General features: G+C 60.3%; 52 protein-coding genes and 1 pseudogene (2 of these 53 cut by a window edge). 26 read left to right on the top strand and 27 right to left on the bottom strand.

Annotated features, from left to right (window positions below):
- Positions 1 to 1,118: the 3' portion of a polysaccharide pyruvyl transferase family protein gene (locus tag AC1Z3V_RS00630; RefSeq protein WP_483496629.1), read on the top strand. Its footprint begins 55 nt before the window's first position; only the last 1,118 of its 1,173 coding nucleotides appear in the window; the start codon falls outside the window, past its left edge; it ends in the stop codon at positions 1,116 to 1,118.
- A 31-nt stretch (positions 1,119 to 1,149) separates the two neighbouring features.
- Positions 1,150 to 2,247 (top strand): glycoside hydrolase, encoded by a 1,098-nt coding sequence (locus AC1Z3V_RS00625; RefSeq protein WP_483499491.1) that lies wholly within the window; start codon positions 1,150 to 1,152, stop codon positions 2,245 to 2,247.
- Positions 2,248 to 2,284: 37 nt separating this feature from the next.
- Here AC1Z3V_RS00625 and AC1Z3V_RS00620 read toward each other — a convergent pair whose 3' ends face one another.
- Complete coding sequence (locus tag AC1Z3V_RS00620) at positions 2,285 to 2,527, bottom strand: hypothetical protein (protein ID WP_429817697.1); 243 nt, start codon at positions 2,525 to 2,527, stop codon at positions 2,285 to 2,287.
- Between the two features lie 522 nt (positions 2,528 to 3,049).
- Between AC1Z3V_RS00620 and AC1Z3V_RS00615 the strand changes: the two are divergent.
- From AC1Z3V_RS00615 to AC1Z3V_RS00605, 3 genes and pseudogenes are all read left to right on the top strand, one after another.
- Positions 3,050 to 3,813, top strand: a pseudogene (locus AC1Z3V_RS00615) (IS5 family transposase).
- A 297-nt stretch (positions 3,814 to 4,110) separates the two neighbouring features.
- Positions 4,111 to 5,364 (top strand): ATP-binding protein, encoded by a 1,254-nt coding sequence (locus AC1Z3V_RS00610; RefSeq protein ID WP_483496628.1) that lies wholly within the window; start codon positions 4,111 to 4,113, stop codon positions 5,362 to 5,364.
- A 579-nt stretch (positions 5,365 to 5,943) separates the two neighbouring features.
- Positions 5,944 to 7,398, top strand: a complete 1,455-nt coding sequence (locus AC1Z3V_RS00605; RefSeq protein WP_483496626.1) for a TrkH family potassium uptake protein — start codon at positions 5,944 to 5,946, stop codon at positions 7,396 to 7,398.
- Positions 7,399 to 7,505: 107 nt separating this feature from the next.
- Here AC1Z3V_RS00605 and AC1Z3V_RS00600 read toward each other — a convergent pair whose 3' ends face one another.
- From AC1Z3V_RS00600 to AC1Z3V_RS00560, 9 genes are all read right to left on the bottom strand, one after another.
- Complete coding sequence (locus AC1Z3V_RS00600) at positions 7,506 to 9,869, bottom strand: polysaccharide biosynthesis tyrosine autokinase (protein WP_483496625.1); 2,364 nt, start codon at positions 9,867 to 9,869, stop codon at positions 7,506 to 7,508.
- Between the two features lie 72 nt (positions 9,870 to 9,941).
- The gene (locus tag AC1Z3V_RS00595) at positions 9,942 to 10,847 is read right to left on the bottom strand and encodes a UTP--glucose-1-phosphate uridylyltransferase (RefSeq protein WP_334198551.1); all 906 of its coding nucleotides are present in this window, start codon (positions 10,845 to 10,847) and stop codon (positions 9,942 to 9,944) included.
- Between the two features lie 4 nt (positions 10,848 to 10,851).
- Positions 10,852 to 11,868 (bottom strand): glycosyltransferase family 2 protein, encoded by a 1,017-nt coding sequence (locus AC1Z3V_RS00590; RefSeq protein ID WP_483496624.1) that lies wholly within the window; start codon positions 11,866 to 11,868, stop codon positions 10,852 to 10,854.
- Positions 11,868 to 12,794: a glycosyltransferase family 2 protein gene (locus AC1Z3V_RS00585; protein ID WP_483496623.1), complete on the bottom strand. Its 927-nt coding sequence runs from the start codon at positions 12,792 to 12,794 to the stop codon at positions 11,868 to 11,870. Before AC1Z3V_RS00585 ends, AC1Z3V_RS00590 begins: the two co-directional genes overlap by 1 nt.
- Positions 12,791 to 13,789 (bottom strand): glycosyltransferase family 2 protein, encoded by a 999-nt coding sequence (locus tag AC1Z3V_RS00580; RefSeq protein WP_483496622.1) that lies wholly within the window; start codon positions 13,787 to 13,789, stop codon positions 12,791 to 12,793. The genes AC1Z3V_RS00585 and AC1Z3V_RS00580 overlap by 4 nt, the downstream gene beginning before the upstream one ends.
- On the bottom strand, positions 13,786 to 14,991 hold the full coding sequence (locus tag AC1Z3V_RS00575; protein ID WP_483496621.1) for a glycosyltransferase family protein: 1,206 nt from the start codon (positions 14,989 to 14,991) through the stop codon (positions 13,786 to 13,788). The genes AC1Z3V_RS00580 and AC1Z3V_RS00575 overlap by 4 nt, the downstream gene beginning before the upstream one ends.
- Before the next feature lie 98 nt (positions 14,992 to 15,089).
- Complete coding sequence (gene exoK, locus AC1Z3V_RS00570) at positions 15,090 to 15,872, bottom strand: endo-1,3-1,4-beta-glycanase ExoK (RefSeq protein WP_483496620.1); 783 nt, start codon at positions 15,870 to 15,872, stop codon at positions 15,090 to 15,092.
- Positions 15,873 to 15,874: 2 nt separating this feature from the next.
- Complete coding sequence (locus AC1Z3V_RS00565; RefSeq protein ID WP_483499489.1) at positions 15,875 to 16,957, bottom strand: acyltransferase family protein; 1,083 nt, start codon at positions 16,955 to 16,957, stop codon at positions 15,875 to 15,877.
- Between the two features lie 449 nt (positions 16,958 to 17,406).
- Positions 17,407 to 18,891, bottom strand: coding sequence for a lipopolysaccharide biosynthesis protein (locus tag AC1Z3V_RS00560; protein WP_483496619.1), 1,485 nt, complete (start codon positions 18,889 to 18,891; stop codon positions 17,407 to 17,409).
- 122 nt (positions 18,892 to 19,013) lie between these two features.
- Here AC1Z3V_RS00560 and AC1Z3V_RS00555 point away from each other — a divergent pair, with 122 nt between their 5' ends.
- The 3 genes from AC1Z3V_RS00555 to AC1Z3V_RS00545 all read left to right on the top strand — a co-directional run bounded on the left by AC1Z3V_RS00555 (position 19,014) and on the right by AC1Z3V_RS00545 (position 21,875).
- Complete coding sequence (locus AC1Z3V_RS00555) at positions 19,014 to 19,979, top strand: glycosyltransferase family 2 protein (RefSeq protein WP_483496617.1); 966 nt, start codon at positions 19,014 to 19,016, stop codon at positions 19,977 to 19,979.
- Positions 19,980 to 20,067: 88 nt separating this feature from the next.
- Entirely contained in the window at positions 20,068 to 21,015 is a 948-nt protein-coding gene (locus AC1Z3V_RS00550) for a polysaccharide pyruvyl transferase family protein (RefSeq protein WP_483496616.1), read from the top strand.
- A gap of 419 nt (positions 21,016 to 21,434) precedes the next feature.
- A complete protein-coding gene (locus AC1Z3V_RS00545) occupies positions 21,435 to 21,875 on the top strand; it encodes a hypothetical protein (protein ID WP_483496615.1) in 441 nt (146 codons plus the stop codon).
- 58 nt (positions 21,876 to 21,933) lie between these two features.
- Here the strand turns inward: AC1Z3V_RS00545 and AC1Z3V_RS00540 are convergent, their stop codons facing one another.
- Both AC1Z3V_RS00540 and AC1Z3V_RS00535 read right to left on the bottom strand, forming a co-directional pair.
- Positions 21,934 to 22,953 (bottom strand): glycosyltransferase family 2 protein, encoded by a 1,020-nt coding sequence (locus AC1Z3V_RS00540; protein ID WP_483496614.1) that lies wholly within the window; start codon positions 22,951 to 22,953, stop codon positions 21,934 to 21,936.
- Positions 22,954 to 23,171: 218 nt separating this feature from the next.
- Positions 23,172 to 23,444 (bottom strand): exopolysaccharide production repressor protein, encoded by a 273-nt coding sequence (locus AC1Z3V_RS00535; protein ID WP_483496613.1) that lies wholly within the window; start codon positions 23,442 to 23,444, stop codon positions 23,172 to 23,174.
- 739 nt (positions 23,445 to 24,183) lie between these two features.
- Here AC1Z3V_RS00535 and AC1Z3V_RS00530 point away from each other — a divergent pair.
- The 4 genes from AC1Z3V_RS00530 (at position 24,184) to AC1Z3V_RS00515 (ending at position 28,527) form a co-directional block, all read left to right on the top strand.
- The gene (locus AC1Z3V_RS00530) at positions 24,184 to 24,864 is read left to right on the top strand and encodes a sugar transferase (protein ID WP_429817726.1); all 681 of its coding nucleotides are present in this window, start codon (positions 24,184 to 24,186) and stop codon (positions 24,862 to 24,864) included.
- A gap of 74 nt (positions 24,865 to 24,938) precedes the next feature.
- Positions 24,939 to 26,210, top strand: coding sequence for a polysaccharide biosynthesis/export family protein (locus AC1Z3V_RS00525; RefSeq protein ID WP_483496612.1), 1,272 nt, complete (start codon positions 24,939 to 24,941; stop codon positions 26,208 to 26,210).
- Between the two features lie 8 nt (positions 26,211 to 26,218).
- Entirely contained in the window at positions 26,219 to 27,502 is a 1,284-nt protein-coding gene (locus tag AC1Z3V_RS00520) for an O-antigen ligase family protein (RefSeq protein WP_483496611.1), read from the top strand.
- Entirely contained in the window at positions 27,502 to 28,527 is a 1,026-nt protein-coding gene (locus tag AC1Z3V_RS00515) for an acyltransferase family protein (RefSeq protein ID WP_483496610.1), read from the top strand. The genes AC1Z3V_RS00520 and AC1Z3V_RS00515 overlap by 1 nt, the downstream gene beginning before the upstream one ends.
- A 51-nt stretch (positions 28,528 to 28,578) precedes the next feature.
- Here the strand turns inward: AC1Z3V_RS00515 and galE are convergent, their stop codons facing one another.
- Positions 28,579 to 29,565, bottom strand: a complete 987-nt coding sequence (gene galE, locus AC1Z3V_RS00510) for a UDP-glucose 4-epimerase GalE (RefSeq protein WP_483496609.1) — start codon at positions 29,563 to 29,565, stop codon at positions 28,579 to 28,581.
- A gap of 335 nt (positions 29,566 to 29,900) precedes the next feature.
- On the opposite strand from galE, the gene AC1Z3V_RS00505 reads away from it, so the two are divergent.
- The 7 genes from AC1Z3V_RS00505 (at position 29,901) to AC1Z3V_RS00475 (ending at position 37,420) form a co-directional block, all read left to right on the top strand.
- The gene (locus tag AC1Z3V_RS00505; RefSeq protein ID WP_483496608.1) at positions 29,901 to 31,541 is read left to right on the top strand and encodes a TIGR04028 family ABC transporter substrate-binding protein; all 1,641 of its coding nucleotides are present in this window, start codon (positions 29,901 to 29,903) and stop codon (positions 31,539 to 31,541) included.
- Positions 31,542 to 31,616: 75 nt separating this feature from the next.
- On the top strand, positions 31,617 to 32,561 hold the full coding sequence (locus AC1Z3V_RS00500; protein WP_483496607.1) for an ABC transporter permease: 945 nt from the start codon (positions 31,617 to 31,619) through the stop codon (positions 32,559 to 32,561).
- Positions 32,558 to 33,424 (top strand): ABC transporter permease, encoded by an 867-nt coding sequence (locus AC1Z3V_RS00495; protein WP_483496606.1) that lies wholly within the window; start codon positions 32,558 to 32,560, stop codon positions 33,422 to 33,424. The genes AC1Z3V_RS00500 and AC1Z3V_RS00495 overlap by 4 nt, the downstream gene beginning before the upstream one ends.
- The gene (locus tag AC1Z3V_RS00490) at positions 33,421 to 35,064 is read left to right on the top strand and encodes a dipeptide ABC transporter ATP-binding protein (protein WP_483496605.1); all 1,644 of its coding nucleotides are present in this window, start codon (positions 33,421 to 33,423) and stop codon (positions 35,062 to 35,064) included. Before AC1Z3V_RS00495 ends, AC1Z3V_RS00490 begins: the two co-directional genes overlap by 4 nt.
- 29 nt (positions 35,065 to 35,093) lie before the next feature.
- Positions 35,094 to 36,140 (top strand): putative FMN-dependent luciferase-like monooxygenase, encoded by a 1,047-nt coding sequence (locus tag AC1Z3V_RS00485; RefSeq protein ID WP_483496604.1) that lies wholly within the window; start codon positions 35,094 to 35,096, stop codon positions 36,138 to 36,140.
- Positions 36,141 to 36,177: 37 nt separating this feature from the next.
- Positions 36,178 to 36,795 (top strand): CMD domain protein, encoded by a 618-nt coding sequence (locus tag AC1Z3V_RS00480; RefSeq protein ID WP_483496602.1) that lies wholly within the window; start codon positions 36,178 to 36,180, stop codon positions 36,793 to 36,795.
- 22 nt (positions 36,796 to 36,817) lie between these two features.
- Positions 36,818 to 37,420, top strand: coding sequence for an alkylhydroperoxidase domain protein (locus AC1Z3V_RS00475; RefSeq protein ID WP_483496601.1), 603 nt, complete (start codon positions 36,818 to 36,820; stop codon positions 37,418 to 37,420).
- 92 nt (positions 37,421 to 37,512) lie between these two features.
- Here AC1Z3V_RS00475 and AC1Z3V_RS00470 read toward each other — a convergent pair whose 3' ends face one another.
- From AC1Z3V_RS00470 to AC1Z3V_RS00455, 4 genes are all read right to left on the bottom strand, one after another.
- Positions 37,513 to 38,553 (bottom strand): porin, encoded by a 1,041-nt coding sequence (locus AC1Z3V_RS00470; RefSeq protein WP_483496600.1) that lies wholly within the window; start codon positions 38,551 to 38,553, stop codon positions 37,513 to 37,515.
- Between the two features lie 755 nt (positions 38,554 to 39,308).
- Positions 39,309 to 39,719, bottom strand: coding sequence for a DUF983 domain-containing protein (locus AC1Z3V_RS00465; RefSeq protein ID WP_429817752.1), 411 nt, complete (start codon positions 39,717 to 39,719; stop codon positions 39,309 to 39,311).
- Between the two features lie 186 nt (positions 39,720 to 39,905).
- Entirely contained in the window at positions 39,906 to 41,303 is a 1,398-nt protein-coding gene (locus tag AC1Z3V_RS00460; RefSeq protein WP_483496599.1) for an aminotransferase-like domain-containing protein, read from the bottom strand.
- A 115-nt stretch (positions 41,304 to 41,418) separates the two neighbouring features.
- On the bottom strand, positions 41,419 to 42,039 hold the full coding sequence (locus AC1Z3V_RS00455) for a LysE family transporter (RefSeq protein WP_483496598.1): 621 nt from the start codon (positions 42,037 to 42,039) through the stop codon (positions 41,419 to 41,421).
- Positions 42,040 to 42,104: 65 nt separating this feature from the next.
- Between AC1Z3V_RS00455 and AC1Z3V_RS00450 the strand changes: the two genes are divergently transcribed.
- Both AC1Z3V_RS00450 and AC1Z3V_RS00445 read left to right on the top strand, forming a co-directional pair.
- Positions 42,105 to 43,034 carry a LysR substrate-binding domain-containing protein gene (locus tag AC1Z3V_RS00450; RefSeq protein WP_483496597.1) on the top strand — a complete coding sequence of 310 codons (930 nt, stop codon included), beginning with the start codon at positions 42,105 to 42,107 and terminating at the stop codon, positions 43,032 to 43,034.
- 274 nt (positions 43,035 to 43,308) lie between these two features.
- Positions 43,309 to 43,977, top strand: coding sequence for a pentapeptide repeat-containing protein (locus AC1Z3V_RS00445; RefSeq protein WP_483499487.1), 669 nt, complete (start codon positions 43,309 to 43,311; stop codon positions 43,975 to 43,977).
- 471 nt (positions 43,978 to 44,448) lie between these two features.
- On the opposite strand, the gene AC1Z3V_RS00440 is transcribed toward AC1Z3V_RS00445, so the two are convergent.
- The 8 genes from AC1Z3V_RS00440 to AC1Z3V_RS00405 all read right to left on the bottom strand — a co-directional run bounded on the left by AC1Z3V_RS00440 (position 44,449) and on the right by AC1Z3V_RS00405 (position 51,068).
- Positions 44,449 to 44,817 carry a helix-turn-helix domain-containing protein gene (locus AC1Z3V_RS00440; protein WP_483496595.1) on the bottom strand — a complete coding sequence of 123 codons (369 nt, stop codon included), beginning with the start codon at positions 44,815 to 44,817 and terminating at the stop codon, positions 44,449 to 44,451.
- Between the two features lie 307 nt (positions 44,818 to 45,124).
- A complete protein-coding gene (locus AC1Z3V_RS00435; protein ID WP_483496593.1) occupies positions 45,125 to 46,183 on the bottom strand; it encodes an IS110 family RNA-guided transposase in 1,059 nt (352 codons plus the stop codon).
- A 178-nt stretch (positions 46,184 to 46,361) separates the two neighbouring features.
- Positions 46,362 to 47,453, bottom strand: coding sequence for an IS5 family transposase (locus tag AC1Z3V_RS00430; protein ID WP_483496592.1), 1,092 nt, complete (start codon positions 47,451 to 47,453; stop codon positions 46,362 to 46,364).
- Positions 47,454 to 47,489: 36 nt separating this feature from the next.
- Positions 47,490 to 47,828, bottom strand: a complete 339-nt coding sequence (locus tag AC1Z3V_RS00425; RefSeq protein ID WP_483496591.1) for a type II toxin-antitoxin system RelE/ParE family toxin — start codon at positions 47,826 to 47,828, stop codon at positions 47,490 to 47,492.
- 120 nt (positions 47,829 to 47,948) lie between these two features.
- On the bottom strand, positions 47,949 to 48,332 hold the full coding sequence (locus AC1Z3V_RS00420; protein ID WP_483496590.1) for a HipA N-terminal domain-containing protein: 384 nt from the start codon (positions 48,330 to 48,332) through the stop codon (positions 47,949 to 47,951).
- On the bottom strand, positions 48,332 to 48,559 hold the full coding sequence (locus AC1Z3V_RS00415; protein ID WP_429817767.1) for a helix-turn-helix transcriptional regulator: 228 nt from the start codon (positions 48,557 to 48,559) through the stop codon (positions 48,332 to 48,334). Before AC1Z3V_RS00415 ends, AC1Z3V_RS00420 begins: the two co-directional genes overlap by 1 nt.
- Positions 48,560 to 48,936: 377 nt before the next feature.
- On the bottom strand, positions 48,937 to 49,512 hold the full coding sequence (locus tag AC1Z3V_RS00410) for a nucleoside 2-deoxyribosyltransferase (RefSeq protein ID WP_483496588.1): 576 nt from the start codon (positions 49,510 to 49,512) through the stop codon (positions 48,937 to 48,939).
- A gap of 1,127 nt (positions 49,513 to 50,639) precedes the next feature.
- On the bottom strand, positions 50,640 to 51,068 hold the full coding sequence (locus AC1Z3V_RS00405) for a hypothetical protein (RefSeq protein ID WP_429817771.1): 429 nt from the start codon (positions 51,066 to 51,068) through the stop codon (positions 50,640 to 50,642).
- 417 nt (positions 51,069 to 51,485) lie between these two features.
- Between AC1Z3V_RS00405 and AC1Z3V_RS00400 the strand changes: the two genes are divergently transcribed.
- From AC1Z3V_RS00400 to AC1Z3V_RS00385, 4 genes are all read left to right on the top strand, one after another.
- A complete protein-coding gene (locus AC1Z3V_RS00400; protein ID WP_483496587.1) occupies positions 51,486 to 51,929 on the top strand; it encodes a helix-turn-helix domain-containing protein in 444 nt (147 codons plus the stop codon).
- Positions 51,863 to 52,546 (top strand): IS630 family transposase, encoded by a 684-nt coding sequence (locus AC1Z3V_RS00395; RefSeq protein ID WP_483499485.1) that lies wholly within the window; start codon positions 51,863 to 51,865, stop codon positions 52,544 to 52,546. The genes AC1Z3V_RS00400 and AC1Z3V_RS00395 overlap by 67 nt, the downstream gene beginning before the upstream one ends.
- Before the next feature lie 1,410 nt (positions 52,547 to 53,956).
- Positions 53,957 to 54,688, top strand: a complete 732-nt coding sequence (locus tag AC1Z3V_RS00390; protein ID WP_483496586.1) for a thermonuclease family protein — start codon at positions 53,957 to 53,959, stop codon at positions 54,686 to 54,688.
- 84 nt (positions 54,689 to 54,772) lie between these two features.
- Positions 54,773 to 55,183: a hypothetical protein gene (locus AC1Z3V_RS00385; protein ID WP_483496584.1), complete on the top strand. Its 411-nt coding sequence runs from the start codon at positions 54,773 to 54,775 to the stop codon at positions 55,181 to 55,183.
- 31 nt (positions 55,184 to 55,214) lie between these two features.
- On the opposite strand, the gene AC1Z3V_RS00380 is transcribed toward AC1Z3V_RS00385, so the two are convergent.
- Entirely contained in the window at positions 55,215 to 55,400 is a 186-nt protein-coding gene (locus AC1Z3V_RS00380; protein WP_483496583.1) for a hypothetical protein, read from the bottom strand.
- Positions 55,401 to 55,742: 342 nt separating this feature from the next.
- On the opposite strand from AC1Z3V_RS00380, the gene AC1Z3V_RS00375 reads away from it, so the two are divergent.
- Positions 55,743 to 56,186: an acyl-CoA thioesterase gene (locus AC1Z3V_RS00375; RefSeq protein WP_483496581.1), complete on the top strand. Its 444-nt coding sequence runs from the start codon at positions 55,743 to 55,745 to the stop codon at positions 56,184 to 56,186.
- Here AC1Z3V_RS00375 and AC1Z3V_RS00370 read toward each other — a convergent pair.
- Positions 56,174 to 56,734, bottom strand: partial view of a LysR family transcriptional regulator gene (locus AC1Z3V_RS00370; RefSeq protein WP_483496580.1) — the 3' portion only. 399 nt of this gene lie beyond the right edge of the window; only the last 561 of its 960 coding nucleotides appear in the window; the start codon falls outside the window, past its right edge — the gene reads right to left on this strand; it ends in the stop codon at positions 56,174 to 56,176. The two genes, AC1Z3V_RS00375 and AC1Z3V_RS00370, sit on opposite strands and share 13 nt — an antisense overlap.

The raw sequence follows: 56,734 nt of genomic DNA, 5'->3' as shown, positions 1-56,734 counted from the left end.
TTTCCGGTGCGACGGTTCATCACAAGCCTTACTTCGACGAGATCCGAAGCAAGAAGGAACTGATCGACCAGGTCAAGAAGATCGCCAACACCGGCAACTACCTGATCGGCGAGGGGGCAGCTTACGCCCTGCGCGGACATGACGTGACCTATGTGCCCTTCTGGCACCTGGCCAACAGCCGCGGAGCCAACGATGTCTATGATGCGCTGAACAAGGAATTCGACATGTGCGTGTTCGCCTCGGCGAACCTCTTGCGTCCGGGATATTCAGCCGATCTCGAAGCTGATGTTTTCGAGAAACTCAAGATGCCCGTGCTGGTGATGGGCATCGGCATCCAGAAGCGTGAGGGGCTGAAGGAGAACCTGCCGGCCGGCACGTTGCGTTTCCTCGAGGTGTTGAAGCAGAAGGAAAGCTTCTTCCTGACCCGGGGCTATTTCACCGCGGAGTTCCTCAGGGCCGAAGGCATGAAGTTCGTCAAGCCGACCGGCTGCCCTTCGCTCTTCTTCGCGCCGAACGAGATGCGGCGCTCGCTGACGTCTCTTGCCAATGCGGACCTGGCATCGGCCCAGAAACTCGCTCTCGGCGGCTATCTCGGCAGCGTCGCCGACACGATCGTCGATGCTCATGCGCTCTTAAAGCCCGATAGCGTCGCGAGCTACGTCGTCCAGGACGAGGTTGTCGCCTACAACCTGACCCTTCCCGTCGACGACAACGCCCCGGTCTACGACCGCGCGAGTGGACGCATCACCGGCAAGACCGAGTACAAGCATCAGGAGAAGTGGCAGAGACAGAACGAGCTCCTGGTGTTCTTCGACACCAACCAATGGCGCGCCTGGACCTCGTCCCGCGACCTCTGCATCGGTCGGCGGTTCCACGGTTGCGTCATCGGCATGCAGGCGGGAACCCCGTCGCTGATGATCGCCGTCGACGACCGCATGCGGGAGATGCTCGAATTCATCGGCTTCCCCTATATCGAAGCCGGCGTGTGGAACCGTGAAGGTGACAAGCGCACCCATCTCGCCAACTTTCTGTCCAAGATCGACGCACAGGCCGTCACCGAGCGGTACTCGGCTTGCGAGGCGAACTTCCAAAGTGCGCTCAAACAGGTTGGGATCTAATCGCCTCATGACAAGGACAGCGCCATGGGCGCTGCTCCTTGCCGCCCAGATTTCCTTGGCGGCGATCGCTTGCGCCCCTGTAGCGTTGGCCGAGGACGCGGGTTTGGCGCGCTACGGAGTCAACCGCCTCAACCTCGCCTGGCTGGATCGCACGCAACAGGAGCGCGTGCTCAAGGAGATCGCCGACAGCGGCGCCACGCATGTGCGGCTCTCCCTGTCGCGGCCGGTCGACAGAAGCATCGAGGCGGTCGCCATAGCCAGCCGGCTGGGATTGCGCATTCTGCTCGAAATCCAGCTTTCGAACACAAGCTACTATGGGGATGCGGTTCGGCCTCGTAGTGGTCAGCGGCGCATCTGGGATATCAACCGCCTGTCCGATCTGGATCGCGATCGGTATCGCGCAGGTCTTCGCGAAGCGATCGCGCGCCTCGATACTCTCGGCGTTCGCCTCGAAGCGGTGGAGCCTGGAAACGAGATCAATCTTGCCGGCTACAACGGCGACCTTGCCGTCTATGCAAAACCCGGTCAGCCGACGCCGCGAACCCTCGCCGATCTCAAGGATCGCGCCGCGTTTGAAGAAGGCCTGGACCGCTACGTCGAGGTGCTAAGGATCACCCGTGATGAGGTGCGCAAAAGCGAAAAGAGCAGCGGCGCCGCCATCGTCTCCGCCGGGCTCTCCGACATGGGTGCCAAGGAAGCGGACCGACAGGGCATGGAGCGGCTCGATCCGGCTGAGGTGATAACGCTTCTGCAGGCCCGGGGAATAGACCAGCTTGTGGATGCCTATGGCATCCACATCTACCCCGCCCGCAGGGATCCGAAAGCGATCAGATCCGTCGTCACCAAGCTCCTCGATTTCTGCAAGCCCTCGGAGAGCGGCCGGCCATGCTGGGTGACTGAATGGGGGATCGCCAACACGGCGCGTACCTGTCCCGTCGATGATCGTGAGCGTTTAGGCGCGATGGCCGCCATGCGCATGGTCTTTTCCGACTTCGCGAAGGCAAAGCGACTGGATGCGGCCTTTTACTATGACTGGGACACCCAGCAAGCCTATCGTTTGTGGCGCTGTGGTTCACTAAGTCCGGCGGGTGCCATGGCGATCGCTCCGGAAACAGATGATCCTCGTTAGCGAGGCGCCCCAGTTGGGCGGGCTCCAACCAAGTCCGTCAGCGACGCGCAGCACGGCTCGCTGCGGGTTCGAGGCCCTTGCCGCGATAGGTGACCGGAATGCCGAGTTCCTCGTGGGTCCGCGCCAGTGTCTCGAGCCAGGTCGCCAGCTCTTCCGGCACTTTCTCCTCGCCGGTCTCCATCGCCTCTATCCATGCCAGATTGCAATGGAGGGCGCTCGCCAGATTGATCGGCGTCCAACGAAGAACAAGAAGGCATTGGGTGAAGCGGGCGGGTGTCATTGGTCGTGCTCAAGGTTGCATTGTGGAACGAATGAAGCAGGCTTTACACGCAGAAATAAGTCAAGGTGATGACTTGTCGCGCCCAAAAGCCCTGATCTTTTCGTGAGTTAGAATTGATTGATAAATATCGAGGCGAAATGCATCAGTCTGCGGAATTTCCCGCTGAGCCTCGCTGAGTCGAATTGACGAAAGTCGCTCGTGCTTGATGTGCGGGGTCGCAGACCACGGTTACGACCAGCATGTAACGCCTGACGGAAGGCTCTTCGAGATTCCGCTTCACGTCCCCTTTGCAACTATCTCCTGGTTTGACGATGACCCACTGATTCGGCGGACGGAAGCTGTCATCGCCGGCAACCCCACCCAATCGCCGCCTCGCCAGACCCCAATTTGCGACCTCCGGAGGTAGTTGGTGATCACCGGGGAGCGCATCGTTTGTTTACATTGCTTACAGCGTAAACTCATAAAATTTCTTGGCATTTGTCGGCCGCCGTGATTCAAGGCTTCGAAATAGGGAAGCATTTGATGACGCGTCGTCGCTACGAACTGACTGACCACGAATGGTCGATCATATCGCCGTTGTTGCCCAACAAGCCACGCGGCGTTGCCCGGGTTGATGATCGGCGGGTACTGAATGGCATCCTCTGGCGGTTCCGGACGGGCTCACCTTGGGCGGAAGTTCCGGAACGCTATGGCCCGCCGACGACCTGTTACAACCGCTTCGTCCGCTGGCGCAAAGCCGGGGTCTGGGATCGGCTTCTTGAAGCGGTGTCCAAGGCCTACGATGGCGACATCGTCATGATCGACTCGACCTGTGTCCGCGTTCACCAGCACGCGGCCACGGGAAAAAAGGGGATGGGGACGATGGTGGCATGGGACGTTCCCGCGGCGGGCTTACGAGCAAAATCCACGCGCTCGTCGATGCCGAAGGTCGCCCGGTCAATCTGCGTCTGACTGGTGGGCAGATCGCCGATTGCGCCGAAGCCGACGCGCTGACGGATGAGCTTGGCGAGGGGGACATCCTGCTGGCCGACAAGGGTTATGACACGAATGCCATCCGGGCGAAGGCCGCCGAGCGAAAGGCCTGGGCCAACATCCCGCCGAAGAGTAATCGCAAGGGCTCTTTCGTGTTCTCGCGCTGGGTTTATCGGCAACGCAATCTCGTGGAACGGTTCTTCAACAGGATCAAGCAGTTCCGGGGCATCGCAACCCGATATGACAAGCGCCCGGAAAACTACCTCGCCGCCGTAAAGCTCGTCGCAACAACAATATGGTGCCAAAGTTTATGAGTCGACGCCGTAATGTAATAACAGATCATGGCGCGAGGTAATGCGCATTTGTGATTGCGGTTGCCAGGCAGATTGCTGGGGCTGAAACTGGAGCGATCCGCTTGAAAATCAGCAGTCGCTGCCTTTGATAAAAGCCGTGACGACCGGAATACACCTGCGTTCCCGGTCGAAGGTATCTAGGACTGCTCCATTGGATGGCTTTCTCGCACGTGGACCTTCGCGAATGGTCGAACTCTCTCTTTAAATTGGTCACTCTATCACTTTAAATTGGACGGAAAATGAACTAAAAATAGTCGGATGAAGACCGGCCTCCTAGCAAAATCTTACATCGATCGAAAAGCACGATCCGTTGTAGAAACGGCACTGGCGGACACGCGCGTGGTCCTGATATCAGGACCACGTCAGGCGGGCAAAACAACGCTAGCGCGGCAGTTTGCGGATGCGAACCGTCCCTACTTCACGCTCGACGACGCGGGTACGCTGAGCGCCGCAAGGTCCGATCCAACGGGATTCATTCGTGGCATCGACCGTGCCGTTATCGACGAGGTGCAGCGCGCTCCCGACCTGATGCTTGCCATCAAAGAGAGTGTCGACCGTTACGAAGATCCCGGCCGTTTCCTGCTGACTGGATCTGCCAACCTTGCAACTGTGCCAGCCATCGCCGATTCCCTCGCCGGGCGAATGGCCGTGGTTTCACTGCTTCCATTTGCACAATCCGAACTCCACTCTACGCCCGGGCAAATGCTCGATGCTCTCTTCGCCGGCGATGAGCCGACGACACGGAGCCAGGTCGTGTTCGGCGAAGACTTGATGAATGTCGTCTTGAAGGGGGGGTACCCGGAAGTTCTACGTCGATCGACACCTGCTCGTCGAACTGCGTGGCTTGAGGACTATGTATCTCTCATTCTCGATCGTGACGTGCGGGATATCGCCAACATAGACCAGTTCGACCGTTTGCCGAGATTGCTTGACGTTCTTGCCGAACATTCCGGGCAATTGGTCAACCACAGCAGCTTTGGGGCGGCGCTCGGATTATCTAGCGTTACAGCCCAGAAATATGTGGCGATTCTCGAGCGCCTCTTTCTGGTGCGCACTATCGCCCCTTGGTCGAACAATCGCCTCAGTCGGCTCGTGAAAACCCCCAAGCTCCACTTTGTTGATACCGGTCTTCTCGCAAGTTTGCGAGACGACGATCTGGAAACACTGCGGCGAGACAAGACCAGGTTTGGTGCACTTTTGGAAAGCTTTGTGGTCTCCGAACTTCTGAAACTCGCTTCCTGGTCGGATCGTCGCTTCTCCTTCTCGCATTACCGGACCAAGGACCAGGATGAGGTGGATGTGGTGATCGAGGACAGACGCGGGCGGATCATTGGAATTGAAGTGAAGGCGTCGGCCACGGTCAAATCGGAGGACTTCAAGGGGTTAAGGCAACTGCAGGCGGCAGTCGGGGATCGTTTTGTCCGTGGTCTGGTGCTTCACGATCATGATCGTGTAACTCCGTTTGGAGAGAAGTTACACGCCGCTCCGCTATCGATTCTCTGGTCGATGTAGAATGACAAAACCGTCGGGCGCGATGACGCCACGGCGCCCGGTCCGGTTCAGGAGACGGGGAGGCGACGAAAGTCTTCCTCACAGGGCGTGAGAAGTTTAACCATTAAGCCGGCATGCGGTTCTCGGCGCTCAAAGCACGTATTAACATTTCGCCTCGATGCGATTCGCGCATTTTTCCGGTGCGCTTGGAGCGCACGGTCATCCTCGCCCACACGCCGGCTGGCCCGACGGCGGCGATAGCCACGCTGGCGCAAACCGCTTCCATTCTCGGCGGCATCGTCTTCAGGCAGGGCGAGGGAAGTCCCGCCCGGCTTAGACAATCTAAATCAAGCGGCCTCGTGCGCAGCCTGCGAAATTGTCTCATGAATGAAATGGCCCCAACGTCGCCGAACCGACGACGCCTCGCAAATTCCTCTATCCGACCCGCTCAAACCTCCATTGATAATCCCCGCAAAGGCCTCTCACGTCAGACGATTGTGCACCACCGCCAGTGCGAATCGCACGTCTTTCAGATTGAATGCCAGCCTATCCCAACAGCCGATTCGGGCTTTCGGGCAAAAGCGCTGAGGCCGTCGACCATTGCATGCACCTCTCTACCAGTCCGCGATCAACATCGCCGCGAAGGCAGCGTTCTACCTGTCGCTGGCGATGCTTCTTCCGGCGGCGGTCGATTTGGTCCACGGGCATCCGGATTGGCGGAACTTTGCCGTTTCGGCCTTTATCACCGGGGGCATATCGCTCCTGGCGATGGCTGCGACTGAAGGCGGGTCGCCGCCGTTCAGCCGCAAGATGGGCTTCCTTGTCGTCAACTTACTCTGGCTCGTTATTTCGCTCGTCGGAGCAGTGCCTTTCTGGTTCTCTTCGCTAAAGCTCGATTTCGCCAAGGCTCTGTTTGAATCCGTCTCGGGCATCACGACGACTGGCTCGACGGTCATCACCGGCCTCGACTTCGCGCCCCCCGGCATTCTTCTCTGGCGCTCGCTGCTCCATTGGCTGGGTGGTATCGGGATCGTGGCGCTCGGGCTCTTCGTCATGCCTTACCTGCGTGTCGGCGGCATGTCCTTCTTCAAGATGGAATCCTCGGATACCACCGAGAAACCCTTCGCCAGGATCGTCACCTTCACGCGCGCCTTCATCCTCATCTACGTGGTGCTGACCGTCACCTGCACCATTATCTATTCCTATCTCGGCATGAGCCGCTTCGACGCGCTGAACCATGCGATGTCGACGATCGCGACCGGAGGCTTTTCCACCCATGACGCCTCGCTCGGCTACTTCAAGAGCCTGCCGATCCTCTGGGTGGCCACGTTCTTCATGACCTTGAGCAGCCTACCGTTTTCGGTGCTCATTCTCTTCATCGTTCGCGGCCGGCTCGATACGCTGAAGGATCCGCAGATCATCGTCTTCCTATCCTATCTGACGGTGCTTGCGCTTGCCGCAAGCCTCTATCAGCGGCTTGCCAATGGCGTCGCCGCAAACGATGCGCTTGCGCATGGGTTCTTTACCGTCTCGTCGATTCTTTCGACGACGGGCTTTGCCAGCGATGATTACATGCTGTGGGGGGAGTTCATCGTCGCGCTTGCCTTCGCCGCAACCTTTATGGGCGGTTGCTCCGGTTCGACCGCCGGCGGCATGAAGGCCTACCGCTTCATCATCATCTTCAATTCCATCCGGGCGGGCCTCTTCAAGTTGATCTACCCGAATGCTGTCCACACGGTGCGCTACGGCAAGGGCCTCATCGACATCGATGTCCAGCGTACGGTTTTCATGTTCTTCACCGCCTACATGTTCATCTGGGCGTTCGGCAGCCTGGCGATGGGCGCCATGGGCTATGATCTCGTCACAGCCGCATCCGCCATTGCCACCGCGCTCTCGAATGTCGGCGCCGGGCTCGGGCCGATCATCGGACCGGCCGGCAATTTCTCGACCTTATCGGATCCGGCGCTTTACCTGCTGTCGGTCATGATGCTGCTCGGCCGTCTGGAAATCCTGACGGTGCTCGTCATCCTGACGCCCCTGTTCTGGAGGGATTGAGCTCAGCGCCTATCGGTCGCGCACCGATCCGACATCCCTTGATCCCAAAACGAAGCCTCGGACCGTCTGCGATCCGAGGCTTCGTTTACTGCCGGGCAGGGAGGTCGTCAGGCCGCCTCGGTCCTGCGATAGGTCCCGGCGTTTTCGACATAGTATTTCTCGAAACGATGGCGATAGTGCTCGGGGCCACCGAAGTCGCTGTACTTCGCCAGCTCGTTCATATCCGTCTTGTTGAGGATCACGCCAAGGATCTTGCCATTGATCTGCGGTTCAGAGTTGAGCAGGTCACGCACCAGACGCGACGGCGTTCGGCCCCATTCGGCGACATAGATGAAGCCATCGGCAAGCGGTGAAAATGCCTTGGCATCGACCACAGGAGCGAGCGCCGCAAGGTCGACAACCACGTAGTCGAACGATTTGCGCGCATTGTCGATGAGTTCGGCCATCGCCGGGGAGGCGAGCAATTCGTGGCTGTCATAAGGCTCGCTCTTTGCGCCTGCTTCCCCACCAACCGGGAAGATCGCCAGTTTTGTCTTCTGGTCGATCTTGATGCCGGCGGGCCAGGAGGATTCGCCGATCAACGCCTCGACGAGGCCGGTCTTCGGCGGCGGGTTGATCATTTGGCTGAGACCCGGCTTGCGGATGTCGGCATCGATCAACAACGTCTTCTTGCCGCTCGCCGCGAGCAGTGCGGCAAAGTTCGCCGCGATGATCGACTTGCCCTCGTCCGGAACTGCCGAAACGATACCGATCACGCGCGAGCCGTTGCCGTGTAGCATCCGGTCACAGGCGAGTTTGGCGTTGCGGAAGGTCTCGGCGAAAGAGGAGCGCGGCGCGTCGAGCACGATGCGACTGACCCGCTCGAACGGCACTGCGGCCTGTGTCGTCGGCAGCGGTGTCTTGCCCTTCATCAAGTGTGCTCGAACCCGGTCCGTCGTGGTCGGTTGACGCGGGCCGATCAGCGGAACGTAGCCGAAAGACCGGTGTCCGAGGATGGAGCGCACGTCGCTTTCCAGCCGGAAAGTCCGCTCGCGGAACTCCTGGAACGCGGCAAAGGCACCGCCTGCCATCATGCCGAGCACAGCCGAAAGCGCCAGAACCAGAGTCTTCTTCGGGCTTGAGGGCGCAGTCGGAACGCCAGCGGCGGAGATGACCCGAGCCTTGGCGATCGGGAAGGAGCGCTGCTGCGAGGCCTGCTCGTAGCGATTGAGATAGGTCTCGTAGAGGGTCTTCAACGCTGCCGACTTCTGCTCGAGTTCGCGCAGATGGACGAGCGACAGGTTTGCATCCGAGTTGCGACCGGTGGTGCCTTCGATGTTTTCCCGCAAGGAAGCTTCGCGCGAGCGTGCAACCTCGTATTCGTTGCGGTAACTTGCGGTCAGTTGCTGCAGCTCCTGGAAGATCTGACGGCCGATATCGGACCTTTCCTTGCGCAGCGATACCGCCTGGGGATGATCGGCGCCGAAGCTCTGCGTCACTTCCTGTTCGCGTTTGCTGACGGCGAGGTAGCGGGTGCGCAGCTCCCGAATGACGGAGTTGTCGCCCTCCTTGGCGGAAATCGTCGCATTCTTGACCGCGGTTTCAGGTCCCTGGTCGACGATCGCCTGGAACTGCTTGAAGCGCGCGGAAGCACTTGCCGTGTCGGCTTGGGCGATGATGAGCTGGCTGTTGAGATCTGCAAGCTGCTGTTCGGACATGAGCTCGCCGCGAGCGAGCGTCAGGCCATTCTCGCTGCGGTATTTCTCGACCTCGAGCGAAGCGGCCTGCGAGCGTTGCCTCAGATCCGCAAGGCGCTCCTGCAGCCACACGGAGGCGCGTTCCGTCGCTTCGAAATTGGCGTTCAGCTGATCGTTGAGATAGGCGTCCGCATAGCCGCGCACGATTGCCGCGGCGAGCTGTGGATCGCTGGAGCCGTAGGCAAGCGAAATGACGGAGCTTCTGGTGACGCGTTCGACGGCCAGTCCCTGCTGGATGAGCGCGGCCGCCTTCTGCCGCCGGCCATTGCGCGCTGCTTCTTCCGAGATCTCGGGTCCAAAAAATGAAAAGACGCCGGTTACGGATCTCAGCCAGTCCTTGACGACGCCGAAGGGCGAGCGTGGCGGATTGAGAACCGTGTCGTTGTCGTCGAGGTTCATCTTGTCGACGACGCGCAAGGCGAGTTCGCCGGATTTCAGGATCTCGACGGCGCTCGCCATCTGTGTGTCGAGCAACTGGCTGTTCTGTGGTGTTGCCTCTTCCTCGGCGTATTTCGACAGGTTCTCGTCGAGCAGGATCTGCGTCATCGACGTGTAGAACGGTGTTGCGAAAACGAGATAGACCGCGCCAAGTGCCAGAAAAAGCACGACGAACGCGCCAACCAGCCTGGCACGGCGGACGATGACCGAGAAGAGCCGGTCAAGGTCGATGAACCTATCGGGTTCCTCCATTTCCCGCGGCACGACGCTGTTGAATGGGAGACTTCTTTGGTTCATTGGGTCGCTCTGTCCGTTTCCCTTTTTGGTCCGACGGTTTGGCGCCCCTTCTAAAAGGGGCGCCAAACAACTTTATGCCGCGCGGATGCGGCCTTCGTGAGACAGGACCATGTCCTTGACCGAGGCATAGACCATGTCGCCGAGGTCCGCGCGCGCGAGCGCGAAGGCGACATTGGCGGCGATGAAGCCTTCCTTGGAACCGCAGTCGAAGGTGCGCCCCTCATAGGGATGGGCGTGAAAGGCTTGATTTTGCGAGAGTTTCAGCATCCCGTCGGTCAACTGGATCTCGTTGCCGGCACCCCGCTGTTGATGTGCGAGAATGTCGAAGATCTCGGGCTGAAGAATGTAGCGGCCGTTCAGATAAAAATTCGACGGTGCTTCGCCGGCACGCGGTTTTTCGACCATTTTCGTGACTTCGAAGCCGTAGGGAACCGCAGCGCCCTTGCCGACAATGCCATATTTCGATGCGTCTTCCGGGGCGCATTGTTCGACGCCAACGACGTTGCCCCCGGTCTGGCGATAGAGATCGACGAGACCAGCCATGCAGCCGCGCGCGCCGTGACACAGCATATCCGGCAGAAGCAGCGCGAAGGGCTCATCACCAATCAAGTCACGCGCACACCAGACGGCATGGCCGAGACCGAGCGGCGCCTGCTGCCGTGTGAAGCTGACCGAGCCAGCGCGTGGCAGCATCTCCTCGAGTTCGGAAATCTGGGCATTCTTGCCGGAACGGGTCAGCGACGAGATGAGCTCCGGCGTGTCGTCGAAGTGGTCCTCGATTGCCTGCTTGTTGCGGCTGGTAACGAAAACGATGTGCTCTATTCCCGCCTGGCGGGCTTCATCGACCGCATATTGCACGACCGGACGATCGACGATCGTCAGCATCTCCTTGGGGATCGCCTTTGTCGCAGGCAGAAACCGCGTTCCATTGCCGGCGACCGGGATCACAGCTTTCCTGACGGTCCTGATACGGTCCATAGCTTTATCCTTTGCGTATGTGGGGGCTATTGCCCGAGGTGGATCGTTCAGCCGCCACCGCAGGTGTGGCGGACTTCAATCGTGCGAACGGCGCCAGCAAGCGGCGCAGCCGCACGGCGATCGGCATTCTAAGGTGCCGAAGCGCAAGGGGGTCGGAGAGGGCTACCTGGGCGGCCCCCGCCAACGATCTGGATTTCAGATGATCGACGAGGCGCAGGAAGGCATGCGCCTCGCGCAGGCTCCTGTCGCGGCGACGCTGCATTGTCATCGCCTCGGCGTCTATCGCGTGTTTTGCGAGGAAATCCCTGTCGGCCATAATCATCGCCTCGATATGGCGAAGTTCGAGCACCCGGGAGATCGAGCCCTGGCGAATGTGGTAGCAATAGCCGGCCGAGGGATCGACGACGCAGCGCCCGCCGCAAGCAAGCGCGGACGCCAGCAGGATGTAGTCTTCTCCGATCCGGATGGCCTCCTCGAAGCGCAGGCCATGCTGGTTCAGAAAACGCCGCTCGAAAATCGGCTTCATATAGCCAAAATTATAGGTCGAGCGGAAAAGCACATTGGATTGGATGAAGGCCGCAAGCGTCAACACCCGGTGGTGTTCGAGCAAGGCTTCGGGAAACATGCGCTCGACGCGTCCGTCGAGGTTTGCAACATCGATGTTGTCGACGGCAATCTCAGCGCCGGTGGCCGACGCCAAATCGATCATGCGCGACAGCCGATTGGCGGTAATGGTGTCGTCCGCATCGAGAATGGCGATCCAGTTGCCGCGTGCGGCTTCAAGCCCGGCATTGCGCGCTCCGCCCGGCCCACGGTTTTTTGAAAGCCGCAACAGCCGCACGCGGGGATCGGCGATCTCTTCGACCACGGCTGAGGTGTCGTCGGCCGAGCAATCGTCGACGACGATTACTTCCAGATCGACATTTTCCTGTGCGAGCGCGCTCTCGACGGCGCGGCGGATCGTGTCAGCGGCGTTATAGGCCGCGACGATAAAACTGACCTCTGGTGCGGAAAGCGTCATCAGGCGGTCGCAGCCCCATATTGCTGGAGTTCACGCACGCCAAGAAGGCCGCTGACGACGCCCGCATGCATGATGGCGCGCAAGGCATAGCGTGAACGAGCCATCGGCGATGCCAAAAGGAGGAGGCTCGCTGCGGCGCAATAGCCGGATTTGGCCATCGCCTTGGCGATTTCAACAAGCTGCTTTGCGGGCTGGCCCGGCTCACTCAACAGGCGCCCGTGGGTCTGGCCGGAGCGGAAGCGGCGCTTGGCAAGCCAGGCGAAACGTGCGCGTTTTTCCGGAACCGGCTCGAAAACCAGCGCATCCGGGGCATAGGCGAGACGTCCGCCGGCCGCATGCATATGGCGGAAGAACTCCGTGTCCTCGCCGCCGGTCCGCCCGAGCGCGAGATTGAACCGCCTGCCGGAAAGGACCGGCCGGGTGAGATCGAGCAGAACATTGCAGGTGTAGCCCGTGCGGATTTCGCCATTGACCCATACCGGGCGGGTCGAATGAAAATCCCCCCGGCGCATCCAGTTCGGCGCGGACAACGCGTATTCGGCGCGAACCGGGCCGAGCACGACATCGGCCCCGGTCGCAAGCGCCGTGTCGAGCAATTCCACGAGCCACGTTCTCGACACCGTCTCATCGTCGTCGACGAAGGCGAGATAGTGGCCGGTGCTGTTGTCGAGGCAGGCATTGCGGGCGATCGAAATGTTCGACGCCGGGCAATGCACGTAGAGGATCTCGAAAGGCATCGTCGGGCGCATCTGGTTGACCAATGCTTCGGCACTCGGCGTCGTGTCGTTGTCGGCGACGATGACGCGGATCTCGACATCGGCCGGCACCGTGATAAGGGCCAGCGAATGCAGCGTTTCCGCAAGCTCCGGACGGCGGAAGGTGCAGACCGCAATATCGATCCGCTTTCTGGCGATCGTTCCGGTCATGGCGCCATCTTTCGGCTTCGGGAGGTGAGCAGTTCGCGCCAGAAGCCGGCCGACCAGGCGAAATGCATGACCATGGCCGAAAGGGCCGCAAGCGGGCCGTAGGGGTTCCTTTGGCCAAGTGCCATCCACATGCCGTAGCCGATGCAGGCGGCAGCCCAGAGCGCCACCGGCACGACAGCGAGCCAGTTGATGACGGCGAGCAGAGCGCCAATCGCGACCGGCGCCACGGCAAGCGGCAGAAGCTGCCGGAGGTTCGGCCAGGCGCGGTGCTTCAGCACATTGCGCGCGCGCCCGCGTCCATAGGCGAAGTATTGGCGAAAGAGCGGGCCGACCTTGGCGCGCGGATAGTAGACCATGCTCGTCCGGTCGGTCATCCAGATGCGGTAGCCCGCCTGGCGGAAGCGATAGTCGAACTCCGCATCTTCGTTGTGGCTGAAGATTTCGTCATAGCCGCCGATCGTCTGAAACGCGGAGATCCGCATCAGTGCGTGGTGACCGTGATCGGCCCAGTGGCTCGTCGCCCCAAGTCGATGCTTGGCGCCGCCATTGCCGAGCTTGGAATTCTGGGCGTAGGCCGTCGCCTTCTGGAAGGGCGTGAAGCCGACCGTCTGCATTGCGACGACAACCGAATCCGCACCGGTCTCAAGCGCCTCTTCGACAAGGCGCTCGCAGTAGTCCTCAGGATAGGTCCCGTGTGCATCGATCCGGATCAGATAATCGAAGGACGCTCCATGTTCGGCGACCGCTAGATTGATCGCCGCACTCTGGATGCGCTTGGGATTGTCGAGAGCAAGGACCGATGCGTCCGCCGCAGCGAGACGGGCAGCAATCTCGCGCGTGCCATCCGTACTGCCGCCGTCGACGATCAGAATGGCGCCGTTGAGCCGTGCCGCCGACGGTCGCAATCCCTCAACCAGGCCCTCGATGTGCTCGGCCTCGTTAAGGCAGGGAATAACGATCAGAGTTCGTGTCGAAGCCAGCGTGTTGTTGCTCATGACAATCCGCCTTCGTTCTGGGGCGCTGGGGCGAGTTTCGGTGCAATCCGCGGCGGAGCCGCCGATGTCGCCGCCGAAAGGCGACGGACCAGGTTTTCACAGTCGCTGCGATTGAAGATCCAGGTATCGGCCGCGCAAGCCGCGATCCGGTCGGATGCCTCGGCGTAGCGTTCGGAGGCGATTGAAGCGAGGAGGGCAACGAGTGCCTCCGGCTCCGCTTCATCGAGCAGCATGCCGAGGCCGCGGATTGCAAGGAACCGTGACGTCTCGGTACCGCGCAGTGCAATCGGCACGCGGCCGAAACGGCAGCCCTCGTATAGCCGGTTCGGCAACAGCCATTTCGAGTTCTGGCCTTCCTCGAAGAAATCGATCGCCCAGGTGAAGTGCACGTCGGAATAGATCGCGCCCAGTTCTTCCGGGCTGCGGTAGGGCCCGTGGAACTCAATGAACGGCTCATTGCGGACGAAGCCGTCGAAGTCGTCGAACTGCGAATAGGCGGGCCGGCCACGCAGCACGATCTCGAAGCGTCCTTCCATCCTGCGGGAAAAGGCCGACAGCAGTGCCAAGGACTTGCGGCAGCGCAGTGCTCCAAACCAGCCGATGCGCCACGGCCCGTCCCCTGGCGGCGTTGCTGCCGGAACGAGCGGCCGCGCCACGATTTCGTCAAGCTCGAGCACCTTGTTTTCCAGCATCATGGTCGGCGCCGAGATGCCGGAAAGCGGGCGGAAATAGTGTTCGACGAAGGCCGGAGAACTGGTGATCAGCAGTCGTGCATCCCGACCGAGAAACGCCTCGCTCGCCCGTAACGTCTTGCCGGCGATGTCGCGGCGCAAAAGCAGGCGGTGAATGTCGAGACATTCGTAGACGATCGGCACGTCGCCGCCGAAAACACTGACAGCCTTCCTGGCGATCGCCAGCATGTCGAGATTACGCGCAATGATCAAATCAGGGCGTTCGACATTGCGTAGTGCCTGGCTGAGCGAAAGGCAGCTCCTGGCAATCGCACCGATTCTTTGGACGAAACGCCCGTCATGCGTTGTCCCGAGCTCAATGGGCTCGATGCCCTCGATCGCCGCCAGCGGGTTGGCGTCACGCCGGAAACCGGCAAGCTTGACCTTTGCGCCCCCGGCAAGAAGCATCAGGACGCGCCGGCGGACGGCTGGATCGGCAAGATCCTGTGCGAAATAAAGTACCTGCAGCATTTACACCCGGTTTTCTGCTCGGACGTCGCCGAGCATGGTTTAGAACGTTGCACGTCGCGGTTTGAACGCGTCGCTTTGAATGCGGTTCCAGACCGTCGCTAGTTCGTTCGACAGGCGACCGACTCGGCAAACTGGCATTTGTCTCCCGGTGCGGTGAACGCGATCCGATCGATCTGCATTGTCGACGGTCCCTTGTAGGAGAAGGCGCCCATCCAATCCGAAAGCGTGTCGCTTCCCCAGAGGCTGAGGAAGATCTTCTGCGGGTTGGTGGGGATCTTCGCGGGGTCGGTGACTTCGTGGACCAGTTCGCCATTGACGTAGTAGCGAATGCGCTCCTTTTCCCAGACGAAGGCGTAATCGTTGAAACCCTGGTTGGCGCCGCCGGGCACGTCGACAAGCTTTTCGTTGCCGCCCTTGGCGGAAACATATTGGTTGATCTGAACCTTTGCGGGGTTCTTGCCGAGGACTTCGAAATCGATCTCGTCATGCGGCTTCTTGTCGGCCGGGCCGATATAGGTGAAGAAGGCCGAGTTCAGCCCGGAACCATCGGCCGTCTTGATGCGGGCTTCGTAGGTGCCGTAGCTGAAGCGCTTGCGCGTCTGGATCTCGCCGCAGACGTAGTCGCGCTTGCCAAGCTTTCCTTCGGCAAAGGAGAGTTCCGCAACGCCGTTCTCAACCTTCACCTGCTTCTTGGACCAGGTGCAGTTCTGGTGTGCCCCGTTGTTCCAGCCGTCTGAGACGTACCAGATGCCGGTGTCGAGGGTATCGAAGTTGTCGATGAAGGACGTTGCCTCGGCAGTGCCCGCGGCGTTTGCCGGGCCGGCAAGGCCAATGGCGACAAGGCTCAAAAGGGCAAGGCGGTGAGGTCCGGAAGATCTCATGGTCAGGTCCTTTGCTGTGGTGAGAGTTCGGCGCGCGCTTCCGCCGGCAGCGCCCTCGCGCCTCGGGTCGCTCCCGCTCGACTGCCGGTCAGGATTGCGGTCAGGTTCGGAAGCCAACGCCCGGCGAGGCCGTAGGCGGCGACCAGGATGGCGATCGTGATGAACGGAACCGTGTAGTAGAAGGCCGGGTAATATCCGAAACCGGTGCGGTTCCAGATCATCCAGAAGAGAACCAGCAGCGGATAGTGCGTACAGAAGATCCAGAAGCTGAGCCCGCCGCCGCGCGCCAGCGATGCCCCGAAGCTCGTGCGGACCAGGAACGCGGAAACCGCCCAGGAACCGAGGATGCCGGACAACGCCGTCAGGCTGCGCAGCATGTCGACCCAGACAGGGAAGTCGGGTCCGTACGGGTAGAGCACGAGCGAAAGCAGCACCGAGGCACTAAGAACGGTGAGGGCAATCGGCCCCGAAAAGCGATCGAGACTGCGAACGTCGACGCGATGCAGGCTCATATAAATGCCGGCGCTGAAACCAAAGAGGATCGACTTCTTCAGGAAGATCCCGTTTGGCAATGGCAGCACGGCGTAGGCAAACAGCAGGGCGAGCGTCTGCATCGGATAGCGCATGATCAGCCACGCCAGGACCGGCGAAAGCACGATGCAAAGCAGCAGATCCCTGAGGAAGTAGAGCGGCACGTTGATCGGCAGACCCTGGAGCGCCACGGCAAGGTTCAACCATTCCCGTGCGCTTGCACCCACGACATCCGGCAGGTAGCCGAAGCTGATACCCTTGCTTTGCGCCACGAAGGTGAGCGCAAGAAAAGCTATGTTCCAAAGCAGAAAGGGCAACAGGACGGTTCTTGCCTTTGTCTTCAGCGTCTTGCCGTAATCAAAATTGTCGAGGCCACGCCGGAACAGGAGATAACCGGAGATCGCGCTGAGGCACGGGACGCCGACACGAAAGAGGCTGTCGCCGAGGAAGACGCGCAGCCAATCGAGCACACCATAGGTGCCAACATACGGGCTCGTCGCCGGATCATGCGGCACGTGCACGAAGACGATGCCGGAGATCAGTACGATGCGCATCAGATTGATCCGCGACGAGATGTTCGCGTTCACATCCACGATGTCCGTCACCCCTATCTGCCAGCGCCATTTGCAGGCGACCGTTTCAACAGAGCAGACCAGAGCCCGCATTTCACTGTGCTAAAGGTAGGCTTGGGCGCGGATCAAAATATGGCGCCGCAGCAAACGAATCGGTCGCACTTTGTTGCGATGCAGCATAGCGCGCGCCACAGTTTCTAGGAAAATGTACCTATCGAAGCGGCGGTGGCGAGGAAAAAAGCCTATGCCTTCGGCATTTACGGAATATTATCAGACGCTTATTTGTCAGATGCTTCTGCTTGCATAATTCGCGCTTAGGCGCGGTAAAATTGTGCATTTTTTCTCTTTCGTCAGGCGAAAAATGACCTGTGCGAGCGCGCACCAAGCCGAAATGCGGCGAGGGTGAGGCAGTTTGCAGCCCTTGAAATCGGTTATTCCGCCGCCGCGGGCGCGGTCGGCGAAACATCGCGTCTGCGGATCATGCCGTAGAGTTTCAGCAACAATGGACGTTCCACCAGAAGCATCAGCACGAGATAGATCAGCCCGCCGACCGCGGTTCCGATAACCACCTGCACGACCGCGTTCGGGACAATCGCACCATAGAAATCCAGCAACAGCCTGACGGCAACAGCCATCGCGAAGGCGGCGATCATCGGCCGGATCGAGACCAGGAAGTTGCGGAAGAAGGGCAGGCGGTCGGCCCGGAATACCACCCAGGAATAGCCGACCAGCGTTGCCAGATTGACGACGCAGAGCGCAATCATGGCGTCCACGAGCGAGCCGCCGATCGCCCCATACGCGACCGCCGCAGTCGTCACGACGGCGCGGATCACCGCCCACCAGAAGAGGACGGTCCCCTGGCCGATCCCTTTCAGGTAGGGAATGTAGGTGCTGCAGGGCGTCAAAAGTCCCTTTGACAGTGCAAGCAATCCAAGGGCCGGCCAGGCTGCCGCCCATTGCTGGCCAAAAAGCACCAGCATCGCCGGTTCGGCGAGCGCCCAAAGGCCAAACATCATCGGCGCGAGCAGAACGGTGGTGACCTGCGTGCTCAGCATCAGCGCTTGTGATCGCCGTTGACGATCTTCGCCCATGTGGCTGAAGGCTGGAAAGAGCACGCCCATGACCGCCGAAAGCACGATCTGGTTGGGAATGCTGGAGAAACGGTTTGCCGCCGAATAGGCTCCGGCGTCCGAAAGGCCGAGGTACCGGCTGATCACCACCATCGGCGATTGGAAAGTGACGAAATTGGCCATTTCCGACCCCATCATGCCGAAACTGAACCGGCTGAGCATAAGAACGCGGCGCGGGGAAAAGACCAATCGGGGCACATAGCCGGATACCGTATAGAGGCCGGCAAGGCGGATGAATGCGGAGACGAAAAGCTGCGTCAGCAGCGACCAGACGCCGAAGCCAAGAAGGGCTGCCCCGACGGCAACAAGCGCCCCGACGGTCTCGGAGATCATCGTCCAGACGGCGTCCTTGCTGAAATTCATCCTGCGGGCAAGGAGTGAATAGGCGACGTCTCCGCCAAGCTGCAGCGGGATCAGCAGGCTCATGATCCGGAGCAGGTGGCCCGCCTCAGGCGCCCCGAGCAGGCTTGCGAGCGGATCGGCGAAGACGAAAAGTCCAAGCGCCATCAGAAGCGCGACCGCGAGATTGGCCCAGAAAGCGGAGTGGATCAGCTCCATGTCTTCATCGCGCTGAATGATCAGCGCGGAGGCGAGACCAGCGCCACCGATCATAGCCAGAAACTGCACGACAGTGAGCGCAACGGCCACCGTTCCGAACTCTTCCGGCGTCAGTATACGCGCCAGAATCGGCACCGTGACAAACTTCAGCCCGAAAGTACCTGTCTTTGAAAGGACGCTCCAGCCGACATTCCGTGTCACGGACTTGGCATTTACGGTTGAGGGCATAGCGAGCATCCTATGATGCCTTTGAAGGATTTCCGACAAAGGACTAGGGCTAGATATAAGGCCGCGACCCGGTGGGAGGAGACCACGCAATACTCTTTTAGAGAAACCGCAGGGGCGAAAAGATGGCGAAGCTGACTGTTATTATTCCGTACTATCAGAAGGAACCGGGTATTCTTCGGCGGGCGCTCGGCTCCGTCTTTGCCCAGACGTTCCAGGACTTCCACGTTCTGGTGATAGACGATCGCTCACCCTATTCGATAGATGAGGAGTTGAAACCGTTAACTAACGGGGAGCGGGCGCGGTTGACCGTGATTCGCCAGCCCAACAAGGGGCCTGGCGGCGCACGCAACACCGGACTGGACCATGTTCCTGATGATGCCGAGTTCGTGGCATTCCTCGATTCTGATGATGAATGGACCCCGAACCATCTGAAGAATGCCTATGAAAGCATGAGCCGCTTTGGCGCCGACTGCTATTGGGCGTCGATCACCGGCGGTGAGGCGTTCTACTACCACTTCGATGTCGCCGAACTGACGGAAAGTCACCGCGTCGTCAGGCTGCAGGAAGCGCCGCTGGTCGTGGAAATTCCTGACCTTACCAATGTGATGCTCAGAAACTGGAGCTTCCTGCATCTCTCCTGCATGGTGATCGGGCGCAGCCTTTTCGAGAGGATCCGCTTCGATGCGGCGCTGAGACTGGCGGCGGAGGACGTCTTGTTCTTCTGCGACTGCGTTCTCGCCGCAAGACGCGTCGTGCTTTGTGACGAAGCTGGCGCCGAGCGGGGCGAGGGCATCAACATCTTTCACTCGATCGACAACGATTCGCCGCAGTTCCTGCAGCAGCAGTTCAATACCTTCGTTGCTCTGGAAACGCTCGAGGGCCGCTTCTCACGCAAGCCCACGGCAATCGCATCGATCCGTTCTTATCAACATACGGCACGGCGTCAGGCGCTGTGGAGCCAGGCGCGCCGGCTCAAGCGGCGCAAGTCGCCGCAATTCCGCTTGCTGGCGCGGTGGGTTCTGCGTGATCCCAAGCTCCTGCGAAGCGCACTGGAACTCGCTTTCGGCAAGTTTTCCCGCTCGCATTGAGCAACCGAAACGCTCCTTCGAGGAGGAACAGCAAGACCGCCTGTCGGTACCCGGACGTACCCAGCATTTTGAAAGAAGGGACTACCCCATGGACCCCTATTATTGGGAATCTCAGCACGGCAATTTCGGCGACGACCTCAACCTTTGGCTCTGGGATTTCCTGCTGCCGGGGTTGCGCGACGTTCGTGAGGATATCCTGCTGGTGGGCGTCGGCACGGTGCTCAACCGGGCGCTTCTGCCCGACGGCATCAGAAAGCTCGTTATCGGCAGCGGCTTCGGCTATGGCACCCTGCCAGACATGCATGACCCGAAGGAATGGGACATTCGTTGTGTTCGAGGCCCCTTGACCGCCGGGAAAATCGGCATCGCGCCCGAACTGGGCATTGTCGATCCCGCCGTGATGGTCGCCGAGATGCCGGAGTTCCAAAATCTGCCGAAGCGCCACAAACGCAGCTTCGTTCCGCACTGGGAAAGTGCGGTTGCCGGGATGTGGCCGGTCACCTGCGGTACGGTCGGCCTGCACTATATCGATCCGCGTGGCGAAGCGAAAAGCGTGATCCGTGAGATTGCCCAGTCCGAACTCATCATCGCCGAATCGATGCATGGGGCCATTCTCGCGGATGCTTTCCGCGTGCCATGGGTAGCCGTGACGACTTCTGACAGCATCAACAGCTTCAAGTGGAACGATTGGGCAAGCACCGTCGGTGTCCACTATCAACCCCGCCACGTACCGGTCTCGAGCCGCGCCGAAGCCATACTCAAGGGAGAGCGTTTCTGGGGTATGGGCTTCGAGGCACAGGCGCTGGTAGGAGCCCCGAACCTCCGTCCTGCCGGTCACGGTATGATCGCGGTAGCAACGGAGCCGCGGCAGACCTTCCTGCGCAGCGCCGCCAAGCAGGTTCTTGCCGCACCTTCGACGCTCGCACTTTGGCAGGCTATGCGCGCGACACCGCAATTGAGCAGCGACGACAGACTTGGCGAGCGCAAGGACCGCTTTCAGGAGGTTCTGGCGGCCGTGCGGCGTGCATATTTCTGATGACACGGCCACGGCATTGGCGCGCCAGCGCTGATGCACGGAACTGATCGCCCATTCGACCAGGAGAGAAGGTCGACTGCCGCCGGCCCCTGTCCGGATGGGCGCACCATGATGAGGATTCGAGTGCCGTCCTGTTGCCAAGCCGCGACGGAATGGCTCCTGCCTAAGCCATTGGTTTCGATCCAAAAAATGAATCCGGGCAAGGATCAGCACGCGGACTCAGTCGCATCCATCCATTCAGGGATCGGATGCCGCAGGCACACTCAACAGAAGCGGCTTGTCGTGAGGGGCCAGCCCCGCCGAAAATCAGTTCACGGGGGCGGAACTAATGTCCGCCCGGGCTGTTCAGTTGTAACTTTGATAAGACGCTGACGTATCCGGCCCGCCGGGTTCGCGGCGACAATTGAGGAGCTCTCATCATGAAAATCTCGTCCAGCTTCCGTTCAGTCGCGGTCACCGTTATCGCCGCGGCGGGAATCAGCATTGCCAGCGCTGCGCACGCCGACACCGGCAAGATCAGCTTCGCCATCTACAAGGCCGCTTTCTTCGTGGGTGGCGCCGGAGGCGAGGGTACGCTCACCTTCCATGGTCACCGCTACCCGATCACGGTTGGCGGCATTTCGGGCGGCCTCGCCTTCGGGGCTTCTAAGACCTATTTCCACGGCACCGTGCGCCACATTCGGCGCGCTCGAGATGTGACGGGGGTCTACGGCGCGGCAGGCGGTGGTGGTGCGCTCGGTAAAGGGGCCCAGGTGATCGTCATGACCAACGACAAGGGCGCCGAACTCGAACTCTCAGGCAAGCAGGTCGGCCTGCAAGTCAACGCCGATGTCAGCGGGATGACCATCACGATGAAGTAGGGAGTGTCACCCGTTCGCCAGCCCCCGGATAGGCCCCCGGATAGGCAGGAGTGGAAACTTAACGATTGGACGCTTGGCCGTCTGCAGTTACGGGAAGGAGATAACGCAACCCTCCGGCGCCGCCGAGCGCGGCCGGAGCATCCGAGCGAGACCTCCTGAAGCGCTCGGTCTTGTCGGCAAGAATGCCGGCCGTGACGGCGGGAACAGCATCGGGTTGCCGCAGAAGGTAACCTATTGCGGCAACTGCGCCGCGTTCTCTCTTCAGATCAAGAAAGTGCCGGTGCTGGTAACGGCCCCTGATATGTCGCTCGTGTCTTCGGATCGCGGCCTCCGCTGCGCTCTCCAGCCTGTTCGCCGCGAGGATAGTCCGGTCGGCCTCGTAGAGCCGTTTGAGATCCTCGGTGCGGTGACTGCCGCTCAAGGAATTGCTGCGAACGATTGCGGCATAGCCGCAACTGCGAATGACCTTGTAGCGCGCGCCCTTGGCCAAAGCGCTAAGATAGAGATCGTAATCTTCGCCCAGCCGAAGCGTTTCCTGGTAGCGGATGGAGTGAGCATCCAGAAAGTCGCGGCGCATCAACGGCTTCAAGAACCCGACCTCACCGCGCTTCATGCCGCGCCGGGAGATGTTGCCGTCGACGAAATCGATAAGGCCGAGGAGCCGAGGCTGCGGTTGAAAGTCATCGATCTTCCGGGCGACGTCGCTCGCTGCGGCCTCGTCCATGAAGGCGATGTTGTCGGCAATCAAGTCCCAATCATCCTCCGCGAGCAACCGGCCGAGGCGACCCGGCAGGAAGAAATCGTCGGCATCGAGGATAGCAAGCACCGGTGAGCGACTGATCGAAATGGCATGGTTGCGCGCGGCCGACGGTCCACGATTGCTTTCGAAGCGGACGATCGTCAGGCGTCCGCTCAGGTCATCGGCTAAGCGTGCAGCCGCCTCGGTTTCATCCGTCGAGCCGTCGTCGATAACCATCACTTCGGCGCTTTCCGGCTCCGCCAAGGCCGACGCAACGGCTCGGGCGATGGTCGCCTCGGCATTCTTTGCGGCGATGATGACGCAGACGTCCGTGGTCATAAGGGCCTCCAGCATCGTGTCTTGCCGGCAGCGCACTGGTCTTTACGTTCGCTGCGGCACTTCCGTTCAGCGTGGCCTGCTTTTGGGTCAGATCGGCCACGTCACGTCGCCGACGATGGCGACGGCCGAACCATGCAGGGCGATCGTGTCGCAAACGCGTCAAAGATAAGATTTTCTGGTGGATCGCTGCCGTCAGCCGACTGCAAGCCCGGTCGGGATCACCGATTGAAATGCCCGGGGCGATCAAGGCTACGCGGCGCCGCCTTCTCGTCGCCAGCCAATTGCATCAACGCGGCGGCCTGTCTTTCCTTTTCCCGCGTCTTCTTCCAGACGAGGTAAAGCACGGCCAGGAAATAGCCGACCTGCATCAGCACGGCGCATATGGCGGTCTGGAGAAGTGTCGACGCCAGTGAACCGTTTAGGAAATAGGTAACGATCGCAAATACGGCGAGTGCGCCGAGCATGCTCGCAAGGACGCGCGGTGCGTACATAGCGCTACCTCGCACTCGGTAATGTCGACGATGTAGTCATCGGAGTTCGGCCTTTCCTCCTCAGAGTTCCAATATATTGGCAGCGCCCTTTCGCTTCAACCGCCAAAAGCCCGCATCCTGCTGCCACTCTGCCTCCAAAGTCTTTATGTCGCGTTTAGAACACCAGCATACGAATCAAATTGGCCGTTTTTCGATCCCGCGTCGATCGGCCTTTGTGATTCCATGGCAATCCTAAGGCAATTCCTCCACCATCCGGCGTTTTGTCAGGCCCGCACCGCCCACTGGTTGCTGTTTGCATAGCGATTGACATCACCTTTTGTTACAAAATTAACTTTTGGTGTCTCGCTGCGCGTGCGGTGCAAAACCTTGTTGCAACGCAGCATTTCGTTGGAAAGACTGACGCCTGTCAATTTTCATCGGGGCTAAAACACGTGATTGCAGGTGAAGGCAAACATAACAGATACCAAGATATATTGGCTTTATCGCAACGCAATTGTGCGCCTTGAATACAATACACGAAAGCGCCGAACGTAAGACTTCGTCGTCTGATAATATATCGTCTCACGGGATGGAAATATTATATATTCCAAATCAGTGATATTCGTCATTAGGGCGCCTTGCGGGTGCCGGCCATTATTTTGCCTTCAAAAGACAAATTCTCACCACACACTCTCCCTTGAATAATGAGTGCTCCCTTTCGGGGGACCGACCATTCGCCAACGTAAATGGAGTCATCTCTATGAAGTCTGCGACTCGATCGGCCAATTCGCCGTTTTTCAGTGCCGCAGAGACTGCGGCGCTCAAGCCCGTGGGTGGTATTTCGAAGCGTGGCTTCGATATTTTTGCCGCTTCACTGGCGCTCGTCTTTCTGAGCCCGCTCTTTTTGATGCTGGTTGCGCTCGTCAAGTTCTCTGACGGCGGCAGCGTCTTCTATGGCCATCGCCGTATCGGTCACAACGGGAAGCCTTTCCGTTGTCTGAAATTCCGCACGATGCGGGCGGACGGCGACCGGATTCTGCAAGAGCATCTTAGGAACAATCCAGCCGCTTACGAGGAGTGGCGTGCGACACGCAAACTGCAGGATGACCCGCGGGTCACTGTCGTCGGCAGCGTGTTGCGCAAGCTGAGCCTCGACGAACTGCCACAGCTCATCAACATCCTGCGCGGTGAAATGAGCATCGTCGGCCCTCGGCCGGTGGTGCAGGATGAGCTGGAGCTCTATGACAGTGCTGCCGTCTACTACCTGCAATCGCGTCCCGGTCTGACCGGCCTGTGGCAGATCAGCGGGCGCAACGACGTTTCCTACGCGGCTCGCGTCGCGTTCGATACCCACTATGTCCAGAACTGGTCCTTGCTCAGCGACGTCTCCATCGTCGTGAAGACCATTCCAGCCGTTTGCTTCTCGCGCGGCAGCTACTGACGATCAGCGCTTTGACTCCCGCCCGGCCCAACAAGGTCGGCCGCGGGATCGGCGTCTTTTAACGGGAAGCTCATATGAACAAACATGCTCCGTCAGGGAAGTCCCGGATTTCCCGCAAGGTGTCTCGTTTCCTTCACCACACGGTCCTGGCCGGCGCTTTGGTCCTCGGGGCCGCTCAGGTCCGAGCCGAGGAATATCAACTTGGCACCATGGACAAGCTCAAAATCCGCGTCGCCGAGTGGCAGACCGCTGAAGGCGCGGTGCGCGATTGGTCGGTCGTCACCGGTGAATATACCGTTGGGCCGTCCGGCGCACTGTCGTTGCCGTTCATCGGCGATCTCCCGGCGGCCGGCAAGACGACCGCCGAGGTCGGTGAAGCGATCGGCGAGAAGATGCAGACCCTGTTTGGCCTGCGCGATCGCCCATCCGCCTCCGTCGAACTCGCACAATACCGCCCGCTCTATCTATCGGGCGAGGTTGAAAAGCCAGGCGAATATCCCTACGCACCCAATCTGACGGTGCTGAAAGCGATAAGCCTCGGCGGCGGATTGCGTCGCTCCGAAAGCGGTCAACGCTTCGCCCGCGACTACATCAACGCTCATGGCGAATTGAGCGTACAGACGGCCGAACGCAACAGGCTGCTGATCCGGCGCGCGCGGCTTCAGGCGGAGATTGCCAACAAGCAGGACATCGAGTTGCCGAAGGACCTCCAGGGCGTGCCGGGCATCGACAAGCTTCTTGCGAACGAGACGGCCCTGATGAACTCGCGCGACCGGAAGCAGAAGCTGCAATTGCAGTCACTCGCCGACTTGAAGTCGTTGCTGGAAAGCGAAATCCAGTCGCTGACAAAGAAGTCGGAAACACAGAACCGCCAGATGGAGCTGGTGGTGGAAGATCGCGAGAAGGTCGAGAGCCTGGCCGAAAAGGGGCTGGCGCTCAGCCAGCGCAAGCTGTCGCTGGAGCAGCGGGTAGCAGAACTGCAGGCGGCTTTGCTTGACATCGACACGGCCTCGCTCAAGGCGAAGCAAGATGCCAGCAAGGCGGCACAGGACGAGACCAATCTTCGCAACGACTGGGATGCGCAGTTGGCGCAGGATCTCCAGAACACCGAAGCCGAACTCGACACGCTGCAACTGAAGCTCGGCACCAGCCGCGACCTGATGGCAGAAGCGCTGTTGCAATCGGCAGAAGCGGCACAATCGAAGAACAATACGGAAGATGCCGTCATCGCCTATTCGATCATCCGCGAGCGTGACGGCAAGCCGACCGAGATCCCTGCCGATGAAAACACGGCGGTGTTGCCCGGTGACGTCATCAAGGTTCAAGCCAACCTCGCGACGCAGTAGGATCGGCCGTGAAAATTGCGAAGTCGAGCTTGATATCGCCTGACCGCAACGGCGCCTATGGCACCGTTGCGATTGCGCTGTCGTTTTTCGTCTTCGCCTATTCGTCACGCTTCGGGCAGGCGTCGATCCTGCTCTACTACGGACTGTGGCTGCCGCTTGTTCTTGTCGATTATCGTCGCGTGCTCGGCAACTACGGCAGGCGTCTCTGGATCCTCGGCTTTGCCGTCTTTGCCTGCCTGTCGGTCTTCTGGTCGGCAGCACCCGCGATGACGGCCCGCACCGGGATCCAATATCTGTCGCATGTGGTTTGCGCCCTGATCGCCATGAGGCTCATCGACATCAAAACGCTGACGCGCGGTGCGATCGCGGGGACCGGGATCGTACTCGTTTATTCGCTGCTTTTTGGCGTCTACCATCTGGATCCGCTCGACGGCACATACAGCTTCGTCGGCGCCTTCGCTTCGAAGAACCAGTTGGGTTTCTACGCCTCGCTCGGCATCTATTTCGCTTTCATCGCGCCTGTCGCCCTTGGGGAGCGACGCCTGTGGCTCTTCGCATCCGCCGCAGTCGGACTGCTTGCGGCCTATTCGTTGCTCGCCTCACAATCGGCCACTTCCGTCTTGACCACCGCCGTGATTATCGGGCTCTGGCTTGGCATGCGCGTCGTCGGGCTGCTCTCGCCCGGCCACCGCAAGGGCCTGTTTCTTGCTGCCGTCATCTGCGGCGCCTTGGTTGCGGTCGCGGGTATCTACGGTGGCGGCGTCGATCTAGTGCTCGGCCTGTTCGGCAAGGACTCGACGCTGACCGGGCGCACCTATCTCTGGCAGCAGGGCATTGAAGCAGCCATGGCCTCACCTTTGGTGGGCGTTGGCTACCAGGCCTATTGGGTACAGGGCTTCTCGGAGGCCGAGCGCCTTTGGGAAGAGTTCTACATCGCGACGCGCTCAGGGTTTCACTTCCACAACACCTACATCGAGGCGATCGTGGAAACCGGTGCTATCGGGCTTGTGCTGTTATCGGGCATTCTGCTGACGACGGTGCTCGGCCACGTCAAGCGCCTCCTGACTGAGGACGATGACACCCAGTCCTCGGTGCTCTTCGGCGTCGCGATGTTGCTGCTGGTGCGCTCTTTCGTCGAGATCGACATCATGAACCCCTATCACGTCGGCTCGTTCCTGCTCTATTTCGCCGCCGGCAAACTGACATTGCCGATTGTCCGGCCTGAATTGCGCCCGGCCGAGGTCCGCAGCGCGCGGATCGCACCGCATGGCATGCCGCAGTTGAGGTACTGATGGATCGGACCACGGGGGGCGTGAAGGCCACAATCTACGGCATCCAATATCTGCGCGCTTTTGCGGCGCTCGGCGTCGTCATCTTTCATGCGGCCGAGCGCACGGGGCATCATTTCGCGATCGGCGCTGCCGGCGTCGATGTCTTCTTTGTCATCAGCGGCTTCATCATGTGGGTGATCAGCGAGCGCCGGTCGATGTCGCCGTTATCCTTCCTGCGAGACCGCGTGCAAAGGATCGCGCCGGTCTATTGGCTCGCGACGATCGTGATGGTCTTTGGCGGCCTTGTCGGGCTTTTTCCCAATCTTGTGCTCAGCCCCGCTCACGTGATGGCGTCGCTGCTGTTCGTCCCGATGTCATCCCCAAGCACCGGCGAGGTCTGGCCCGTTCTCGTCCAGGGGTGGACGCTGAACTACGAGATGTTCTTCTACGCCCTCTTTGCCTTGACCCTGCTTGTACCGCGGTCGCGGCGACTGCTGGCGATCACCGCCTGCTTCCTGCTGCTGGTGGGGCTGGGCTATGTCATCGACAGCGACAATACGGTGTTCGTCACCTACACGCGGCCGATCATTCTCGAATTCGTAGCCGGCATGATCATAGCCGAGCTTTGGCTGCGGGGCAGGGTGCCAGGAACCAAGGCCGGCTTGGCGCTTGTCGCAATCGCGATTTCGGGTTTTGCGGCGCTGGCGGTGTTTCGTCTGCCCTTCGACGAATTCGTCCTTGGCCCCTTGGCCGTCATGCTCGTCTTCGGCACATTGGCACTTGAGGACCGTGGCTGGTTTCGCGGGCGCGGGGTGCCGATGCTGCTCGGCGATGCGTCCTATTCCATCTATCTCTGGCATACCTTCGCCATATCGGTTGTGGTGAAGGTCTGTGCCAGGGCAGGTGTGGACCTGGTTCTATCGGCGTTCCTCGCCGTCGTGGCGGGAACGGCATTGGGTGTCGCAGCCTACATTCTCTTCGAAAAGCCGCTGACGCGACGTTTGCGCTCGCGGGTCGTGTCGAAGCCACTACAGCAAGCGGCCTAGCTTAAGTCTTTTGGTGCGGCGACCGAAGCGCCGCACCGGTTCAGCGCTTTATCAGGCGCCCTGGTTGCGACGCGAATGCCAGTTCCAGGCGGTGCGGGTGATGTCCGACAGATCATATCGCGGGACCCAGCCGAGAATGTCGCGTGCCTTGTCGTTGTTGGCGACCAGGGTCGTGGAATCGCCTTCGCGACGCTCGACCAAATCAATGTTGAAATCGCGGCCGGAGACATCGGCGATCGCCGTCAAAAGCTCCTTGACGGTCGTGCCCGTACCCGTGCCGAGATTGAGTTCGACGCTGTCGCCACCGGAAAGCAGGTATTCAACGGCGCGCACATGCGCATCGGCCAGATCAAGCACATGGATGTAGTCGCGGACACAGGTCCCGTCGCGGGTGTCGTAGTCCGTGCCGAAGATCTTGAAGCTTTGGCGGCGGCCAAGGGCTGCGTCGATCGCAAGCGGGATCGCATGCGTCTCGGGCTCATGCCACTCGCCGATGCGGCCTTCCGGATCAGCACCGGCGGCGTTGAAGTAGCGCAGGATCACCGAACGAAGGCCCTTGTACTGGCCGTAGTCCTTCAGCGCCTGCTCGCACACCCACTTTGTCCGGCCATAGGGGTTGATCGGCGCCTGCCGATGCTGCTCGTCGATCGGAACGCTTTCCGGCAGGCCGTAGGTTGCGCAGGTCGATGAGAAGACGAAGGCTTCGACGCCGGCAGCGAGCGCGGCAGAAAGCAGCGTCAGGGTGCCGATGACGTTGTTGTCGTAAAAGGAGACCGGGTCCTTGACCGATTCACCAACCTCGATCATCGCGGCGAAATGCAGGATCGCGCGCGGCTTGTGGCGGGCAAGCACGTCGTCAAGCCGCTGGCGGTCGCGGATATCACCCTTTTCGAGCACGCCCCATTTGACGAATTCCTCGTGACCATTCGACAGGTTGTCGTAGACGACGGGTTCGAACCCCTTGTTGGCAAGTTCGAGGCAAGTGTGCGAGCCGATATAGCCGGCACCGCCGACGACGAGAACTTTGTTGCTTTCCATGATGCTTTTCGATCCCTGGGAGGTTCAAAGGAATTGCCGAGATTTTTCAACGGATAATGACAGGATTGTCAATGCCGGCAGCAATCAAGCATGCGTCCATGTCGCGTGTGTGGCGGGCAGGCTGAGCGGCGGTTTTTCCACAAGGACAAGCCACTCCATGGCATGTCGAGATCGGCGCGAAAGTCCGCTCCGGGGACAATTATCTCAGCCTGGCCCGTGAGCGAGATGCTTCTTTCCCATCCGCGAAAACATATAGCATATTAATTTACTAGATTTAATTGATAATGGCGCCGACAGTCGTACCATTGCCTTCGGATTTTTGAAGGAAGGCTCTCATGACGACGAAACTCAAACGCCTTGCGCTTACCCTGGCGATGCTTGCTGCGACCAGCCTGGCCCACCCTGGCGCCCGGGCCGAAGGCACGGCGGAGCCGGTCAAGGGCGGAACACTGATCTATCTGGAGCAGCAGGCCCATACCAATCTCTATCCCCCCGCAGGCGGTTTCTATCCGAACGGCGGTATCCTCAATCAGATCACCGACAAGCTGACCTATCAGAACCCGAAGACGCTCGAGATCGAGCCGTGGATTGCCGAATCCTGGACGGTCAACGCGGATGCAACCGAATACACGTTCAAGATCCGCCCCGGCGTCACCTTCTCTGACGGCACACCACTTGACGCGGCAGCGGTCGCCAAGAACTACGACGTTTTCGGTCTCGGCAACAAGGCGCTGAAGCAACCGGTTTCCGAGGTCATCAACAACTATGAACGTAGTGAAGTCGTCGACCCGCTGACCGTGAAATTCTACTTCAAGAAGCCATCGCCGGGCTTCCTGCAGGGAACATCGGTGATCGGTTCCGGTCTCGTGGCGGCAAGCACGCTCGCGCTGCCCTTCGAAGAACTTGGCGACGCGACCAAGATCATCGGCTCCGGTCCCTTCGTGGTCGAGAGCGAGACGATCGGCAAGGAACTGAAACTCAAGGCGCGCGAGGAGTACAATTGGGGGCCGGCGAAGCTCGAGCACCAGGGGCGAGCCTATCTCGATGGCATCACCTACATCATCACCGGCGAGGATAGCGTCCGCATCGGTGCGCTGCTTGCAGGCCAGGCCGATTTCATCCGCCAGGTCCAGGCCTATGACGAGAGCCAGGTCGAGGCGCAGGACTATCAGATCTATGCACCATCGACACGCGGCGTGAACAACAGCGTTGTTTTCCGACCCGACAATCCGCTGGTGGCTGATGTCAAGGTGCGCCAGGCGCTGCTGCATGCGACCGACACCAAGGAAATCGTCGCGACGCTGTTTTCGGCAAACTATCCGCGGGCGACCTCGATCATCGCGTCCTCGGCACTCGGCTACAAGGATATCTCGGCAAAGCTCGCTTTCGATCCGGAGAAGGCCAAGGCGCTGCTCGACGAGGCCGGCTGGTCGGTTGGTTCCAATGGCCTGCGCCAGAAGGACGGCAAGGAACTGGTCCTGACGGCCTATGAATTGCTGCCGCAGCCGCAAAACAAGGAGACGCTGCAACTCGTCGCCCAGCAATGGGGCAAGGTGGGCGTGAAGCTCAACGTGCTTGCCGGCGATAGCGGCAGCAAGACGGTCGACGATCTCGATCCCCTCAAGACGCCGGTCTCGCCGGCCATGGTCGGCCGCGCCGACCCCGATGTGATCAAGAGCCAGTACTATCCGAAGAACCGTGACGTACTGCGCCAGAAGGGCGGGCTTAGCGACAAGGTCCAGAGCTTCGTCGACGACAAGCTGAACGGTCTGCTCGAGGCCTTGGCCTCCGAACCGAACCGCGAAAAGCGCCTGGCGATTGCTGGCGAGATCCAGGATTACGTCGTCGACCAGGCCTATGCGATCCCGATCTTCGAGGAGCCGCAGGCCTATGCCGGTGCGCCATATGTCCAGGGCGTCGCCTTTGAAGCGGTCGGTCGCCCGAGCTTCTACAGCACCTGGCTCGCCGAGCATTGATCGACCCGCGGCCACCGCGCCCCGCGGTGGCCGCCACTCCCGATATCTGGATATCTGCGTGCAGAGGAACGGATCATGTCCGCCTATTTGCTCAATCGTGTTGGACAGGCGCTCTTCGTCCTGTGGGCCGCTTTCACGATCTCCTTCGTGTTGCTGCAGGCGATGCCCGGCGACGCGATCCTCATCAAGTTTCAGAACCCCGATCTTGGGCTGACCGCTCAACAGGTTGCCGAGATCCGGGCATCCTATGCGGCCGATAGCTCCGTTGTCGTCCAGTACGCACACACGATCGGCAAGTTCCTGACCGGCAACTTCGGCTATTCCGTTCAGGCCGGTGTGCCGGTGAGCAGTCTGCTTGCGGCTCATCTGCCGGCGACCTTGAAGCTCGCCACGCTTGGCTTCCTCCTTGCCTTAGTGCTGGCGATCCTAATCGCCTTCCTTTCCAGCCTGACGCCGTTCGCCTGGCTGCGCGGCGCGTTGCAGTCCGTTCCTTCACTCTTCATTTCGATCCCCACATTCTGGCTGGGGATCATGCTGATTCAGATCTTTTCCTTTCGCCTGAAGCTCGTTCCGGTCATCAATCCGGGCCCTTGGCAGGAATTGATCCTGCCGGTCATCACGCTGGCGGTGCCGATCTCCGCACCGCTCGCCCAGGTGCTCGTGCGCAACATCGACGACGTGATGACGCGACCCTTCGTCGGCGTTGCCCGCGCCAAGGGCGCCAACCGGCAGTGGATACTCTGGCGGCACGTCGCGAAGAATGCGCTCCTCCCGACATTGACCATCGCCGGCGTGCTCTTCGGCGAACTGATCGCCGGGGCCGTCGTGACGGAAACCGTCTTTGGGCTCAACGGCATCGGTGGTTTGACCGAACGCGCCGTCGGCAGCCAGGACGCCGCCGTCCTTCAGGCCATCGTCGTGCTCTCGGCGCTCGCCTTCGTGATCATCAATCTCGCCGTGGACCTGCTTTTCCCCGTGCTCGATCCGCGCCTGAGAACAAAAATCGGAGCCGCCGCATGACCACCTTCGATACACTTCACGAGGACGCCGCCGCAGAAGGACAGCGCTCTCGTACGGCCTCGACGCTCCGCCGCGTGCCTCCGGGACTGGCCTTGTCCTGGCTGATCCTGGCGACAGTTTTCCTCTGGGCGGTCGTCCCCTCGCTCTTCACGGGTTACAACCCGCTCGAGGGGGTGGGGGGCGCGCAATTGAAGCGCCCGACCGCAGAACATCTGCTGGGGACCGATGCACTCGGACGAGATCTCTACGCCCGCATCGTCCATGGTGCCGTGCATTCGCTGACCGGTGCCTTCGTCGCGGTTGGCCTCGGACTTATCGTCGGGACAGGGCTCGGCGTCGTCGCCGGCTCGGTCCGGCGTCGCTTTGACGACGCGATCATGCGCCTCGTCGACGTTTTCCTGTCAATCCCGCCACTGTTGCTTTCACTCAGCATCATCATCCTGCTTGGGTTCGGCACGGTGAATGCGGCCATTGCCGTCGGCGTTACCTCGGTCGCTGGTTTCGCCAGATTGGCGCGCGCCGAAGTCGTACGTGTGCGCCGCAGCGACTATGTCGAAGCCGCCTTTGGCAGCGGCGGTACCTTTGTATCGGTGCTTTGGCGGCACATTCTGCCGAACTCGCTGACGTCGGTTCTTGCCTTCGCATCGCTGCAATTCGGCTCAGCGGTCCTGCAAATCTCGACCCTCGGCTTTCTCGGCTACGGCGCGCCACCGCCGACGCCCGAATGGGGGCTGCTGATCGCAGAAGGACGCAATTACATCTCGACGGCCTGGTGGCTGACGACGGCTCCCGGCGTCGTGGTCGTTCTCGTCGTATTGGCCGCCAACCGGGTCAGCCAATCCTTTGGAAAGGCCGCCGCATGACCGTAATCCACCAACAAGTGCCGCCCGTCCTCGAAGTCGAGGGGCTCTGCATCGCCTATGATGATGGGGCTGCGCTACGCCGCGTCGTCCAAGATGTTTCCTTCCGCATCAATCCTGGCGAAGTCGTTGCCCTTGTCGGTGAATCCGGCTCGGGCAAGACGACCACGGCGCAGTCGATCATCGGTCTACTCGCCGCCAACGGCCGCGTGGAGCGCGGCAGCATTAAACTCAACGGGACAGACATTGCCCGGTGGACCGATCGGCAACTGCAGACGGTACGTGGCGCCAGGATCAGCCTGGTGCCGCAGGACCCGGGAAACTCTCTCAATCCGGTCAAGACCATCGGGGCGCAGATCGGCGAGATCTTCCGCATTCACGGGGCACTGCACCCGGACGAAATCAACCGCCGCGTCATTTCGCTTCTCGAGCGCGTGGGTCTAAGCGAGCCGGAACTGAGAGTACGGCAGTACCCGCACGAGCTATCGGGCGGCATGCGGCAGCGCGTATTGATCGCGATCGCCGTCGCCCTGAAACCGCAATTGATCATTGCCGACGAGCCGACAAGTGCGCTCGACGTCACGGTGCAGAAACGCATTCTCGATCTCATCGATGAATTGCGAGCCGAGTACGGCACCGCCGTGCTCCTCGTGACCCACGATCTCGGCGTCGCGGCTGACCGCGCTGATCGGATCGTCGTCCTCCAGAACGGGCGAATTCAAGAACAGGGCGCGGCCAGCGCCGTTCTTAAGGCTCCGCGCAGCCCTTACACGCGAGAACTGCTTGCGGCTGCACCGTCCTTTGCGCGGCCGGTGTCCAGGCCACGACCGGAAGCGCATTCAAGCCCTCCAGGCGTTCAGGACGATATTGTCGTCGTGGACGGTCTTGTTCGCGAATTTGCCGGCGAGGGCAGCAGCCGGCTTCGCGCCGTCGACGATCTGAGCTTTCGCGTCCGCCGCGGGTCGACCCACGCAATCGTTGGTGAATCCGGCTCGGGGAAGACGACGACCATCCGCAGTATCGTTGGCTTCGACAAACCGACTGCGGGGCGGATCGACATCGACGGGACAGATCTCTCGCGCCTTACTGGTGAGGATCTCCGGCAGTTTCGACGCAAGATCCAGCTCGTCTACCAGAACCCTTACGGATCGCTCGATCCGCGCCAATGCATCCTGCAGATCGTGACGGAGCCATTGCTCAATTTCAGCAAGCTCAAACGTACCGATCGCGAGGAAAAGGCGAGGGTGATCCTCACCCGTGTCGGGTTGCCCGAAGACGTGTTTGCACGGCGGCCGCACGCGCTTTCCGGCGGTCAACGCCAGCGGGTCGCGATCGCCAGGGCGCTTGTGCTCGATCCTCAGGTGCTGGTGCTGGACGAGGCCGTATCCGCGCTGGATGTGAGCGTCCAGGCGCGCATTCTCGCACTGCTCCAGGAACTGCAGAGCGATCTCGGCCTCACCTACCTCTTCGTTTCCCACGACCTCGCCGTCGTCCGCCAGATATCCGACACCGTTTCCGTCCTGAAGGATGGCCGCCTCGTCGACGGTGGCTCGGTTTCGGAGGTCTTCGAACACCCGAGAAGCGCGTACACGCGCGAACTGATCAACGCCATTCCCGGGCAAAACCGCCGGGCCGCGGCCTGAGGCAGCGGGAACGATAGACAGGACTGACCATGACAGAGACGACCCCACGCAAGCGCCTTGGCTTTTTCACGCGCCTGCTCGACGATGTCCCCGCTGGCACTCGCTATTACTATGCCAAGGAGCAGATCGTCGCGGCCGAGCGCTTCGGCTTCGACACGGCCTGGGTGGCGCAGCACCATTTTCATGCCGATGAGGGCGGTTTGCCGGCGCCCCTTGTTTTCCTCGCTCATGTGGCTGCCGAGACGACGCGCATCCGCCTCGGCACGGGCGTCATCACCTTGCCGCTCGAAAACCCGATCCGGGTGGCGGAAGATGCAGCGGTTTTCGATTTGCTTTCCGGCGGCCGCCTGGAGGTCGGCTTCGGTACAGGTGGAACGCCGTCATCGTTCACCGCCTTCGGCCTTGAAAGCGCGGAGCGTGGTGCGGTCTTTGGCCAGCATCTGCAAATCGTGCTTGATGCCTGGGCCGGCCGAGCGCTTGCCGGCGGGGATCATCTCTATCCCGCAGCTCCGCAACTGCTTAATCGTATCTGGCAGGCGACCTTCTCAGTCGCCGGCGGTGAGCGCGCCGGTCGCGCTGGCGACGGCCTGATGCTTTCGCGCACGCAGCCGCGACCACAGGACAACCCGAATGCCACATTGGCGGAACTGCAGAACCCGATCATTGACGCCTATCTGCATGCGCTACCCTCCGGTCGCGCGCCGCGCATTCTCGGTTCCCGCAGCCTTTTTGTCGCCGATAGCCGCGCCGAAGCGCTGCGGCTGGCGGAGATCGGATTGAACCGCGGTGCAGAACGCCTGATTGCCGCCGGCCACAAGGTTGCCGGCAACTCCCTTGCCGATCTGATCGCCGCCTTCGACGTGCATGTCGGATCGGTGGACGATGTCATCGAAAGCCTCAGCCGCGACGAAACCCTGGAGCGTGTGACCGACCTCGTGTTCCAGGTTCACTCGGTGGATCCGCCGCACCCGTTGATCCTGCGCTCGATCGAACTGATCGCGACCAAGGTTGCACCGGCGCTCGGCTGGTCGCCGCAGGAGAAGTTCCATTCGCGCCGTTTCGGAGCCGTCGGCTGAGGCCGAACACCGCATCCATCCTTAGAGGAGACCAAGCATGACCCAAGTGCCACCAGACGTCATCGATCTGCTCGCCGGCATCACACCAGGATCGAGCCTCGACCGCATCCGTGCCCAACGGCCCGAAACGCGAGAACAGGCGCAGCAAAGCTATCTCGCGCTGTTTCGACCCAAAGCATTTGGCGAGGTCTCCCTGGCGGAGCGGCACACGATTGCGAGCTTCATCGCTGGACTGCACCGTCAGCCGGATATCTATGAATTCTACGTCAATCCGCTGGAGGAAAGCGGTACGGACCGCTGGCTTGTCGAAGTATTGAAGGCGGAGATTGGGGCAGGGCGGGCGACGGGTCCCTACGGCGACTATCCCGCGGGTCCGTTGAGCGTCGAAAACAAGGCCGGCCCCCTTTACCGCGTCTCGGACACAAACCGCGACGTGCTTGGCGAAAGGCTCTCAGCCGCGTTGGAGCATGCCCATCTGCTCGTCTTCCGCCCGCGCGAGGCTAGCCCGCAAGCGTTGCAGGCGCTGCTTGATGCCGGCTGGACGACGGATGGCATCGTCACGTTGTCGCAACTCATCTCGTTCGTCGCGTTCCAGGTTCGCGTGATCGCCGGGCTCAGCCTGCTCTCGGCCGCTTCCAAGCGTGCCGCCGCATAAGTCATCGAGAGGAACCGAGACAATGACCGAACGTGCCATCATCCCAGACGTAGCAAATCCTCCTCTAACCTTCACTCAAGCCGAGATCGGTTGGACACCCTGGCTCCAGCCTTTAGCGGAAGACGATCTCACCGAACGACACCTCCTTGGGCTTGTCGAAGCTGCGCGCGCAAAGTCTCCCTATTTTCGTTTGCTGGTGCGCGATCCGGAGGTGCTGGAGGCACGCACGAAGACGGACAAGGACATCTTCTACAACACCCGCACGGGCCTGCCGCGTGCCGAGCGCGAACTCGCGGCCACGGCCGCCTCGCGCTCAAATGGCTGCATCTTCTGTGCGTCCGTCCATTCACGTTTCGCGTCTCACCATTCGAAACGTGGCGAGGACGTGCAAAAGCTGCTGGATGAGGGGGTGGATACCGAACTTGGCGAACGCTGGAATGCGATCGTTGCTGCCTCGGTCGCGCTGACTGCGACACCGCCGGCCCTCAGCGACGAGCACGTTAAACGGTTGGCTGCGGCGGGTCTTGACGAGCTGGAAATCGCCGACGTGATCCACGGGGCCGCCTTCTTCAACTGGGCCAACCGTCTGATGCTTTCGCTGGGCGAGCCAACTCCGGCCAACTGACTAACGTCGGACCTGGCGGCTTTCGCTGGCTATAGCAAAGCCCGCAACCTCGGCAGAGGTCGCGGGCCTTTTATTATCCGATGGGGATCGAATTAGAAGTTGCGCTGCAGGCGGACGAAGCCCGACACGTAATCGCGGTCGGTCGTAGCCGTCAGGTCTTCCTGGTTGTACTGGACCGAAATACGGGTCGCCAGACCTTCGGTGATCGCATAGTCGAGCGTCACGCCGGCGCGCCACTTGTCGAGGTCGTTGTTGAACTCATTGCCGGTGCGCAGGCTATCCCAGTACTGAACGCCAGGGGTGATCTTCAGCTTGTCGGTGGCCTTGAAGGCGTACGAAGCTGCAACGCTCCATTCCGACGCACGCCAATAGGTGTTCGGGTCGGAAGCCCAGATGCCAGCGACCTGGAGAGTGCCCGGGCCGAGCTCTGCCGAAAGCAGGGCGCGGATCGCGCCTTCTTCGACTTCGGTGTCGTAGCCGCCAAGCAGATCGAAGGATACGCCGCCGAGCGAAGCCGAAACGATACCTTCGATGCCAACGCCGTTGGCCTTAGTGGTCCAACCTTCGAGTTCGTCAACTGCGATACCAGCCTGGAACGAACCGCCATCATAGAGGTAGGCGATCGAGTTGAATTCGGTGACGTTGCCGATCGAGTCGGTCTCGCCGTTCAGGCCCTTATCCCACCAGCTGTAGAAGAAACCGGCCTTCAGGCCGCCGAGCTGGATGTAGGCTTCGTCGACGTCGATGCGGCTGTCGCCGGCGTCGGTGTCGTTGTCGGCGTTGAATTCGGCAGCGAAGAAGCCGGTGAGCGTGCCGTACTCGGTGTCACTCTTGGCAGAGAACGAGATGTAAGCGCGGGAGAAGGCATCCCAGTCGGAGGTGCCGGCCGTGCCCCAGCCCTGACGGCCGTTGACTTCATCCGGACCGAAGGAGGTCTGGAAGCGGAGGAAGCCGCCGATCTTGAGGCAGGTTTCGGTGCCCGGGATGTAGAAGTAGCCGGGGCCGAAAGCGTCGCAAACGCGAACATATTCCATGGGCTCCGGCTCGGCTGCGACGATTGCGTCGGCTGCCTGGGCGCCGGAAACCGCTGCGAGAGCAGCGGCGGAGCCGAGAAGAAGACTTTTGATATTCATGCGGACGATCTCTCTAATGGTTTTCAAGGTCAACAAGGCCCGACCCTGGTGTCCCCCAGAGATTTACCGGCTACCTCGCTTCGCGCTGCGACGAAATGAACCGTCCACGATGACTCGCGGCGGGCAGCGGCGACAGCGCTATCACCGTGAAACGACAGTTTTGTAACAATTTCCCCTCGAATCTCCCGAGGATTTCATTGCTATATAGTGTTGCATTATGGCAACTTTCATATGTCTCTAAAATATATGCGAAGAGCGGAAAATAATAATGAATCCGAACGATATTTATCGTTACGAATATAATTGACAAAAAACCCTCATAAAAACTTCATGAGGCCCCACATTGACGGATTATTGTCTCTATTTTACCTAAAGCCGGCCTTTGAGAAGAGAGGCTTCCGGTGAACGGCGCCGTCAACGATCAACAGTTGGCGGCGCAATTACTTTTTAGGGGTTTGTGATTTCAGGGCGCGAACCGGCCCTTCGCGATCGGAGCGCTATGGCTCCACACGTCGCGCCTCTGCTAGGAAAGGAACTCTTGCGCCACCGGCTCCGGTGCGTTCCTCACGCCCGCGCTGATACCAAGGAGAAAGCCCTGTTCGATCATTGCCGCCCTTTATCGGACAAGGGGTCAGCCTTCCGGATTGCGGTGAGGGCATCTGGCGCCTGATAACGCGTGCCGTAACTGGAGGCGGTCGCCGCGCTATCGGCGACCGGTCGCAGGGCTCCGCGGCGAGGCGCGGCTCAGCCAGATGCTACTGCGTCGTCGGGACGCGTGAATCTGCGCTGCGCCTGACAACCTTGCCCTCCTCAGCCTTGTAGAAGAACTGACTTGAGACGAGCCATCCCTTCAAGGGTCGAAGCGGCGGAATGCATGTCAGCAGCATGAAGGGGCCTGTGACCAGCAAGTGAACCCAGAGTGGCGCGCTGTACTGAACCTCGAGCCAGACGCCAAGAAGCACACTTGGCACGCAGGCAAAACAGATAACGAAGAAGGCAGGCCCGTCGGCTGGGTCGGCGAAAGAATAGTCGAGGCCGCAGACTTCGCATTCCTTGCGCATCTTCAGGAACCCCTCGAAGAGGTGTCCTTGTCCGCAGCGCGGACAACGGCCGCGCAGGCCGGTCTGCATGGGCGGGATAGGCGGCCAATCGTGATCCGAAGACATCGTCGTTCCTTTCAGGCGTCGTGTCCGGCGCATTCATGATGTTGCGCCGATGTTGCCTGGTATGCGGTCGGCCATTTCAGGCGCCGCCTCAGGTCCAGGGGATTAAGCGCCCGAAAGCATACATTGTCAATTTATTGTATGCATACATTGCTGCGACAATTTCGCCCGCAAACGTCAGGCCTCTCGTTAGACCACGAGGCTCGATGCGGCCGGGGACTGGCCGAGAAGATCGGCGATGATCAGCAGGCTGCGACGCAGTTCCTCTTGCGTCGCTGGCGCGCCAAGCCCCAGGCGTACAGCCTCCGGGGGTGGGCAGAGGGAAAAGGCGTCGCTCGGAACGACCGCAATGCCCGCCGCCTGCAGCCGCCCGCTGAACTCACCGCGTGTCCACGGTTGCGGCAGGCGCAACCAGACGTGAAAAGCGCTTTTGTCGGTAACGGCCGTGTCCTTCGAAAGGAAGTTTTCCGCCATTTGTTGCCGTACGGCCGTTTCGCTACGGATCGCGGCGAGGACTGCATCGGCCGTCCCATCCTCGATCCAGCGGGTCGCGACCGCCGCTGTGAGAGGTGAAGCAAGACCGGCGGTCGCCCGGATGGCGCCCTCGATCCGGACCGAACTGCGGCTATCCGGAACGACGAGATAGGCGACGCGGAGCGCCGGTGAAAGGCATTTCGCGAGGCCCCCGATGTAGTAGACGAGATCGGGCGCCAGAGCGGCAAGTGCGGGTGGCGGCGCGACGGGCAGGGCGCCGTAGGCGTCATCTTCAATGATCGGCACGCCGTGCCGTCTGGCGATGGCAACGATCGCTTCGCGACGCTCCAGCGGGAGCGTGGCGGTTGTCGGATTGTGAAGTGTCGGATTGCAATAAAGTGCCTTTAATGTTTGCGTTGAACATAGCTCATCAAAGGCTTCTGGTATAAGACCTTTTTCATCAACGGCGATCCCTATCAGCGTGAGGCCGAGATGGGCGGCAAGCGCCCGGAGGCCGGGGTAGGCAATTGCCTCGGCACATATGGTGTCACCTGGCTTTGCCAAGCTACTAAGCGTTGCAAGCAGCGCGCCTTGTGCGCCGGGGCAGACAAGTACGCGCTCGACCGGCGCCGCGCCGAGGCGCGGCCTCAGCCAGGCGGCGCCGACGGCTCTGTTGTGCAGAGTGCCAGCCGGCGCCTGGTAGCGCATCAGGAGGTCGAGTGCGTGTTCGGCCTGAAGTGACGCCATGTCCTCCCAGAGCCTTGCTGCAAGCGCTTGATCGTCAAACAACGGCGGCAGGTTCATGCTCATGTCGACTATGCCGCCGGTCGCCGGACGGGCATTCTTGGCGCGCCGTGCCTTAATATAGGTGCCCTGGCCGACGCGACCTTCCACGAGGCCACGATGCCTCGCTTCGTTATAAGCGCGGCTGACGGTGGTGAAATCGATTCCAAGAGCCTCGGCGAGCACGCGTTGCGGCGGCAGCCGGATGCCGTCCACAAGGCGGCCATCAGCGATATCCGCTGCAATCGCATCCGCAATCGCGAGATAGAGAGGTCCATCCGACTTGCGAAGGGTGGGGCGCCAAGAGATCTGCAGGCGTTCGTCGTTCATCACTACAATATCCGACTTTTATGATTGTATGGATATTGCATGCTTTCGTGTGATGGGCAAGTCAACCGCCTGGATACTGAACGAGGTAGGCGCCCCCAGGAGCGATTCAGCGCCGCTAGGACCTGGTGACACTGGTGGACGCCAATAGCACGCCAAAGCCCACTAGCAGGGTGCCGAAGACGCGGTCGATCCAGTGCCGCAGTCGAAGCAGGCGGATACGCACCGCACCGGCGGAGAAGAACAATGCCACCAAGGCGAACCAGAGGATATGGGTCGTCGCGATGAACGCGCCATAGCCGATTTGCACAGAGAGCGGTGTCGACGGTCCGACCACCTGCATGAAGAGGCTGACGATGAAGACAGTCGTTTTCGGATTGAGCGCATTGGTGAAGAAACCGGTGCGCAAGGCACCGAGATCGGAGAGTGGCGGGACGTTGACGCTTTCCAGGGAGTCCGCTGGCCTCGCGCGCAACATCTTGAAACCAAGCCAGACCAGGTAGCCGGCACCGCCAAGCTTCAAGATGCTGAAAAGAAGGATCGATTGTCGAACAACGAGCCCGACACCCAGGATGGTATAGGCGACATGAATGCAGACACCTGCGCCGATCCCGAGCGCGGTCAGGACGCCGGCCCGCCGGGAGAGCAGGAGGCTGTTGCGCGTGACCATCGCGAAATCGGGGCCGGGGCTGACGACAGCCAACATGGTAATTGTGATCACAGCTAACAGTTCTGCCATTGTAAATTCTGCCCGTTCCTTTGATGATGTGGCACTTTAGAGGACAACGTGTACGGCGACTAACGATGAGTTCTGACAACATTGGTGAGCAACATTCACAGATTCATGGCATCCGGCTGCCGCCTTTGGCGGCGCTCCGTTGCTTCGAGGCAGCGGCCAGGCTGGAGAGTTTCAGCCGCGCAGCCGACACCCTGAACCTCACCCATGGCGCGGTCAGCAGGGCAGTTCGCCTCGTCGAGGATGACCTGGGCGTGGCGCTGTTTGAAAGGCGAAGCCGGCGCGTCTTCTTGACGGATGCCGGGCGCAAGCTCGCTCAGGCCGTGCGCGAAGGGTTCGCACTGGTCGAGGCAGCAGTCCATGAAATCAAGGAGGAGGCGAGGGTGCCGGCCCTGGTGGTCTCCTGTGAGCCGACGCTCTTGATGCGCTGGCTCATTCCGCGGCTTCCGGATTTTCAGCGCCAGCACCCTGATGTCCCCGTACATCTCGTGGCGGGAGGCGGTCCGGTGACACTTGGACGCGGCATCGATCTCGCCATACGGCGGAACGATTTCGAGCAGGCTGAGCGGGTCCATGCGATCCCGCTGTTTCGCGAGCGGGTCGGTCCGGTCTGCCGCGCGGACAAGGTCATGTCGTTCTTCGCCCCATCAGACGCAAATCGCTTGCCGGAACTGCGTCACGATGCGGTTCTCCTCCATGCGCGCAGCCGCCCGGACGCGTGGGAGACCTGGGCAAGGCTCGCCGGCTGCCGCACGCTCGGGCGACGCTCCCAGAGTTTCGAGCACTTCTACATCAGCCTTCAGGCCGCGATCGCCGGGATCGGTGTCGCAGTCGGCCCGTGGCAGCTCGTCCGGGATGACATCGACAGCGGCATTCTGGCCGCGCCGATGGGATTTAACGAGGACGGAACGGTCTACCAACTGCTTGCGCCGGCAGCCATTACCGCGCAGAGCGCGCAGGCCAAATTGCGTGACTGGTTACTGGCTGCCGGCATCTGAAACAAACCGTTTTCATTTCTGTCATTTGCATAAAGGGCAGCAACGTCATACGTTTACCAGCGAAGCACGCACAACCGGTGATGCCGATCGTCCGAGGGAAGTGTATGCCATCTGAAATACAATCGATTCGACCCGCGGGTCCCGGAGCGGCGCCATGACTATCCTCAAAACCGATCTCGACCACGGGTGCGGCGCGGCGCGCCAATCCACGGCGCTGCGCCGGAAAACGCTGAAAATCGCGGCACGCACGGTGAAATACCTGCTGGGACCGGCGATGACCGCTTGCCTCATTACCCTTGCGGCGCCGGCAGTGGGCCACGCCGCCAGTTGCAAGGACTCGGCAACACCCGGAGCGGACTGGACCGATTGCAACAAGAAGGCGCTCATGCTTGGCGGCAGCGATCTGCAAGACGCTAATCTGGTCAATACGGATTTCACCTTGACCGATCTGCGCGGAGCCAATCTGACAGGCGCCAACCTGGAAAAAGCAACGCTTGTGCGATCATCGGTAGCCGGTGCCCTGGCCGAGGGCGCGAATTTTTCGAAGATCGAAGCCTATCGCTGCAATTTCGCGGGTATCGCCGCCGAAAAGGCGTCCTTCGTCAATTCGGAACTGCAGCGTGCGAATTTCACCGGAGCTCGGCTGACGGGTGCGAGTTTCGAGAAAGCCGAACTCGGGCGCGCCAATTTCGATAGGGCAGAGCTGACCGGAACCCGTTTCACACACGCCAACCTGTCGCGCGCCAGCTTTACCAACTCGAGCTTTACAGGTCCGATCGACTTCGATGGCGCCTTCATGTTCCTGACGCGGATCGAGGGCGTAAACCTCTCCGAGGCGACCGGGCTCGAACAGGAGCAGATTGACTTAACCTGTGGCGATAGCTCGACCAAGTTGCCTGCGGGCTTGCGCACGCCAGCGGCCTGGCCCTGCGCCTCCGACTAGGGATATCCGCTGCTCCCCGAACATCGACGCGATACGCCACGCTCGAACATCGAACTTCAGCGGAAACTCATTGTGATGACGGCGGACGGCATTTCGCGCGACTTCGCCACGCGCGTGCTTCGAAATCGACGCGGTCTCCGGAGAAAACGGCGCACCCGAGGCGAGCTATGGCATGCGGAGCCAGTCTCCGGAAAGCCGAGGCTTATTTTTGTGCCCAATCCCGGCGTGGAAAACAGCGGCTCCTTCATCAATGCTTGGGCTGGCAGATGCCACGGTGGGGATGCGCCGCCAAAGCGTCGGACGGAACAAATGGCTAATCTGAACGCGGTCCGGGTGGTATTGAAACCAGGGCTTTCAGGATTGCGGCATTAGATAGCGAAAACCACTAAAAGCGGCTTACTCAATTGAATTAAGAAAAGAAGCAATCTCGGAGCTGCATGCAGAAAACGGCGCAGATCACGCACTGCAGTGCTAAGCTGTAACACGACGGGAGCGGCTCGGCCTTCGTGGAACTTCCGAAAAAATCTTCTCGCCGATACCCGCTAAGCGAACAGGAGCATGGTCCTTGAACTTAACGACCAGCTCTAGCTCTCCACCGAGAGCCTCCACGTAATCCCGGAGTGTTGAGAGAAGAAGATCAGAGCGCTTTTCAATCTGCGCGACCGAAACCTGCTTCTTACCCATCTTCTGTCCGATATGCTCCTGCGTTAAGTCGAGCGCTTTCCGCAGTTTTTGAAGCGTGTCATATTCCTCGAGCAATTCCTTAGCCCGTAGGTCGGATGCCTCGATCATCTCGGGAGTCATCGTTTCGGCAAAAACGTCCTTTGCTGATTTAGCCATCACTCTTTCTCCTTCTTCTTCAACTCTTTTAAATGTGCCTCGTAACGCTTGTCGGCAGTGTTGATCAGTTGGAGACCTTCTGTAATTGGTCAACGGTTTCTCCGTTCCTGTGTACTCGTCGTCTGCGGGTTTCACGCTTCTGTTCGGGGTCGGCGCGATGGACGCCCCACTCTGGGCGGTTCGAATGGTGAGATTGAATGCTGCAAGCTCGAAAGCGTGATCGGCAATGTCACGAGGACTCCAACGCAGTCATTCAGGCCCACACGCTCTCCGCATTCTCACGACGAGACGTGATGGACGATCTCGGTCAGGCGTTCATGGTGATCGGCCTTTCCATCGAGAATTCGGTTCCGTCGCACCACATGCGATGCAGCACCACGGCAAGCCGGCGTGCCAACGCGACCTTTGCCTTTCGGGCTCCGCGGCGACGGGCGATGGCGAGCGCCCAGGACTTCAGCCAGTTGTCCGCCCTGCAGCGGGTCATCATGACATTGGCCGCCTCGTAGAGCATCGCCCGCACCATCGCGTCACCGCATTTGGTGATGCGTCCGAGTTGCTCCGTTTCACCGGAAGCATGCACGCGCGGCGTCAAGCCGAAGACGGCAGCAACCAGCCGCGACCTATCGAAGCGCCAAGGAGCGTCGATCCCGGTGCGGAAGGTGAGCGCCGTCACCGGTCCGACCCCCGGCACAGTCATCAACAGACGGCAAACCGCGTCCTTCTTCACAATGTCGAGCACCATCTTGTCGATCCTCGCCAGGGTGCGCAGGCCATCTTCATAGGCGACAAGCAGCGGCTCGGTCATCGCCAGCAGGACGGCATCGTCAACGGCCTCACGAACCCGGCGTGCATAGAGCGTGTTCTTGCCGCCGCCGGTTCGGATACCGAACGCCTTCAGCGTGCCGCGCACGGTGTTGATGAGATCCCTGTTGCGGCGGACCATCGATTGCCGATGCCGGAGCAGCAGCCGGATACGCTGGCTATAATCAGTCTTCACATGCGTCGCCTTGAACAAGCCGGTCCGCATGGCTTGGGCGATCAAGCGGGCGTCACGGCGATCCGTCTTGACCGGCGAGGCTTTGGCGAACGCCTTCATCTGGCGAACCTCGATGCAGAACACGGGCAGGCCATGGTCCACCAGGCCACTGTAGAGCCACGGCGCCAATGGCCCGGCTTCGAGCCCAACACGCTGGATTGGCCCGGCCAGTTCGGCAAGGCAGGCGCTGATGTCATCAGGGTGGCTGACAACGCTACGCTCCATGACGACCCGGCCATCTTCATCCAAAACGCAAACGGCCGTCTGTTCCAACGACACGTCCAATCCGACAGAGTAATGCACGGCGGCTTCTCCTTTCGCCTCTCTCATCAGTGAGCGATCCTATCGCTCAACAAGGAGCTCCGTCGCCTCGCAAAGCCAGATTATCCCAGCTCGAATTACCGCTGAATTGGTGATCGGCGGCGCGGCCTGATGGCTGTTGGCGGCATTTGCCTCCGATTTCGGGCTGGATCTCGTGGTGTCATCGCCCCTTTCGGGGCGGCCAGCGTCACGCGGCGGCACGGCGTCCTTCGTGGAAGACGTATCGCAGCATGTTGTAGGCGATATTGGCCATACCGATCTTCACCGTCGCCCTGCTGATGCCGATCGTGCGGATGAAGAGTTTCATCTGGTCCTTTTGCCGGGCGAAGACATGCTCGACGGCGGACCTGATCTTTGATCGTCGTCCGTTTGCCCGCGACATCGTGTCCGGCATTGGCTTGCCCTTTGGCTTTCGCTGATGAATGTCCGACTTCAGGCCATTGTCCTTCAGCCACTCCTCGTTGGTCTTCGAGCGGTAGGCACTGTCGGCCCAGACGGTCGAGGCGGTGTTGTCCTTGGCGACGACGTTTCTGAGTTGAGCGCCGTCATGGGCGGCCGCGCTCGTCACCGTCCATCCCCGGATGAACCCATGCGCCCGGTCGATGCCGGCATGGTTTTTGTAACCGAACATCGGAATGGCGATGTCGTGCTGCTTGGTCGCGGCTGAAGTCGGCGTTTCCGTCGGCTGCTTCGCCTTGGAATACTTCACCGTCCAACGGGCGTCTCGATCCTTCTGGGCAAGCTTGGCGGGCTTGTCCTTCCACTCGTCCGGGATCTCGCCCGCCTTGATCGCCTCTTTCTCGTCCTGGCTGTTGTGCTGCCTGGGCGCCTGGATGATCGTTGCATCGACGATCTGGCCGCCTTTGGCCAGGTAGCCGGACCGTGAGAGATGTTTGTCGAAACGGGCAAACAGATTATCGATGGCACCGGCTCGTACCAGGCTTTCGCGGAACAGCCAGATCGTCTTGGCATCCGGAACCTTGTCGGAAAGGCCGAGCCCGAGAAACCGCATGAACGACAACCGGTCCTGGATGACGAACTCGGCCTGGTCGTCAGAGAGATTGTAGAGCGCCTGCAGCACCAGGATCTTGAACATCAGCACCGCCGGAAACGGTGGACGTCCACCCTTCGATCCGTCGGAGCGCTTCAGCGCCTTGGCCAACGGCTTCTCAAACACACCCCAGGGAATGATGCTGTTGAGCTTCTCCAGAGGGTCGCCGACGGCACTCAGGCGCTCGTAACGCTCGTTCAAATCCCAAAAACCCGGCTGCCCACGCATCATCCGTTCCCTGCAAATCACGCAAGCCGGATTGAATCACGAAAACAGGCTGAAGGGGAGGTTTTTAGAGGCCTCCAGTTTCTTATAAAACTTCTTTTCATTCGTACCCGACTTGTCTCCGGCGACAAGGACAACGGCTTTCCTCTCTGGATCGAATGCAAAGGCTGCCCTCCAAACCCCATCAGCCGCATCAAACCGAAGCTCCTTCATGTTTGCGTAATCCGAACCATTCAGGGTATCAGCCCGTGGTCGTCCGAGCTCAGGTCCACGAGCCTCAAGGAGCGAAACCATGGCTCGCAGTTCAATCTTTACCTCTTTATCAAACTCCGCGAATTCCTTAGCGAAGTCATCATCAAACACCACATTCCATGTCATGGGATATAGCTTTCATATTATATAATGTCAACGTTATAAGTCGCTCCTCGCGTGTGCAGGATAGCGTTGCACAATCATTGATTAACGCATCGCGTCGATAAGCGACAGTCATTCAGAAATTCAATGTGGATGGATCACTTTGGGCAATCTGACGCTAATTCGGACAACTGGCACCTTCGATTGGGCGTCGGCCAACAATACTTTAAGCCTTAACATTGCCGCCCAAGCGACCGAGCAGCGCGATATCATTTGCAGGTGAGACGCCCAATGCCTGCGCTGCAGCCAGGCGCTGGCTCTCTTCGGGCAGCAGGCCGCCAAAAAATGGTCTGCATCACGACGGGAAAAACGTGTCGGGCGCTTCGGGAGGGAGGCTGAAAGCGGAAGTGTGCTTTCATCGTCAAGCCAAGCTTCAGCGTAGGCGAAGCCGATATCGCCGTGCCGGTCCTGGGTGAATTGCCCGACAATTCGACCATCCCACCAGACGTTGAGAACCCTTGCCGTCATTATCTGCGTTCACCAGGAGCCAGAATATCGACCGAACAGCCGAGCGTTTGCAGAACCTGCAACACTTTTCCTATCTGAGCTGTCGGCTTGCCGGCCTCGAGATCGACAATGAACCGGAGCCCGACGCCGGCAGCGCCGGCAAGTTCGTCCTGCCGCAAGTTTTGCTCCTTGCGTGCACTTCGGATCAAGGTGCCGATATCAGATGGAGTTTTAACGCGCTTTGCCATCATTATTTTCCCGCTCGGGAAAATAACAAAATATTGGGTGTCCTGTCGAGATTAATTTTCCCGAACGGGAAAATTAACGCGGTCAGGGATAGCTTCCGCAGATAATCTCCCGATCGGCAAATTTTATAGGAGATTGTCTCGGCCCGACCAATCGTTTGATGCGCATAAGCGAACGGAGAGGATTGAACCAGCCCTTGATGCCTCGATGATGCCGAAGGGATGGAGAACTACACGGCTGGCGACCGAGCGATCGGCGATAGCGGTAGATCACGGCAAAGCTTTCGCCCTTCGTGTCTAGGGCGGCGACGGGTCCGTCAAAGTCGATGACTTCTCTGACTTCGGCAGGCCCTTGCCGGACGGCAGGATCGACCGTAACTCTACCCCAGGTGCCGCCTTGCGGCGATGGCCAGGCACTCCTTGAAAGCCTCGAGATCGGTGAAGCGATCGGCCTCCGGTACTTCGCGCTTGATCAACACTCCCTCCCGGCGAAGGATGCCGCCGTCCAGCATGAGATTGTCGGCCATGTCGAAATCTTCGATGCTGAGGCCGTCGGGGCCGGCCATGCGTCCGTCAGGGCGCAGCGCAGCGTTACCCCGGTAATGGTCATCCAGGATACGTTCGTAGTAGCTGCGCGAGGTGTTGGTATAGGCGTAGACATGCTTGCCACGGCCACACATGAAGCCCAGTTCGAACACCGTGCCGACATCGGCACTGATGCCGCGAAACGGCGTCAGGTTGGCGATGATCATGTCGGATGCCAGCATCATACCCTCATCGACGGCATAGATCGCCTGGCCGCGTTCATGCTTGGTGGGGGCTGGTGGGATTTCAAGGTCGCCGGGCACCAGAGGCGTGAAGCCGGCCGCACGCGCCAGAGCCGCTTTCTCCTTTTGGATCTCGACCGCGTTGGACAAAAAAACTTCCGGGCCAGCGAGATAGACTTTCACGCGCATTCCTCCTCACGTTTCAGGTGGCCAATCTAGGAGAGCAACGCCGGCGCGCCTAGCTGCGGACCAAAGCAAGCGTGCTTACCCACGGATTTTTCTCGCCTTTTGTCAAACCGCAACGGACACGACCCGCTCTAGGAGACCCCTTCAGGACCACCAACTGCGCGACAGATCGGCGGATCGAGAAACGGGTGGGGTGAGACGTTAAAACAGCCGACAGTTTCTTGCCGGCGATTCCAGCCGACCAGCCTTTGGTCTCCTAACTGTAGGCCTCGCCAGGCGCGCGGGGATACACGATCACGCTCGAAACTATCTCGCGAAACATTCGCGCAATTTCCATAGACGGTTCGGCTCTCCTGCGTGTTTTAGCGTCGACTGATACCGCCTTTCTTGTCATTAGCCATCTACGGATGGATTCATAAGAGATTTCCCTTAGAAATAGAGTTGCTGGCTCGAAGGCTTCACCAAGGTAAATTCGGGGCAGGGGCGGGCGGCAAAGCAAAGAAATGGCCTCGCTGTCACGTGGGGCCATTGAAAGATTGTGCTGCTCAAACAGGGCGTTGTCGGCTAGTAACCGAAGTAGACTGTCACGCCTTGCCGCCGCTCGTAGCGGTAATAGTCACGATAGCCGTATCGGTAATGATCACGATATCCGTAATCCCGGGAGTAACGAGGGTAGCACCTTCCGTAGTAACCGCAGGGACGATAGGCGTACCGTCGGTCCCAGTGACGATCCGCATGCCAATGGCGATGGCTCCGGTGTTTTACCTGCTCGACGTCGCCGGCCTGCATCTGTTCGGATTTTGGCACGAGGATCGGAGCGGCGTTTAGCGATGAGGCGAAGGATGCAGCTAGGACTACGGCTGCGAAGGTGGATAATAGCTTCTTCATTTTACGCATCCTCTCCAGTTCTCAGCTTTGATCCCTCAAGCCTGAACTTCCGCGCGCTCGACCTTGGCGGAACCTAGCCTTGAGGTGGACCCCAGAGCGCTGGGTCGCTTGGGGCTGGGGTCGCGCTCTGGGATCACTGGCGCCAACGGCGGGGCCTCCGATACCGTTGGTGCTAAAACAGCAATGGCGGGGCAATGCAAATTCGGCAACGCAGCTCCGACCTTTGCGTGAGCGCGCCAGACCTAAGTCCGAGGTTCTCCGCTTCCCGATCGACCATAGGAGGACGGGCCCATGCCGTGATACTTCGGCATGAAGAATGTGCATTCGTATCTGTCGGTCAGGGCCACCAGCAGCGCGCTCGTGATCGTCCTCTTGGCGTTGTCTCTCTTGTTCGCGTCAATGCCCACGAGGTCCTTCGCCACGGCTTCGGACACCTTCCAAAGCTCGTCCGCCAGAACGCCGATGATCTCGGCTTCGTCGACGGCGGCTCCGCCACGTTCGATCCGATGATTGATGCGGATGCCCTCAACGATCGACTTCGCGAACCAATGAGCGCTGGGCTTCTCCCGGCGCCGTGACTGGCCCGTTCCGGCGTACGCCCGTTTTATCGGAGTTCGCGTGGTCGTGAGGCGGATATAGATGACTTGGTCGAGGTTCTTATAATCAGGCACAGATTCTCTCCTGGCAGGTATCTGCCGGTTGGTGTTGTGCCGCACTGTTGAGGAAAAGCGCCTCCGCCTGACGCTTGATTGTCTATGGCAGCTTCGAGGGCGGCCAGCTCTCCGGTCGGTGTTCGAAGCATAACCAATTCGGCGCTCCTCTGCCGATCGCAAAGCCGAAACTGCCCCACGCCTTGCAGCCAGGATGTTCGCACCAGTGGTTCACAAGCAAGGAATCCGCTCTCGGGTCCGTGCTCTTCTCGTCACTCATGATGCATGCCTTCCATTTGCGTGTTCCGCAAATGTTCTCATCGGCGCGCCGGCGAGTCAACGTCCAGATGTCGGTAATCGAGCTAAGCAGCTTTGCGTGCTCTGGCCAACAGATTGGCGTTGTGATTCCGTTTCCGGGATTGATTCGGGAGCGGTGGCATGGCGGGGAAATCTCTGGTGAAGGCGACGGAGGAGGAATGTGCAGCGTTGGAGCATCTGGCGGCGAGCCGGGATCGCGGCGAGGCGGACCGGGCGCGGGCGATCCTGCTGACACTTGACGGCTGGACGAGCGCGCGGATCGCCCAAGCCTTCGGCGTTCGTGAGGATACGGTGCGGCTGTGGCGCAGCGATTTCATGGCCGGGTCGGTGACGGCCCTCAGGAAGCGCGTCGCGGCCGGCCCGGCGCCGGTGAAGTCGGAGGCCGCGCTTCGGGTTGCCGGGCCGCTCTTGTCGGCGCCGGTCGCCGACCGCAACAATTGGACGCTGGCGCGCCTTGCCGCCGAGATCGAGGCGCGCGAAGGGCTCAGCATCTCCCGATCGCAGCTTTCGAAAACGCTGCGCAAAAAAGGGGCTTTGGCTTCCGGCGGCCCCGGCACTCGCTGAAGAACCGCCAGGACCCGCAGGCCGTCGAGTGCGCCGGCCTGCGGCTGCACCTGCGCAAGCGACAGGCCGAGGCGGGCGATATCATCCTCCTCTTCGGCGACGAGAGCGAGGCGCTCACCCATCCCTATCTGGCGCGTTGCTGGGCCAGACGCGGCGCCGATCTGCGGGTTCCCGCGCCCGGCCAGGCGCGCAAGATCGCCATGATGGGTGCTTTCGACTGGGCCGCGCGCAGGCTCGTCGTCGAAACCTCGAAAACCAAGCGCAGCGCCGATTTCATCGCCCTCCTGGAGACGCTCGACGCAGGCTATGGCCCCAAGCCCGGCGTGGCCGGCAGGCCGGTCGTCCTGGTGCTCGACAACGGGCCAATCCACACCAGCAAAGCGTCGCGCGCCGCGCTTGAGACCCGTGCCCATTGGCTCACCATCGAGTGGTTGCCCAAATACGCCCCCGAACTCACCGACATCGAGATCGTCTGGAAAAACCTCAAAGCCCATCATCTCGCTCATCAGACCTTCGCCACCGAACACGCCCTCGAACAAGCAATCATCAGAGCCGTAACCGCCCTCAACCACGAAGCCCGCTTCCATCCGTTGGCCATCAAGAGAATCTCTGCTTAGTCTCTCGGACCCAGTCGTCAAAGATAACGCCGACAATGTTCTCAACTCGATCGATCGCGAAAACGTCTTCGCCGACACGGCAAACCGCGTGACGCGCGGCTCAGACACGGCGATGGGTGCCCGTTTCAATCAGCTCCTCGGCGAGGTATCGAAAGGGCAGGATATCTCCTCTGATGCGACACTGACGGGGACGGCAGGCAAATTGGTCAGGCACTCGTGAGGAGAGTGGTCCAGAAGAATGCCGATGCAAACGCCGGCAAACTGGCGGAAGATATCGGGCGCCTTAGCGTTGCAAAGGGTGCCGCGCGAGACCAGATCAATGACGCCATCCTTCGCCGTGCTCAGCAAAACGTGATAAGCAACGCATGTCGACGGTGCGAGAGGGGTGGTGGCCGGGCTGGCTATTCATTTTCTGCCGGACGTGGGGAACTGACGGATAGTATCCCATCGGCCGAGAACGAAGCCGATGCATAATCCGGCGATTATGCCGTCGACAACCTAGATCGCCTCGTCAGGGACGATGTCGAGCGCCCATCTCAACCGAGGAGGGGTACGGCAACCGCAAGTACGATCACGGCCGTAAGCACGCCGATGATCTTCAGCGTTGCGCGGGACGGCTCATGACGGTTGTGGTTGATCTGCGTCTCCACAGCATAAACGAGAAATGTGGGAATTGACGAAGGCCCAGGATCGAAGAAAAACCCGAGGACTGGCCTCGGGTTTCTTTGCTGACCTACCGGAGGCCCTCGCACCGAAGCTGGTGTGTACCAGCCTGATATCGGCGAAGGTTGCCGAGCTTCATGTCCTGATGTCTCGGACAGGCGCCGTTGGCTTTACAAGGCTTGCACAGTAGGCAGCCGGCGCGCGCGTTCTTTGGTTTCCGTCGCTTGTGATGCATTTCCAACTCCGATCAATGTCGGTGCGCCCTCCAGGCGCCCGCGTGTGATCGGCAGGGACTCAATTTGAAATCTCTGGTCGCTCATCCTTGTCCCTCGGTACTTGGGGCAATGAAACCGAAAAACCGTTGACATGACAAGGCTCTCGTTTTGGGGCCTTTTTCTATGGAGAGCTGGAAATGCCTCGAAACGGCTCAAAAGTATACAGCAGGCCAGCAGGGACAGTTGCCGTCCCGAATACGACTATCGAGTCTGCCAAGTTCAATTCCGTGGTTGACGATGTCGCGGCCGACCTCAATCTGGCTCGGCCCATTTCCCACGTGGCACCGGGGGTGACCGCGGGCGAAGCCGCCACCAACGACATTTGGACCTATGCCACAGCAGAGTTTGCGAAGGTCATGAGCGACCAGTGTGCCCACTGCAACCAAGAGCTTGAATGCTCGCACAGTGCACGTTACAGTCATGACTTATTAAGCTTTACCTAAACTTGATGCTCGACTGCTGAGGGGACCAGATGCGCGTCACATCCGAGGGGTTAAGCCGCCGTGCTTTGGTGCTCGGCCCACTTCTACTTCTACTTCCACGTGACGCCGAGGCACGCAGGCGATGGCGCGCTGGAGGCGGAAACCACTCTCCTTTCGCGCTGATCATAAGCGGCGTGCTACTTTTCGCGATACTCCTCGCCAATTCCGTGTTTGGTCGCGACCTGGCTCCAAAAGGGACTGGCAAGCCGCGAGCGTTGCGGGAGGCCGAAGGGAGGTTCACCAAATCCAATCCGATCAATCGCGGGGCGACGCCCCGAAGGCGTTTATCCCCGTGGGTATTTGTCCTGCCTATCGTCGGCATCTTAATGGGTGGGGCCTATGGCTGGGCCACCATGCCGCCGGAAGACGTTATCGAAGCATCCTTCCCCGTATGCGGTGTCACGGCGCGGATTACCTGCGTCGTCGACGGTGACACCTTTTGGCTCGATGGCGTGAAGTACCGTATCGCGGACATCAATACTCCTGAGATCGGGGAGCCGCGATGCGCTGAGGAGAAAGCCCTTGGCGTGCAAGCGACGCTGCGCCTGCAGTCGCTGTTGAATGCCGGCGCCTTCGGTCTCAAAGCCGGTATGCGCGACGAGGACAAGTATGGGCGAAAGCTGCGCAAGGTCTACCGAGGCGGCCGATCGCTCGGCGCCCAACTTGTCGACGAGGGCCTGGCGCACCGTTGGATTGGTTTCAAGCAGTCGTGGTGCGGATAGAGCGCCGAGAGCAGAAGCGATTGGCGGCGCGACGATCTACCGAGGCAGGGACAGCCGTAAGCTCTATTAATGAGGAGGTCGCGGATGCAAGAAAGCTTGAAAGCGCGCAACGTGTTGATGGCATCCCTAGTCGTCTTTCAGTTCTTGGTGACGGCGGTAGACCAGTTGGTTTTGCCCTATCCATTATACCAAACCCTGTGGTTTCTGTTTTCAGCATTCCTGCTTGTCGGCTTTACCTACGTCGTCATTGTATCGGACGCGGCGTCGCTGGAGACGGCTGAGCCCTCCTGGTCGACCAAATGTGCGGTGATCCTTTTAACTCCCCTGGGCATTGCGATGTATCTTTTTCGGACGCGGCCATTCAGGAGAGCTTTGGCGGTACTTGTCGGCGTGGCGGCCGCTTGGGCTGTTACTGTTTTACTCGGAGACCTCGCCGGCAAACAGTTATTCCCCGCTTCAGCTGTTGAGTTATCGCGACAAGCCGAGGGCGGCTGAAGAGCCTGCGGGCTGTGCGAGGCTAGTGCAATCATGAGAAACATCCGGGCGGGGTGATCGCCTCGACGCACGCAATCGCACTGTCCGATAACGGCATATCGTGCTCCCAGATGTCGCGCATCACGACCAACTGATAATACGGCTCCACCGTATCGCCGACCTGCTTGATCAGGCGATCCGGGGTACAGACCGTTGTAGCGCCTGCGAGCTGCGTCAAGATCGGAGTCCATAGCGAGTAGGGGGGTAATGCCACGGGCAATAAAAAAGGCCGGGTAAACCCGACTTTCCGCCGCCAACTCATGCCGCTACCGGCGACGTCAATGAATTGCTGAAGTCAATTCGACGTGACAAACCGTCCGAATGAAACCCGGGGGGCGCCTGAGATGGTCCCAGCGCTACCAAACACGGCTTCCCAGGGTGCGCAAAAAATGTCCAAAATTTTTGGAAGTAGTTGAGTCTATTGACTTTTCAGAATTCCCGCTCGACCGCGATGGACAGAGGCATTGGCCATCCGCTATGTCTCGCAACCGGTCACAACTCGACGATTGAGGCGCGCTCCATGTCTATCCAGGCTTTGACAACCTATGTCGGCGTTGCCCACCCATGGATGTGCGACACGATGGGGCACATGAACGTGCGGCACTACGCAGCGATGTTCGACGACGCGAGTTTTCAGCTTCTTGGCCATATCGCCGGCGCTGAGGCAGACCCGGGCAGGGGGTGGGCCGATGTACGCTCCGAGATGGAATACAAGCACGAAACAAAGGCTGGCGCGCTGGTCACCATCCGCTCGCGCGTCATCAAGCTCGGCCGTTCCTCGGTCAGTTTCGAGCAGATCATGTCAGGTACGCTCGACAGCGTGGTACACGCCATCAACAGGACCACGACCGTACGCTTCGATCTTCAGGCCCGCGCGGCGATTGCGCTTGAGCCGGACGCGCGGAAGCGGGCCGAAGCGCTGTTGTCGACTGAGCCGGCGCGGCTTCGCGATCAATCGGCGTAGACGCGTTCTTCAGCCGGCGTTTCGGCAATCAGCGTCTGCAAGCCGGCGATCAAGGCCTTCTCGGCCCGGTTGATCGCCTTTTCAGGGTTCGTCAGCATGAAAATATCGATGGCGGGCGCATTGTCGTAGGGCGGCAGACGCCAGAGAAGCCCGTCAGCCACATCGCGGCGGGCGACATGCAGCGGTAGGGAGCCGACCCCGAGACCGGCAAGCGTCATTCGCCGCACCTCCTCGAGGCTGGACGAGACGCCAACGACATTGGCGTTGAGCTTGGCTTCGCTGCGAAGCAGCGCCACAGGGCGGAGCGCATCGGCGATATGGTCCGTATGGAACGAAACCGACGTCTCGCCCTTGAGGTCGGCAAGCTTCAATCCCTGCCGGCCGAACAGCCGGTGGTGGGGGCCGCAGAAGAAGCCGAAAAACTCCCTGAAGACCATGAGATAGTCGAGCGCCGGATCCCGGACGCTGACGAGGCAAAGTCCGAAGGACGCACGCTTCTCCCGGACCTGGCGCGTGACCTCACCGCTCGGTCCGACGTTGATCGTAAG

The organism is Ensifer sp. 38_S197 (assembly GCF_056924495.1).
This window is presented reverse-complemented; position numbering and strand designations above follow the sequence as displayed.

Coding starts and splice junctions, on each gene's coding strand:
- AC1Z3V_RS00620 (WP_429817697.1), bottom strand. CDS start 2,527: ATGACACCCGCCCGCTTCACCCAATGCCTTCTTGTTCTTCGTTGGACG.
- AC1Z3V_RS00610 (WP_483496628.1), top strand. CDS start 4,111: ATGAAGACCGGCCTCCTAGCAAAATCTTACATCGATCGAAAAGCACGA.
- AC1Z3V_RS00600 (WP_483496625.1), bottom strand. CDS start 9,869: ATGAACCAAAGAAGTCTCCCATTCAACAGCGTCGTGCCGCGGGAAATG.
- AC1Z3V_RS00595 (WP_334198551.1), bottom strand. CDS start 10,847: ATGGACCGTATCAGGACCGTCAGGAAAGCTGTGATCCCGGTCGCCGGC.
- AC1Z3V_RS00590 (WP_483496624.1), bottom strand. CDS start 11,868: ATGACGCTTTCCGCACCAGAGGTCAGTTTTATCGTCGCGGCCTATAAC.
- AC1Z3V_RS00585 (WP_483496623.1), bottom strand. CDS start 12,794: ATGACCGGAACGATCGCCAGAAAGCGGATCGATATTGCGGTCTGCACC.
- AC1Z3V_RS00580 (WP_483496622.1), bottom strand. CDS start 13,789: ATGAGCAACAACACGCTGGCTTCGACACGAACTCTGATCGTTATTCCC.
- AC1Z3V_RS00575 (WP_483496621.1), bottom strand. CDS start 14,991: ATGCTGCAGGTACTTTATTTCGCACAGGATCTTGCCGATCCAGCCGTC.
- exoK (WP_483496620.1), bottom strand. CDS start 15,872: ATGAGATCTTCCGGACCTCACCGCCTTGCCCTTTTGAGCCTTGTCGCC.
- AC1Z3V_RS00565 (WP_483499489.1), bottom strand. CDS start 16,957: ATGCGCATCGTACTGATCTCCGGCATCGTCTTCGTGCACGTGCCGCAT.
- AC1Z3V_RS00560 (WP_483496619.1), bottom strand. CDS start 18,891: ATGCCCTCAACCGTAAATGCCAAGTCCGTGACACGGAATGTCGGCTGG.
- AC1Z3V_RS00555 (WP_483496617.1), top strand. CDS start 19,014: ATGGCGAAGCTGACTGTTATTATTCCGTACTATCAGAAGGAACCGGGT.
- AC1Z3V_RS00550 (WP_483496616.1), top strand. CDS start 20,068: ATGGACCCCTATTATTGGGAATCTCAGCACGGCAATTTCGGCGACGAC.
- AC1Z3V_RS00545 (WP_483496615.1), top strand. CDS start 21,435: ATGAAAATCTCGTCCAGCTTCCGTTCAGTCGCGGTCACCGTTATCGCC.
- AC1Z3V_RS00540 (WP_483496614.1), bottom strand. CDS start 22,953: ATGACCACGGACGTCTGCGTCATCATCGCCGCAAAGAATGCCGAGGCG.
- AC1Z3V_RS00535 (WP_483496613.1), bottom strand. CDS start 23,444: ATGTACGCACCGCGCGTCCTTGCGAGCATGCTCGGCGCACTCGCCGTA.
- AC1Z3V_RS00530 (WP_429817726.1), top strand. CDS start 24,184: ATGAAGTCTGCGACTCGATCGGCCAATTCGCCGTTTTTCAGTGCCGCA.
- AC1Z3V_RS00525 (WP_483496612.1), top strand. CDS start 24,939: ATGAACAAACATGCTCCGTCAGGGAAGTCCCGGATTTCCCGCAAGGTG.
- AC1Z3V_RS00515 (WP_483496610.1), top strand. CDS start 27,502: ATGGATCGGACCACGGGGGGCGTGAAGGCCACAATCTACGGCATCCAA.
- galE (WP_483496609.1), bottom strand. CDS start 29,565: ATGGAAAGCAACAAAGTTCTCGTCGTCGGCGGTGCCGGCTATATCGGC.
- AC1Z3V_RS00505 (WP_483496608.1), top strand. CDS start 29,901: ATGACGACGAAACTCAAACGCCTTGCGCTTACCCTGGCGATGCTTGCT.
- AC1Z3V_RS00500 (WP_483496607.1), top strand. CDS start 31,617: ATGTCCGCCTATTTGCTCAATCGTGTTGGACAGGCGCTCTTCGTCCTG.
- AC1Z3V_RS00495 (WP_483496606.1), top strand. CDS start 32,558: ATGACCACCTTCGATACACTTCACGAGGACGCCGCCGCAGAAGGACAG.
- AC1Z3V_RS00490 (WP_483496605.1), top strand. CDS start 33,421: ATGACCGTAATCCACCAACAAGTGCCGCCCGTCCTCGAAGTCGAGGGG.
- AC1Z3V_RS00485 (WP_483496604.1), top strand. CDS start 35,094: ATGACAGAGACGACCCCACGCAAGCGCCTTGGCTTTTTCACGCGCCTG.
- AC1Z3V_RS00480 (WP_483496602.1), top strand. CDS start 36,178: ATGACCCAAGTGCCACCAGACGTCATCGATCTGCTCGCCGGCATCACA.
- AC1Z3V_RS00475 (WP_483496601.1), top strand. CDS start 36,818: ATGACCGAACGTGCCATCATCCCAGACGTAGCAAATCCTCCTCTAACC.
- AC1Z3V_RS00470 (WP_483496600.1), bottom strand. CDS start 38,553: ATGAATATCAAAAGTCTTCTTCTCGGCTCCGCCGCTGCTCTCGCAGCG.
- AC1Z3V_RS00465 (WP_429817752.1), bottom strand. CDS start 39,719: ATGTCTTCGGATCACGATTGGCCGCCTATCCCGCCCATGCAGACCGGC.
- AC1Z3V_RS00460 (WP_483496599.1), bottom strand. CDS start 41,303: ATGAACGACGAACGCCTGCAGATCTCTTGGCGCCCCACCCTTCGCAAG.
- AC1Z3V_RS00455 (WP_483496598.1), bottom strand. CDS start 42,039: ATGGCAGAACTGTTAGCTGTGATCACAATTACCATGTTGGCTGTCGTC.
- AC1Z3V_RS00450 (WP_483496597.1), top strand. CDS start 42,105: ATGAGTTCTGACAACATTGGTGAGCAACATTCACAGATTCATGGCATC.
- AC1Z3V_RS00445 (WP_483499487.1), top strand. CDS start 43,309: ATGACCGCTTGCCTCATTACCCTTGCGGCGCCGGCAGTGGGCCACGCC.
- AC1Z3V_RS00440 (WP_483496595.1), bottom strand. CDS start 44,817: ATGGCTAAATCAGCAAAGGACGTTTTTGCCGAAACGATGACTCCCGAG.
- AC1Z3V_RS00435 (WP_483496593.1), bottom strand. CDS start 46,183: ATGAGAGAGGCGAAAGGAGAAGCCGCCGTGCATTACTCTGTCGGATTG.
- AC1Z3V_RS00430 (WP_483496592.1), bottom strand. CDS start 47,453: ATGCGTGGGCAGCCGGGTTTTTGGGATTTGAACGAGCGTTACGAGCGC.
- AC1Z3V_RS00425 (WP_483496591.1), bottom strand. CDS start 47,828: ATGACATGGAATGTGGTGTTTGATGATGACTTCGCTAAGGAATTCGCG.
- AC1Z3V_RS00420 (WP_483496590.1), bottom strand. CDS start 48,332: ATGACGGCAAGGGTTCTCAACGTCTGGTGGGATGGTCGAATTGTCGGG.
- AC1Z3V_RS00415 (WP_429817767.1), bottom strand. CDS start 48,559: ATGGCAAAGCGCGTTAAAACTCCATCTGATATCGGCACCTTGATCCGA.
- AC1Z3V_RS00410 (WP_483496588.1), bottom strand. CDS start 49,512: ATGCGCGTGAAAGTCTATCTCGCTGGCCCGGAAGTTTTTTTGTCCAAC.
- AC1Z3V_RS00400 (WP_483496587.1), top strand. CDS start 51,486: ATGGCGGGGAAATCTCTGGTGAAGGCGACGGAGGAGGAATGTGCAGCG.
- AC1Z3V_RS00390 (WP_483496586.1), top strand. CDS start 53,957: ATGCGCGTCACATCCGAGGGGTTAAGCCGCCGTGCTTTGGTGCTCGGC.
- AC1Z3V_RS00385 (WP_483496584.1), top strand. CDS start 54,773: ATGCAAGAAAGCTTGAAAGCGCGCAACGTGTTGATGGCATCCCTAGTC.
- AC1Z3V_RS00375 (WP_483496581.1), top strand. CDS start 55,743: ATGTCTATCCAGGCTTTGACAACCTATGTCGGCGTTGCCCACCCATGG.